At 69.0% G+C, this 46056-nt stretch carries 46 protein-coding genes (1 of these 46 cut by a window edge); 23 read left to right on the forward strand and 23 right to left on the reverse strand.

Annotated features, from left to right (window positions below):
- The 4 genes in view from ACFLIT_RS03390 to rsmA are tightly spaced (at most 35 nt apart) and all read left to right on the forward strand, a layout consistent with a single transcriptional unit that may run on beyond the window.
- On the forward strand, nt 1-242 hold the final stretch of the coding sequence (locus ACFLIT_RS03390; protein WP_479909752.1) for an LPS-assembly protein LptD. The gene continues 2314 nt to the left of window position 1, outside the view; 242 of the gene's 2556 nt are visible here — the last part of the coding sequence; its start codon lies beyond the left edge, outside the window; it ends in the stop codon at nt 240-242.
- A 35-nt stretch (nt 243-277) separates the two neighbouring features.
- The gene (locus ACFLIT_RS03395; protein ID WP_479909753.1) at nt 278-1564 is read left to right on the forward strand and encodes a peptidylprolyl isomerase; all 1287 of its coding nucleotides are present in this window, start codon (nt 278-280) and stop codon (nt 1562-1564) included.
- The gene (gene pdxA / locus ACFLIT_RS03400) at nt 1561-2568 is read left to right on the forward strand and encodes a 4-hydroxythreonine-4-phosphate dehydrogenase PdxA (RefSeq protein WP_479909754.1); all 1008 of its coding nucleotides are present in this window, start codon (nt 1561-1563) and stop codon (nt 2566-2568) included. Before ACFLIT_RS03395 ends, pdxA begins: the two co-directional genes overlap by 4 nt.
- Complete coding sequence (gene rsmA / locus ACFLIT_RS03405; RefSeq protein WP_479909755.1) at nt 2565-3389, forward strand: 16S rRNA (adenine(1518)-N(6)/adenine(1519)-N(6))-dimethyltransferase RsmA; 825 nt, start codon at nt 2565-2567, stop codon at nt 3387-3389. Before pdxA ends, rsmA begins: the two co-directional genes overlap by 4 nt.
- 159 nt (nt 3390-3548) lie before the next feature.
- On the opposite strand, the gene gmk is transcribed toward rsmA, so the two are convergent.
- The 7 genes from gmk to fabD form a co-directional block, all read right to left on the reverse strand.
- Nucleotides 3549-4193: a guanylate kinase gene (gene gmk / locus ACFLIT_RS03410; RefSeq protein WP_479909756.1), complete on the reverse strand. Its 645-nt coding sequence runs from the start codon at nt 4191-4193 to the stop codon at nt 3549-3551.
- Entirely contained in the window at nt 4183-5064 is an 882-nt protein-coding gene (locus ACFLIT_RS03415; protein WP_479909757.1) for a YicC/YloC family endoribonuclease, read from the reverse strand. Before ACFLIT_RS03415 ends, gmk begins: the two co-directional genes overlap by 11 nt.
- Nucleotides 5061-6128, reverse strand: coding sequence for an endolytic transglycosylase MltG (gene mltG / locus ACFLIT_RS03420; protein WP_479909758.1), 1068 nt, complete (start codon nt 6126-6128; stop codon nt 5061-5063). The genes ACFLIT_RS03415 and mltG overlap by 4 nt, the downstream gene beginning before the upstream one ends.
- A complete protein-coding gene (fabF, locus tag ACFLIT_RS03425; RefSeq protein ID WP_479909759.1) occupies nt 6125-7405 on the reverse strand; it encodes a beta-ketoacyl-ACP synthase II in 1281 nt (426 codons plus the stop codon). Before fabF ends, mltG begins: the two co-directional genes overlap by 4 nt.
- Nucleotides 7406-7506: 101 nt before the next feature.
- Complete coding sequence (locus ACFLIT_RS03430) at nt 7507-7746, reverse strand: acyl carrier protein (protein ID WP_479909760.1); 240 nt, start codon at nt 7744-7746, stop codon at nt 7507-7509.
- 106 nt (nt 7747-7852) lie between these two features.
- Nucleotides 7853-8590 (reverse strand): 3-oxoacyl-[acyl-carrier-protein] reductase, encoded by a 738-nt coding sequence (fabG, locus tag ACFLIT_RS03435; protein WP_479909761.1) that lies wholly within the window; start codon nt 8588-8590, stop codon nt 7853-7855.
- A gap of 10 nt (nt 8591-8600) precedes the next feature.
- Nucleotides 8601-9545 carry an ACP S-malonyltransferase gene (fabD, locus tag ACFLIT_RS03440; RefSeq protein ID WP_479909762.1) on the reverse strand — a complete coding sequence of 315 codons (945 nt, stop codon included), beginning with the start codon at nt 9543-9545 and terminating at the stop codon, nt 8601-8603.
- A 193-nt stretch (nt 9546-9738) separates the two neighbouring features.
- Here fabD and ACFLIT_RS03445 point away from each other — a divergent pair, with 193 nt between their 5' ends.
- Complete coding sequence (locus ACFLIT_RS03445) at nt 9739-10314, forward strand: peroxiredoxin (RefSeq protein ID WP_479909763.1); 576 nt, start codon at nt 9739-9741, stop codon at nt 10312-10314.
- A gap of 214 nt (nt 10315-10528) precedes the next feature.
- Here ACFLIT_RS03445 and ACFLIT_RS03450 read toward each other — a convergent pair whose 3' ends face one another.
- The gene (locus tag ACFLIT_RS03450; protein ID WP_479909764.1) at nt 10529-11077 is read right to left on the reverse strand and encodes a DUF2059 domain-containing protein; all 549 of its coding nucleotides are present in this window, start codon (nt 11075-11077) and stop codon (nt 10529-10531) included.
- A 255-nt stretch (nt 11078-11332) separates the two neighbouring features.
- Between ACFLIT_RS03450 and rpsF the strand changes: the two genes are divergently transcribed.
- From rpsF to ACFLIT_RS03475, 5 genes are all read left to right on the forward strand, one after another.
- The gene (gene rpsF, locus ACFLIT_RS03455; RefSeq protein ID WP_479909765.1) at nt 11333-11701 is read left to right on the forward strand and encodes a 30S ribosomal protein S6; all 369 of its coding nucleotides are present in this window, start codon (nt 11333-11335) and stop codon (nt 11699-11701) included.
- An 11-nt stretch (nt 11702-11712) separates the two neighbouring features.
- The gene (rpsR, locus tag ACFLIT_RS03460; RefSeq protein ID WP_479909766.1) at nt 11713-11997 is read left to right on the forward strand and encodes a 30S ribosomal protein S18; all 285 of its coding nucleotides are present in this window, start codon (nt 11713-11715) and stop codon (nt 11995-11997) included.
- Nucleotides 11998-12010: 13 nt separating this feature from the next.
- A complete protein-coding gene (gene rplI, locus ACFLIT_RS03465) occupies nt 12011-12592 on the forward strand; it encodes a 50S ribosomal protein L9 (protein WP_479909767.1) in 582 nt (193 codons plus the stop codon).
- Between the two features lie 257 nt (nt 12593-12849).
- Nucleotides 12850-15297 carry a TonB-dependent receptor plug domain-containing protein gene (locus tag ACFLIT_RS03470; RefSeq protein ID WP_479909768.1) on the forward strand — a complete coding sequence of 816 codons (2448 nt, stop codon included), beginning with the start codon at nt 12850-12852 and terminating at the stop codon, nt 15295-15297.
- Between the two features lie 339 nt (nt 15298-15636).
- Complete coding sequence (locus ACFLIT_RS03475; RefSeq protein WP_479909769.1) at nt 15637-18150, forward strand: TonB-dependent receptor plug domain-containing protein; 2514 nt, start codon at nt 15637-15639, stop codon at nt 18148-18150.
- Nucleotides 18151-18208: 58 nt separating this feature from the next.
- Here ACFLIT_RS03475 and ACFLIT_RS03480 read toward each other — a convergent pair whose 3' ends face one another.
- Nucleotides 18209-18748, reverse strand: a complete 540-nt coding sequence (locus tag ACFLIT_RS03480; protein ID WP_479909770.1) for a GNAT family N-acetyltransferase — start codon at nt 18746-18748, stop codon at nt 18209-18211.
- A 114-nt stretch (nt 18749-18862) separates the two neighbouring features.
- On the opposite strand from ACFLIT_RS03480, the gene ACFLIT_RS03485 reads away from it, so the two are divergent.
- The 4 genes from ACFLIT_RS03485 to ACFLIT_RS03500 all read left to right on the forward strand — a co-directional run bounded on the left by ACFLIT_RS03485 (nt 18863) and on the right by ACFLIT_RS03500 (nt 23682).
- Entirely contained in the window at nt 18863-20365 is a 1503-nt protein-coding gene (locus ACFLIT_RS03485; protein WP_479909771.1) for a replicative DNA helicase, read from the forward strand.
- Nucleotides 20362-21438, forward strand: a complete 1077-nt coding sequence (gene alr / locus ACFLIT_RS03490) for an alanine racemase (RefSeq protein ID WP_479909772.1) — start codon at nt 20362-20364, stop codon at nt 21436-21438. Before ACFLIT_RS03485 ends, alr begins: the two co-directional genes overlap by 4 nt.
- Before the next feature lie 25 nt (nt 21439-21463).
- A complete protein-coding gene (gene radA / locus ACFLIT_RS03495; protein ID WP_479909773.1) occupies nt 21464-22831 on the forward strand; it encodes a DNA repair protein RadA in 1368 nt (455 codons plus the stop codon).
- A gap of 101 nt (nt 22832-22932) precedes the next feature.
- Nucleotides 22933-23682: a hypothetical protein gene (locus ACFLIT_RS03500; protein ID WP_479909774.1), complete on the forward strand. Its 750-nt coding sequence runs from the start codon at nt 22933-22935 to the stop codon at nt 23680-23682.
- An 18-nt stretch (nt 23683-23700) separates the two neighbouring features.
- On the opposite strand, the gene ACFLIT_RS03505 is transcribed toward ACFLIT_RS03500, so the two are convergent.
- Nucleotides 23701-25329, reverse strand: coding sequence for an ABC-F family ATP-binding cassette domain-containing protein (locus tag ACFLIT_RS03505; protein ID WP_479909775.1), 1629 nt, complete (start codon nt 25327-25329; stop codon nt 23701-23703).
- 140 nt (nt 25330-25469) lie between these two features.
- Between ACFLIT_RS03505 and ACFLIT_RS03510 the strand changes: the two genes are divergently transcribed.
- From ACFLIT_RS03510 to ACFLIT_RS03525, 4 genes are all read left to right on the forward strand, one after another.
- Complete coding sequence (locus tag ACFLIT_RS03510) at nt 25470-26069, forward strand: CvpA family protein (RefSeq protein WP_479909776.1); 600 nt, start codon at nt 25470-25472, stop codon at nt 26067-26069.
- A complete protein-coding gene (gene purF, locus ACFLIT_RS03515; RefSeq protein WP_479909777.1) occupies nt 26066-27562 on the forward strand; it encodes an amidophosphoribosyltransferase in 1497 nt (498 codons plus the stop codon). Before ACFLIT_RS03510 ends, purF begins: the two co-directional genes overlap by 4 nt.
- A gap of 70 nt (nt 27563-27632) precedes the next feature.
- Nucleotides 27633-28625, forward strand: coding sequence for a bile acid:sodium symporter family protein (locus ACFLIT_RS03520; protein WP_479909778.1), 993 nt, complete (start codon nt 27633-27635; stop codon nt 28623-28625).
- A 9-nt stretch (nt 28626-28634) separates the two neighbouring features.
- On the forward strand, nt 28635-29405 hold the full coding sequence (locus ACFLIT_RS03525) for an SDR family NAD(P)-dependent oxidoreductase (protein ID WP_479909779.1): 771 nt from the start codon (nt 28635-28637) through the stop codon (nt 29403-29405).
- Here the strand turns inward: ACFLIT_RS03525 and der are convergent.
- The 9 genes from der to ACFLIT_RS03570 form a co-directional block, all read right to left on the reverse strand.
- Nucleotides 29362-30885, reverse strand: a complete 1524-nt coding sequence (der, locus tag ACFLIT_RS03530) for a ribosome biogenesis GTPase Der (RefSeq protein WP_479909780.1) — start codon at nt 30883-30885, stop codon at nt 29362-29364. The genes ACFLIT_RS03525 and der overlap by 44 nt on opposite strands.
- 52 nt (nt 30886-30937) lie before the next feature.
- Entirely contained in the window at nt 30938-32323 is a 1386-nt protein-coding gene (locus tag ACFLIT_RS03535) for a PQQ-binding-like beta-propeller repeat protein (protein ID WP_479909781.1), read from the reverse strand.
- Nucleotides 32320-33057, reverse strand: coding sequence for a tetratricopeptide repeat protein (locus ACFLIT_RS03540; protein WP_479909782.1), 738 nt, complete (start codon nt 33055-33057; stop codon nt 32320-32322). Before ACFLIT_RS03540 ends, ACFLIT_RS03535 begins: the two co-directional genes overlap by 4 nt.
- A gap of 90 nt (nt 33058-33147) precedes the next feature.
- Entirely contained in the window at nt 33148-33525 is a 378-nt protein-coding gene (locus tag ACFLIT_RS03545) for a hypothetical protein (RefSeq protein WP_479909783.1), read from the reverse strand.
- Nucleotides 33518-34093 carry an RNA polymerase sigma factor gene (locus ACFLIT_RS03550; RefSeq protein WP_479909784.1) on the reverse strand — a complete coding sequence of 192 codons (576 nt, stop codon included), beginning with the start codon at nt 34091-34093 and terminating at the stop codon, nt 33518-33520. The genes ACFLIT_RS03545 and ACFLIT_RS03550 overlap by 8 nt, the downstream gene beginning before the upstream one ends.
- A 30-nt stretch (nt 34094-34123) precedes the next feature.
- Nucleotides 34124-34504, reverse strand: coding sequence for a DUF6249 domain-containing protein (locus ACFLIT_RS03555; RefSeq protein WP_479909785.1), 381 nt, complete (start codon nt 34502-34504; stop codon nt 34124-34126).
- Between the two features lie 88 nt (nt 34505-34592).
- Nucleotides 34593-34895, reverse strand: coding sequence for a hypothetical protein (locus tag ACFLIT_RS03560; protein WP_479909786.1), 303 nt, complete (start codon nt 34893-34895; stop codon nt 34593-34595).
- Complete coding sequence (locus ACFLIT_RS03565; RefSeq protein ID WP_479909787.1) at nt 34888-35430, reverse strand: RNA polymerase sigma factor; 543 nt, start codon at nt 35428-35430, stop codon at nt 34888-34890. The genes ACFLIT_RS03560 and ACFLIT_RS03565 overlap by 8 nt, the downstream gene beginning before the upstream one ends.
- Nucleotides 35431-35457: 27 nt before the next feature.
- Complete coding sequence (locus tag ACFLIT_RS03570; RefSeq protein WP_479909788.1) at nt 35458-35868, reverse strand: hypothetical protein; 411 nt, start codon at nt 35866-35868, stop codon at nt 35458-35460.
- A gap of 249 nt (nt 35869-36117) precedes the next feature.
- Between ACFLIT_RS03570 and ACFLIT_RS03575 the strand changes: the two genes are divergently transcribed.
- The gene (locus ACFLIT_RS03575) at nt 36118-37755 is read left to right on the forward strand and encodes a M28 family metallopeptidase (protein WP_479909789.1); all 1638 of its coding nucleotides are present in this window, start codon (nt 36118-36120) and stop codon (nt 37753-37755) included.
- A gap of 1 nt (nt 37756) precedes the next feature.
- Here the strand turns inward: ACFLIT_RS03575 and ACFLIT_RS03580 are convergent, their stop codons facing one another.
- Nucleotides 37757-38071: a hypothetical protein gene (locus ACFLIT_RS03580; protein WP_479909790.1), complete on the reverse strand. Its 315-nt coding sequence runs from the start codon at nt 38069-38071 to the stop codon at nt 37757-37759.
- A gap of 121 nt (nt 38072-38192) precedes the next feature.
- On the opposite strand from ACFLIT_RS03580, the gene ACFLIT_RS03585 reads away from it, so the two are divergent.
- The 3 genes from ACFLIT_RS03585 (at nt 38193) to ACFLIT_RS03595 (ending at nt 40729) form a co-directional block, all read left to right on the forward strand.
- Nucleotides 38193-39305: a DUF2336 domain-containing protein gene (locus tag ACFLIT_RS03585; RefSeq protein WP_479909791.1), complete on the forward strand. Its 1113-nt coding sequence runs from the start codon at nt 38193-38195 to the stop codon at nt 39303-39305.
- Nucleotides 39306-39363: 58 nt separating this feature from the next.
- Nucleotides 39364-40155, forward strand: a complete 792-nt coding sequence (locus ACFLIT_RS03590; protein WP_479909792.1) for an NAD kinase — start codon at nt 39364-39366, stop codon at nt 40153-40155.
- A 127-nt stretch (nt 40156-40282) separates the two neighbouring features.
- Nucleotides 40283-40729, forward strand: coding sequence for an Hpt domain-containing protein (locus ACFLIT_RS03595; protein WP_479909825.1), 447 nt, complete (start codon nt 40283-40285; stop codon nt 40727-40729).
- 6 nt (nt 40730-40735) lie between these two features.
- Here the strand turns inward: ACFLIT_RS03595 and spbR are convergent, their stop codons facing one another.
- A complete protein-coding gene (spbR, locus tag ACFLIT_RS03600) occupies nt 40736-41881 on the reverse strand; it encodes a SpbR family protein (protein ID WP_479909793.1) in 1146 nt (381 codons plus the stop codon).
- A gap of 172 nt (nt 41882-42053) precedes the next feature.
- Here spbR and ACFLIT_RS03605 point away from each other — a divergent pair, with 172 nt between their 5' ends.
- The gene (locus ACFLIT_RS03605; RefSeq protein ID WP_479909826.1) at nt 42054-43835 is read left to right on the forward strand and encodes a hybrid sensor histidine kinase/response regulator; all 1782 of its coding nucleotides are present in this window, start codon (nt 42054-42056) and stop codon (nt 43833-43835) included.
- Between the two features lie 6 nt (nt 43836-43841).
- On the opposite strand, the gene ACFLIT_RS03610 is transcribed toward ACFLIT_RS03605, so the two are convergent.
- Nucleotides 43842-44657 carry a transglycosylase SLT domain-containing protein gene (locus ACFLIT_RS03610; RefSeq protein WP_479909794.1) on the reverse strand — a complete coding sequence of 272 codons (816 nt, stop codon included), beginning with the start codon at nt 44655-44657 and terminating at the stop codon, nt 43842-43844.
- Between the two features lie 24 nt (nt 44658-44681).
- A complete protein-coding gene (locus tag ACFLIT_RS03615; protein WP_479909795.1) occupies nt 44682-45755 on the reverse strand; it encodes an NAD(P)/FAD-dependent oxidoreductase in 1074 nt (357 codons plus the stop codon).
- Between the last annotated feature and the right edge of the window lie 301 nt (nt 45756-46056).

Consider the following 46056-nt stretch of genomic DNA (forward strand, 5'->3'; position numbering starts at 1 on the left):
GGCTGAATGTCACCGACCACTGGAAGGTCGGCTTCCGCGGCGATCGGAGCATTGAGGAAAAGTTCTGGAAAACCCGTGAACTGTCGCTGATCTACACCGACGATTGCATCACGGTGGAATTCCTCTACCAACGCGAAGACCAATTTTTCAACACGCCCGGCGGGCAGACCATCCGGCCCAACCAGCAGTTCATGCTGCGCCTAAACCTCGCCACATTGGGCGATACAGGCTACGGTCAATGATGGGGCGGCCGAAGTTTAGAGGAACCAGTTCAGCGATGCGGTCAGCGAAGGTGAAAGCCTTGGCGATGGCAGGCGCCGTCGCCCTTGCCGCCTCCCTCCCCGGTATGGCGTCCGGTCAGAGCGCCGGACTCTCTGAGTCCGTGGCGGCCGTGGTCAACGACGACGTGATCTCCAGCTATGACGTGGTGCAGCGGATGCGCCTGCTCATGGTGTCGTCCGGCATCCAGCCGACCGAGGAGAACCTGCCCCAGTTGCAGGCCGAGGCCCTGCGTACGCTCGTCGACGAGCACCTCGAGATGCAGGAGCTGCGTCGCGCCGAAAAGCAGCAGAAGATGACGATCGTCTCGACCGACCGAGAGGTCGACGAGGAGATCGAGAACGTCGCCCGCAGCAACGGCACCACCAAGGAAGCCCTGCTGGCCCAACTGGCGTCGCAAGGCGTCAGCGCCGACACCTACCGCGCTCAGGTGCGGGCCACCTCGTCGTGGCAAAACTGGGTGGGCATGCGGTACGGTTCGCGCGCCCGGGTGGGCCAGGACCAGGTGAAAGCCTTCGAACGCCGCTACAACGAAGAGCAGGCCAAGCCGCAATTCGAGGTGAGCGAAGTGTTCATCGACGCCGCCCGCGTGGGAGGCCAGGACGTGGCGCTGAACGGCGCTCGCCAATTGGTCGCCCAACTGCAGCAGGGCGCGCCGTTTGCGGCCGTGGCGCGTCAGTTCTCCGCCTCGCCCACAGCCGCCAACGGCGGTGACGCGGGCTGGGTCAGCGCCGGCACCCTGCCGAAGGAAGTCGACGCGGCGCTCGATCAGCTGCGCGCCGGCCAGCTCTCCGCGCCGATCCCGGTCGAGAACGGCGTCTACATCGTCTACCTGCGCAATAAGCGCGCCGGCGCCGACGCGGCGCTGGTCAACCTGAAGCAGGTGGCCATCAGCCTGCCGAACAACGCCAGCGCGGGACAGGTCGACGCCGCCCGCGCCAAGCTGGAAGCGCTGCGCCCGCAGGTCACCGGCTGCGACAGCGTCGAAACCGTCGCCGGCAAGGTCGACGGGGTGATGGTCAACGACCTCGGCGAGAGCGAGTTGAAGGACCTGACGCCGACGTTCCAGGAAGCGATCAAGCTGCTGAACGTCGGGCAGGCCTCGGCGCCGATCCGCACCGCCGGGGGCTTCCACCTCGTGACTCTCTGCGGCAAGCGCGCGGCCGGCGCGACGCAACCGACGACGGCCCAGATTGAAGGCCGTCTGCGCGACGAGCAACTTGCGCTCATCTCGCGTCGTTATTTGCGGGACCTCCGCAATTCGGCGACCATCGAGACCCGTTGAACCGACGCCCGCTAGCCATCAGCCTCGGTGATCCCGCCGGGATCGGACCTGAGATTGTCGTCAAGGCCTGGACCGCCCTGCGATCCGGCGGTCCTGCCTTCATGGCCGTCGGCGACGCCCAGTCGCTGAGCGGCGCGCCGGGGGGCGGCCAGGTTCGCGTTCGCAAGGTCTCCCGCCCCGACGAGGCGCTGCGCGTCTTCCCCGACGCCCTGCCGGTACTCGACCTGCCGCTGCAGACGCGGGTCGTCGCCGGCCAGCCGTCCAGCGCCCATGCGGCGCAGGTGATCCGCTGCATCGAGACCGGCGCGGGCCTGGCGCTTTCGGGCGCGGTCGGCGGCCTGGTCACGGCCCCCATCGCAAAAGCCCCGCTCTACGCCGCCGGCTTCCGCTTTCCGGGCCACACCGAGTTCCTCGCCGAACTGACCGCCGCCGAGGGCTTCGACGGCGCCCGCGGTCCGGTGATGCTGCTGCAGTCCGGCGACCTGCGCGCCGCCCTGGTGACCATCCACACCCCGCTGGCCGAGGTCAGCCGCCAACTGACGGTCGAGAAGGTGGTGACCACGGGCCTGATCACGGCCCAGGCCCTGCGCCGCGACTACGGCGTCGTCACGCCCCGCGTGGCGGTGACCGGCCTGAACCCCCACGCCGGCGAGAGCGGCACGATCGGGCGCGAGGAAGTGGACGTCATCGCCCCGGCGGTGCAGGCGCTGCGCAATCTCGGCGTCGACGCCCTCGGCCCCTACCCCGCCGACAGCCTGTTCCACGCGGAAGCCCGGCGCGGCTATGACGCCGTGGTCTGCATGTATCACGACCAGGCGCTGATCCCGGTGAAGATGCTCGACTTCTGGGGCGGCGTGAACGTTACGCTCGGCCTACCGATCGTGCGAACCTCGCCCGACCACGGCACCGCCTTCGAGATCGCCGGACGCGGGATCGCCCGCGCCGACAGCATGATCGCCGCCATCCGACTGGCGGCCGAGATCGCGGAACGTCGCAACTCATGACCGCCGCCCTGGCCGATCTTCCGCCCCTGCGCGACGCGCTGGAGGCGCACGGGCTGCTGGCGCGCAAGAGCTTCGGCCAGCACTTCCTGCTCGACCTCAACATCACCCGCAAGATCGTCCGCCTCGGCGCCCTGCCGGAGGGCGCCACGGTCATCGAGGTCGGGCCCGGTCCGGGCGGGCTGACGCGTGCGCTGCTGGAAGCGGGCCTGCGGGTGATCGCCGTCGAGAAGGACGCCCGCTTCCTGCCGCTGCTCGGCGAGCTGGCCGAGGCCAGCGACGGCCGGCTGACGGTGGTCGAGGCCGACGCCACCCGGGTGGACGAGGCGAAACTGGCGGGCGGCGCCCACCACATCGTCTCCAACCTGCCCTACAACGTCGGCACGCCGCTGCTGATCGGTTGGCTGACAGCCGCCGAACCGCCGCTCTCCATGACCCTGATGTTCCAGAAGGAAGTCGCCGAGCGGATCGTGGCGAATGTCGGCGACGAGGCCTACGGCCGGCTGGCGGTGGTCGCCCAGGCCGTCTGCAGCGCTCGCATCGTCATGGACCTGCCGGCCCGCGCCTTCACCCCGCCGCCGAAGGTCGCTTCGGCCGTGGTGCGGCTGGAGCCCCTGCCTCGCCGGCCCGAGCCCGCCCTGCTGAAGGCCCTGGAGCGCATCACGGCCGCCGCCTTCGGCCAGCGCCGCAAGATGCTGCGGTCGAGCCTGAAGGCGCTGGGCGGCGGAGCGCTGTGCGAAGCGGCGGCGATCGATCCGGACGCCCGGGCCGAGACCGTCGAGGTGGCGGGGTTCCTCGATCTGGCGCGGGCGTTGAAGGCGTAGAGGGCGATCGTCGCAGCAACGAAATCCTCATCCTGAGGCGCCCGCGAAGCGGGCCTCGAAGGACAAGGATTTCGAATGCGAGGCCGCAGTAGGCCTCATCCTGAGGTGTGAGCGTAGCGAGCCTCGAAGGACGAGGACGGCTCCACTGAGGTCCAGCCGCTAGATCTCTTCGTCGAGCAGGCCCTGCACGAAGGGCTCGATCCACAGGCTGCGTGAGCGGCGCGAGCGCTCGGCGTGGTAGATGTGCGCCAGCTCGGCGTAGGCCTTGTCGAAGTCGTCGTTGAGGATGACGTAGTCGAACCTCGACCACTGGGCGACCTCGTCCTTGGCGCGGCCGAGACGCTTGAAGATCACCTCTTCGCTGTCCTGCGAGCGGGCATGCAGGCGGCGGCTCATCTCAGCCAGGGACGGCGGCAGGACATAGACCCGCACCACATCCTCGGGCGCGTGATCGCGGATGATCTCCGAGCCCTGGAAGTCGATGTCGAACAGCACGCTCTCGCCGCGTTCGAGACTGTCGAAGATGGGAGTCTTCGGGCTGCCGTAGAAGTTGCCGTAGACCTCGGCCCACTCCAGGAATTCGTTGCGTTCGATCATCGCCTGGAAGCTGGCGCGATCGACGAAGTGATATTCGCGGCCGTCATGCTCGCCCGGACGCGGGTCGCGCGTCGTCGCCGAGATCGACAGGTGCAGGTCCGGGTGATCGGCGATCAGGCGGCGGGTCAGGGAGGTCTTGCCCACGCCCGAGGGGCTGACCACCGCCAGCATCAGGCCGCGGCGCTTCAAGGTGGCCTCACTCGACATTCTGAACCTGTTCGCGGAACTGCTCGATGGTGGCCTTGAGATCGAGGCCGTGGACGGTCAAGGCCGGCAGGGCCGACTTCGAACACAGGGTGTTCGCCTCACGCATGAACTCCTGGGAGAGGAAGTCCAGCCGGCGGCCGGCGGCGGCGTCGCCGGCGAGCAGGCCGCGGGCGCCGTCGACATGGCCGCGCAGGCGGTCCAGTTCCTCGCGGACGTCGGCCTTCACCGCCATGGCGGCGGCCTCCTGCACGACACGGTCGGGCGAGGCGGCCTCGCCGACCAGTTCGATCATGCGGCGCTCGAAGCGCTCCTTCAGGGCGGCGGGCTGCAGCGCCGCCTCGGCCTCGGCGGCGGTCACCAGCGTCTCGATGCGATCGACCAGGCCGGTGAGCACCGGTCCCAGGGCGACGCCTTCCTCGCGGCGGGCGGCGGCCAGGGCGTCGAGCGCGGCGTTCAGGCTGGCGGCCATGGCGGCCTCGACCGCCGCGCGGGTTTCGGCGTCATCCGTCTCCTCGCCCGCCTCGATGACGCCGCGCAGGGTCAGGAGGCCGTCGGCCGTCGGCGTGGTGGCCCGGCCCTCGTCGACAAGGCGGCCGGTCACCGCCAGGTAGCGCTCGAGCTGCTCGAGATTGATCGTCGCCTGGGCGGCAGACTCAGCGCGGCGGGCCTGGATGCCGACCGTCACCTGCCCGCGCTGCATCCGCGCCTGCGCGCCCTCGCGGGCCTGGCGCTCCAGCGCGTCGAAGCCCGGCGGACCGCGGAAGCGGACCTCCAGGTTGCGGCCGTTCACCGAGCGGGCCTCGACGGCCCAGGTCCAGGCGCCGTGCGCGCCCTCCGCGCGGCCGAAGCCGGTCATGCCGCTGAGGCTCAAGTGGGCGGTCCTTGCATGGGGCCGGTCTTCGAAGACCGCTGCCGTTCGATCTGGCGCCAACGGGCGACGTTGGCGTTGTGCTGCTCCAGCGTGGAGGCGAACACGTGCCCGCCCGTGCCGTCGGCGACGAAGTAGAGATCGTTGGTGGCCGGGGGCGCCAGGACGGCGGCGATGGAGGCCTCGCCGGGGTTGGCGATCGGCGTCGGGGGCAGCCCGTCGATCTGGTAGGTGTTGTACGGCGTCGCCGCCGTCACTTCGGAGGCCAGGACGCCGCGGCCCAGGGGCCGGCCGCGGCTGACCCCGTAGATGATGGTCGGGTCGCTCTGCAGGCGCATGCCCTGGCGCAGGCGGTTGACGAACACGGCGGCGACCTTCGGCCGCTCGCTGGCGACGCCGGTTTCCTTCTCGACGATCGAGGCCAGGACGATGGCCTGCTGCGGCGTGTCGAACGGCAGGCCTTCCTGGCGCTGCGGCCAGAGCCGCGTCAGCAGCTCGTCGCGGGCATCCATCATCCGGCGCAGCACCCGCGCCCGATCCTCGCCGCGCTGCACCTCATAGGTCTGCGGCAGGATCGAGCCTTCCGGAGGGATGGGGGCGACGCCCGCCAGTTCGGGCGTCCTGGCGAGAATCTCCACGGCCATCTCGGAGGTCAGCCCCTCGGGGATGGTCACCCAATGACGCACCACCTTGCCGTCGCGGACGTCGTGCAGCACCGAGGCCATGGCCGCGCGGGACTTGAACTCATACTCCCCGGCCTTCAGGCGGCGGGCGGCGCCGCTGACCTGGGCCATGGCCACGAAGATGGCGCGCGAGCGGATGACCCCTCCACGCTCCAGCGCGGCCGCGATCTCCGGCAGGCTGGCGCCGCTGCGAAGGACGACGGTCGTTGTCGGCTTGCCGTCCCGCGCGGCGGGACCAGGGCCCTGATAGGTCCAGATCGTCCAGAGCCCGACAGCCACCAGGACCAGGGCCACGGTCGCGAAGGCGCTGCCCGCCCCCACCGCCAGACGACGCAGCGGAGAGACCGTGCGAAACGCCGACGATGGGCGGGGCTTGCGGGTCACGAGACCTTCTTGAACACCACGGAGGCGTTGGTGCCGCCGAATCCGAAGCTGTTGGACACCGCCACGTCGATCTTCATCGGCTTGGCCTTGTGCGGCACGAGGTCCATGTCGGTTTCGACCGCCGGGTTGTCGAGATTGATGGTCGGCGGCGCGATCTGATCACGGATCGCCAGCACCGAGAAGATGGCCTCGATGGCCCCGGCGGCGCCGAGCAGGTGGCCGGTCATCGACTTGGTCGACGACATGGCGACGTTCTTGGCGTGGTCGCCCAGCAGGCGACCCACGGCGCCGGCTTCGATGCCGTCGGCCATGGTCGAGGTGCCGTGGGCGTTGATGTAGTCCACGTCCGAAGGCTGCAGGCCGGCGTCCTTGAGGGCCGCCTCCATGGCGCGATAGCCGCCGTCGCCGTCCTCGACCGGGGCGGTGATGTGGTAGGCGTCGCCGGACAGGCCGTAGCCGACCACCTCGGCGTAGATCTTGGCCCCCCGCGCCTTGGCGTGTTCGTACTCTTCCAGCACGACGACGCCGGCGCCCTCGCCCATGACGAAGCCGTCGCGGTCCTTGTCGTAAGGACGCGAGGCCTTGGTCGGCGCATCATTGAACCCGGTGGCCATGGCGCGGCAGGCGATGAAGCCCGCGATGCCGACCCGGCAGATGGCCGCCTCGGCGCCGCCGGCGATCATCACGTCCGCATCGCCGTGAGCGATCAGGCGGGCCCCGTCGCCGATGGCGTGGGCGCCGGTGGCGCAGGCGGTGACGACCGAGTGATTCGGCCCCTTGAAGCCGTAGCGGATCGACACCTGGCCGGAGCCGAGGTTGATGAGGGCCGACGGGATGAAGAACGGCCCGACCTTGCGGGGGCCGCGCTCATGCATCTCGATCGAGGTGCGTTCGATGGTGGCGAGGCCGCCGATGCCGGAGCCGATGATGACGCCGGTGCGCTTGCGCTCGTTCTCGTCCTCCGGCGTCCAGCCGGCGTCGGCGACGGCTTCGTCGGCGGCGGCGATGGCGTAGAGGATGAAGTCGTCGACGCGGCGCTGATCCTTGGGGCTCAGGGTCTTGTCGGGATCGAAGCTGCCCTCGACATCCGGGCCGCCTTCGCCGCGGCCGTCGACGCGCGGAACCTCGCCGGCCACCTGGCAGGCGAAGTCGGTCGGATCGAAGGTGCTGATGCGGTTGAGGCCGGATTTGCCGGCGAGAATGCCCTTCCAGGTCACGTCCACGCCCTGCCCGAGCGGGGTGATCAGACCAAGGCCGGTGATGACAACTCTACGCATGGGCCAACTCCACGAGTTTCGGCAGGGCCAAAACGAAAACCGCCGCGCACGTGGGGCAGGAACCCGACGCCGCGGCGGTTGAAATCTAGGATGGAAGCGGCTTAGGCGCCGCTCTTTTCCGCGATGAACTTCACGGCGTCGCCGACCGTTTGGATGTGTTCGGCGGCGTCGTCCGGGATTTCGATATCGAATTCTTCTTCGAACGCCATCACCAGCTCGACGTTGTCGAGGCTGTCGGCGCCCAGGTCGTCGATGAAGCTGGCCTTTTCGGTGACCTTTTCCGGATCAGCGTCCAGGTGTTCGATGACGATCTTACGCACGCGCTCGAGGATGTCGGACATTGATAAGTCCCTCATTAGTGTGACCGTCTGGAACAAGTCCTGCTCCAGAACGCAAATTCGCTGACCGCCTAACATGTTCCCCAAGGGGAGACCAGCAGGGCGGGAGCTAGATCATCGCCATGCCGCCGTTGACGTGCAACGTCTGGCCCGTGACGTAAGCCCCAGCTTCACTGACGAGGTAGACGCACGCCGCGGCGATGTCCACGCCCGTCCCGAGGCGACCCGATGGAATTTTCGTGAGAATCGCCTCGCGCTGAGCCTCGTTCAACGCATCCGTCATCGGACTTTCAATAAAGCCGGGGGCCACGCAGTTCACAGTGACGCCGCGGCTGGCCACTTCCTGGGCCAGGGCCTTGGAGAAGCCGATCATGCCGGCTTTCGAGGCGGCGTAATTGGCCTGCCCCGGGTTGCCGGTGACGCCGACGATCGAGGTGATTCCGACGATTCGGCCCGACCGGCGCTTCATCATGCCCTTCATCGCCGCGCGGCTGAGGCGGAAGTATGATTCGAGGTTCACCCGCAGAACCGAATCCCAGTCGTCGTCCTTCATCCGCAGCAGCAGGCCGTCGCGGGTGATTCCCGCGTTGGCGATCAGGATGTCGAGCGGGGCGGCGGCCGCCTCGGCGCGGGCCACCAGGCCGTCGACCGACTCGGGGTCGGAGAGGTTGGCGGCCACGGCGCTGGCGCGTTCGCCCAGCTCGGCCGCCATGGCCTCGAGCGCTTCCTGACGGGTGCCGGAGAGCACGACATGGGCGCCCTGAGCGTGCAGGGCGCGGGCGATGGCTCCGCCGATGCCGCCGGTGGCGCCGGTGACCAGGGCGGTCTTGCCGGAAAGATCGAACATCAAAGGGCTCCTAAAGGCTCGCCGCGAAGGCTTCGAGGTCGGCCGGCGTGTTCAGCGGCGTGGCCTCGGCGTCGGGGGTGATGCGCTTGACCATGCCCGACAGCACCTTGCCGGCGCCGGCCTCGGCGAAGCGGGCGACGCCGCCCTCCCCGGCCAGCCAGATCATGCTCTCGCGCCAGCGGACGCGGCCGGTGACCTGCTCGACCAGCATGCGGCGGATGGCCTCCGGATCGTTGGTCGGGCGGGCGGTGACGTTCGCCACCAGCGGGGTTCGGGGTTGCAGGATGGTCGCCCCGGCCAGGGCGGCGGCCATTTCGTCGGCGGCCGGCTGCATCAGCGGGCAGTGGAAGGGGGCGGAGACGTTGAGCGGAATCGCCCGGGCGCCGAGGGCCTTGGCTTCCTCGATGGCGCGGTCGACGGCGGCCTTGTCGCCGCTGATCACCACATTGCCGTTGTTGTTGTCGTTGGCCACGACGCAGACGCCGAGTTCCGATCCGGCCTTGGCGGCGGCCTCGGCCAGGGCGACGTCGGTCTTCGGTCCGATCAGCGAGGCCATGGCCCCCTGCCCCACCGGCACGGCGCGCTGCATGGCCTGACCGCGCAGCTTCAGCAGGCGGGCGGCGTCGGAGACGCTCAGCGAGCCGGCGGCGGCCAGGGCCGAATATTCGCCGAGGCTGTGGCCGGCCACGAAGGCGGCGCGTTCGACGCCGACGCCGAACTCCTTCTCCAGGGTGCGCATAACCGCCAGGGAAACGGCCATCAGCGCCGGCTGGGCGTTCTCCGTGAGGGTCAGGTCGGTGTCGGGCCCCTCGCGCATCAGCGCGGAGAGCTTCTGGCCCAGGGCGTCGTCGACTTCCTGGAAGACTTCACGGGCCGAGGCGAAGGCGTCGGCGAGCTCGGCGCCCATGCCGACCGCCTGGCTGCCCTGACCGGGGAAAAGAAAGGCGAGGCTCATGGCGGCCTGGTTCCATATCGCTGTCAAAACCGACGTCGAGGGTTAGGGGAAACCCCCGCGGGCGGCAAGCCGGGCCAATCGCGCCCGGCCCTTGCAGCATTTCTGGCCACAGCCGCTGTTGCGTTCGCCGAAATATGGCCGTTACCTGCCGGTCCTATGGTGCGGACGCGCTTCGCGCCCCGGGAGAGAATCGATGAAACGCCTTCTGATCTGCGCCGCCGCCTTCAGCCTCGCCGCCACGGCCGCCTCCGCCGCCCTGCCGACCGGCGCCAAGGCCCCGGACTTCAAGACCACCGCCGCCCTGGCCGGCAAGGACCACCCGTTCGACCTGGCCGCCACCCGCAAGAAGGGTCCGGTCGTGCTCTACTTCTTCCCGGCCGCCTTCACCGCCGGCTGCACCGCCGAGGCGCACGAGTTCGCCGAAGCGACCCCGGACTTCAACAAGCTGGGCGCCACCGTGATCGGCATGACCGGCGCCGCGCGCGTCAACGGCCAGATGGCCATGGGCGACGCCGCCGCCATCGAGGGCATCAGGCGCTTCTCCTCGGAAGAATGCCGCGACAAGTTCGCCGTCGCCCTGGCCAGCCCCGCGACCATCAAGGGCTATGACGTGGCCAACGCCACCAACCCGGCCATGACCTCGCGAACCTCCTACGTGATCGCGCCGGACGGCAAGATCCTGATGTCCTACACCGACGGCAACTTCGCCCAGCACGTCGCCAAGTCGATGGAAGCCGTGCAGGCCTGGAAGGCCAGCGCGAAGAAATAGGGTTGGCGGGATCGCCGATATGCGGCGGGCCCGGATGGCGACATCCGGGCCCGTGTGCGTTTGGGAAAAACAAAACCGTCACAGCCGGCCTCGTGCCGGCTGCCCATGAACCGCCTTGCGGGCGCGTATGCGCCTCCTCCCACTCATCACGCATGGGTCGCCGGGACTTCGCCCGGCGATGACGATTGGGGTGGAGCGAAACCTTTCGAACGCCTCAGATCTTCAACCCCGGCTCGGCCTGGCAATCGACCTTGGCGCAGGAGCGGACGACGACGTCGGCGCGGATCAAGGGCGCGAAACTCATGACCAGCTCGGTGGCCATCGGCGGCAGCACCGCCGTCTTGGCGGCGATCGCCTTGCCGCTCTCGGTTTCATAGAAGGCGATCAGTTCCCGCAGCTGATCGGGCGTGAAGGTGCGGGCCGTGATGCGGGCCGCCTCGTCGAGCATCAGCGGCATGGCGTCGTCCATCGCCTCGGCGGCGGAGGAGACGATGGCGTCCCGCTCGTCCTCGGTCAGGTTGGACCGGGCGCCCAAGGTCTCCGGCGTCGTCAGGTTGGTGAGGATGGCGCCCAGTTGCCCCTCGAAGCCGATGGCGTCGAAGTAGCGTTTCGCCAGGCCCACGGTTTCCGGTTGCGCCACCGGGGTCGCCTCGGCCGGAACAGCCGCCGGGGTGACGAGGACAGGCGATTCCTCCGCCTTGGCCGAAACGATGCCGATCGCGAAGGCCGCAACCGCGGCCAGGCTGGCGATAGCGAGATTCATCGCGCGCTCCATCATCGACCGGAGCCCTTACCCCGCAAGGGTTTGCGCGAGCCCGGCGCTGTCATGAGAACGCCGGCCGACGCTTGCGGTTGCCGGTGTTTTGCTGTAGACGCGCCCGCTTCGCTTGGAAGGCGGTCTTCGCACGGATTGTCAAAGGCGGTGGGGGCTCACCCCGTCGCGCCGTACGCAAGATCCATCGCTGCCGTCGGACTTCCGCCGACGGACGCGCCGCCCTCCTCAACGGAAGAAGGACATATGGCCCTCTACGAACATACGGTCATCGCGCGGCAGGACATCTCGCCGCAACAGGCCGAAGCGCTCAACGAAGAGCTGAAGACCCTGATCGAAGGCCTTGGCGGCCACATCGCCAAGATCGAGTACTGGGGCCTTCGCAACCTCACCTACCGCATCAAGAAGAACCGCAAGGGGCACTATTCCCTGCTCGCCATCGACGCCCCGGCGCCGGCGGTGAAGGAGATGGAGCGCCAGCTCTCCATCAACGAAGACGTTCTTCGCTACCTGACCATCCGCGTCGAAGAGCTCAACCTCGAGCTCTCGCCGGTTCTCGCCCGCCGCGACCGCGAGCGTGAGCGCGAGCGCCGCTTCGACGACGTGCCGGCCTGAGGATCTCGACCATGAGCGATACCGAAACCACCGCCCCGGCCGCCCCGTCGGCCGGCGCTTCCGCCGGCGGCGCCCGCCGCCCGTTCTATCGTCGCCGCAAGGTTTGCCCGTTCTCGGGCGCCGACGCGCCGAAGATCGACTACAAGGACGTGAAGCTGCTGCAGCGTTACGTCTCCGAGCGCGGCAAGATCGTGCCGTCGCGCATCACCGCCGTCTCGGCCAAGAAGCAGCGTGAACTGGCCAAGGCCATCAAGCGCGCCCGCTTCCTCGCCCTGCTTCCCTACGTCGTGAAGTAAGGGGACCCGACCGATGAAAGTCATTCTGCTCGAACGCGTCGAGCGCCTCGGCGCCCTGGGCGATGTGGTCACCGTGAAGGACGGGTTCGCCCGTAACTTCCTGCTGCCGCGCTCCAAGGCCCTGCGCGCCAACGCCGCGAACCTGAAGGTCTTCGAAGGCCAACGCGCCGAAATCGAAGCCCGCAACGCCCGCACCGCCGCCGAAGCCGCCAAGGCCGGCGAAGGTCTGGACGGGACCAGCTACATCATGATCCGCCAAGCCGGCGAGAGCGGCCAGCTCTACGGCTCGGTCTCGGGTCGTGACGTCTCGGACGCCATCAACGCCGAAGGCGGCAAGGTCGACCGTTCGATGGTCGTCCTCGACAAGCCGATCAAGACGCTGGGCGTCCACACCGTGAAGGTGAAGCTGCACGCTGAAGTCACCGTTTCGGTGAGCATCAACATCGCCCGCAGCCAGGAAGAAGCCGACCGCCAAGCGCGCGGCGAAAACGTGATCGCCTCGCAGTTCGAGGAAGAGCGTCTCGCCGACGAACAGGCTGCCGCCGACCTGCTGGAAGGCGGCGCCGGCCAGCTGGAAGCCGAAGCCGCCTACTAAGGCGCCCTTCCCTTCCCGAAAGATCGAGGGCGATCCGGCGCCGGATCGCCCTTTTTCTTGGCCCGAACCTCGATCCGAACACCGCTCACCGAACAATGACCCGGCTTTGACGTTGTCGCCAAAACGTCACAGTTGGCAAAACTAAAGTCGCCGAGAGCAAAACTCGTCGTTCGATCCCCTTCCTGCCGCGTTTAACGGCACATACGTGACAGGACGCACGGTCGCCTCCCACGACCGAATGAAGGGGATTAAAATCAATGGCCTATCGCACCTATCTGCTGGCCGCCGCCTCCGCAGCGTCGCTGTGGGCCGGCCAGGCCCTGGCGCAGACCGCGCCGGCGACCGACACCGCCGTCGAGGAGATCGTGGTCACCGGCACCCGGGCCGCCAACCGCTCGCGCCTCGAAACCCTGGCCCCCGTCGATGTGATCGACAACGCCGCCCTTACTCGCCAGGGCACCGGTACGGAACTGGCGCAGTCGCTGTCGAACCTGACGCCGGCCATCGACTTCCCGCGTCCGGCCATCACCGACGGCACCGACCACGTGCGCCCGGCCACCCTGCGCGGCCTCGCCCCCGACCAGACCCTGGTGCTGATCAACGGCATCCGCGGCCACATCGGCGCCCTGGTCAACGTCAACGGCTCGATCGGTCGCGGCTCGACCGCCTTCGACCTGAACACCGTGCCGGCGGTCGCCCTGAACAGCGTGGAAATCCTGCGTGACGGCGCCTCGGCCCAGTACGGCGCCGACGCCATCGCCGGCGTGATCAACCTGCGCCTGCGCGACGCCAGCTCCGGCGGCGGCGTCACCTACAACTACGGGATTCACAATACGACGGTCGAGACGGCGCGCGGCTCGCGCGACGCCAAGGACGGCCTGACCCAGTCGGTCAGCGGCTGGAAGGGCTTCACCCTGCCCAACGACGGCTTCCTGACCATCTCCGGCGAATACGCCAACCGCCACGCCACCAACCGCTCCGACTATCTGAACCTCGCCGCCGTACCGAACTACGGGACAGCCAAGGTGATCGGCCGCTTCGGCGATCCGAAGGTCGAGAGCTATTCGCTGTGGGGCAACGCCGGCCTGCCGATCAACGACGTGTGGTCGCTCTACGGTTACGCCGGCTACCAGCACCGCGACAGCGAGTCCGCGGCCACCGCCCGCGCCTACAACAACGGCGGCAACCTGACCTCGGTCTATCCGGGCGGCTACCTGCCGATCATCGCCACCGAGATCAAGGACTACACCACCGCCGCCGGCATCAAGGGCGAGGTGGGCGGCTGGGCCACCGATCTGTCGGTGTCGTGGGGCAAGAACGAACTCGACTACCACACCAACAGTTCGATCAACGTCAGCTACGGCCCGACCAGCCCGCGCAACTTCTACGCCGGCGCCCTCTCCTACGATCAGACCATCGTCGATCTGGACGTGAGCAAGGGCGTCGAGGTCGGCTTGGCCGCGCCGCTGAACGTCGCCTGGGGCCTGCAGTACCGCAACGAAGGCTTCGAGGTTTCCCCCGGCCAGGTGGAATCCTACTCGAAGGGCCCGTTCGCCGGCGCTCCGGTCAGCCAAGGGTTCGGCGGCTTCCGCCCGTCCAACGCAACCGACGTCGAGCGCCACAACTGGTCGGCCTATGTCGACCTCGAAGGCCAGGTGACCGACAAGTTCCTGGTCGGCGCCGCCGCCCGCTACGAGGACTATTCGGACTTCGGTTCGAAGGGCACCGGCAAGCTGTCGGCCCGCTATGACTTCACCCCGGCCTTCGCCCTGCGCGGGGCGATCTCCAGCGGCGTGAAGTCGCCCGCCCTGCAGCAGCAGTACTTCAGCTACACGGCGACCAACCTGGTCAGCACCGTGATCGACGGCCAGCCCGTCTCCACCCTGATCGAAAGCGGCAAGTTCCGTGTCAACGACCCGGTGGCCATCGCGCTCGGGGCCAAGCCGCTGAAGCCCGAGACCTCGATCAACTACAGCCTGGGCGCGGTGATCCGGGCCGCCGGCTTCGACGTGACGGTCGACGCCTACCGCATCGAGATCAAGGATCGCATCGTGCTGTCCGACAACCTCGGCGTGGTCGGTCCGAACCAGAGCCAGGCCCTGGTCGACGCCATCCAGACGATTCTCTCGCCGTTCGGCGTCAGCGCGGCCCAGTTCTTCCTGAACGGCGTGGAGACCACCACCCAGGGCGTGGACATCGTCGGTCGCTATCGCTGGGACGCCGACAGGCTCGGCCGCTTCGACTTCACGGGCGCGGCGAACTTCAACCACACCGACGTGACCCGCACTCCGGACCTGCCGCTGATCACCTCCGCCTCGCAGCCGGCGTTCCTGTTCGATCGCGGCAACGTGCTCTCCTACGAGCGCGGCACGCCGCAGCGGAAGCTGGTCGCCACGGTCGACTGGTCGAAGGACGACTGGGGCGCTTCGTTCAAGGCGACGAACTACGACAGCGTGCTGGTGCCCAACAACAACCCCAGCCTCGACTACGAAACCGGCAACGCCACGCTGATCGACGTCGAGGGCCGCTACACCCTGCCGCAAGGCGTCGGCCTGGCCCTGGGCGTGAACAACCTGTTCGACGAATATCCGAACGCCACTCCCGCGACGATCAACAGCCCGACCGGCTCCGTGGGCTTCCCGAGCTACTCGCCGTTCGGCTTCAATGGTCGCTTCCTCTACGGCCGGATCAGCTACAACTGGTAGGTCAGGCCTTCAAAAGCTTGAGGAATTTGGGGCGCGGACCGCGAGGTCCGCGCCCTTTTTCACACCATCAAAGATTTGTCACGCAGGTATAATTTCCCACAACCCCGGCTCGCCACGAGGGAAAAGTGCGTTTTTGCGGCAGCGGCGCCCACAAACGCGCGCATTGCGACCCTCCCTTGCGCCATTCGCAGAAAATTCCACCGCAACCCCTGTTCGCCCGGCTTGGGAATGATCTCCTTTCCTCAACGCGGGGACGCGTCGGTGTCGGAACCGGCGAAGAGCCTCGCGACCAGGGAGTGACGATCAGGACGGCCCAACTCGCAACAAGGGGGCTCTCCATTGTCCAAGAAAACTCACCGCGCGCTGCTTCTGGCGGGCGTCTCGGCCGGTCTCATGCTCAGCGCGGGCGCCGCGCTGGCCCAGCAAGCCCAGGTCGAGGAAGTGATCGTCACCGGCACGCGCGTGAGCGGCCTGCGGGCCGTCGACAGCCCCGCCCCGATCCAGGTGCTCGGCGCCGACCTGCTGACCAAGACCGGCCAGCCTGACCTCATCCAGTCGCTGGCCCAGAACGTTCCATCCTTCAACGCCCAGGCCTTCGGCGGCGACGCCGCCGCCATGACCCTGTCGGCCAAGCTGCGCGGCGTCTCGCCCAACCACGCCCTGGTGCTGGTCAACGGCAAGCGCCGCCACGGCACCTCGAACCTCGCCGTGCTGGGCGGGCCGTATCAGGGCGGCGCCACGGCCGACCTGAACTTCATTCCCGTCGCCTCGATCGATCACGTCGAAGTCCTGCTCGACGGCGCGGCCGCGCAATACGGCTCGGACGCCATCGCCGGCGTCATCAACATTATCCAGAAGAAGCGCAGCAGCGGCGGCCAGATCACGGCGACCGGCGGCGAGTACATCGACGGCGGCGGCCGCACCGGCGCCCTGACCTTCAACGGCGGCTTCGAGCCCTTCGAAAACGCCTATGTGAACGTCACGGCCGAGACCAAATACCACGGCTTCAGCTTCCGCGGCGTGGCCGACCCGCGGACCTATGACGGTCCGCACAACGCCGGCTCCACCAACAGCCCGGCCCGCAGCTATCCGCAGATCGTCGACGCGCCCGGCTATCCGAACCTGAACCTGATCGCAGGCGACCCGCAGTACCGCGTCACCACCGTGAGCTATAACGCCGGCTACGAACTGCCGAACGGCGTCGAGCTCTACAGCTTCGGCAGTTACGGCGACAAGTTCGCCCAGGCGCACGAGAACTACCGCCTGCCGAACGTCGTCAGCGGCAAGTCTCCGACCGACATCCCCTTCCCCTACGGCTTCGATCCGCGCCTGCGCTCGGACGAGCAGGACTATTCCTTCACCCTCGGCGCCATGGGTGAAGTCGGCGACTGGACCTGGGACCTGGCCAGCACCTACGGCCGCGACGACGTCCGCCTGACCGTGATGCAGACGGCCAACGCCGACCTTTACAAGGACACCTCGACGCTCACGACGCCCGGCTACACGCCGCGCAACATCGTGGCCGGCTCGTTCATGGCCGACCAGTGGACGACCACCCTCGACGTCACCAAGACCATCGACGTCGGGTTCCCGGAGCCGGTGACCCTCGCCGCCGGCCTGGAGTATCGCGAGGACGGCTACGGCATCGCCGCCGGCGATCCGGCCTCGTACTACAAGGGCGGCTCGCAGTCGTACTACGGCTTCGCGCCGGTCAACGCCGGCGACTACAAGCGCGACTCGAAGGCGGTCTACGTCGATGTGGCGGCCACCCCAGTGGAGAGCCTGAAGCTCGACGCCGCCCTGCGTTACGGCGAGTTTTCCGACTTCGGGGAAACCACCGTGGCTAAGCTGACCGGCCGCTACGACTTCAGCGACCTGTTCGCCCTGCGCGGCACCGTCTCCAGCGGCTTCCGCGCCCCGACCCTGGCCGAGGGCTACTACGCCGGCATCAACGTCTCGCCGAGTTCGATCGGCGGGCAGCTGCCGCCGAACTCGCCGGGCGCCAGCCTGCTGGGCATCAACGGCCTGAAGCCCGAGAAATCGACCAACTACAGCGCCGGCTTCGTGGCCCACCCGATCCCGCGCCTGTCGATCACCTTCGACGCCTACCAGATCGAGATCGAGGACCGCATCGTCGGCTCCGGCACGCTCTACGGCGACGCCTCGAACAAGAACCTGCTGCGTTCGCCGGCCGTGCTCGCGGCCCTGGCGGCCAACGGGGTGCAGATCGATCCGTCGATCTACACCAACGCCAACTGGAGCATCGGGGTATCGCTGTTCACCAACGGCCTCGACACCCGCACCAGGGGCGCCGACTTCGTGCTGAGCTACGCGACCGATTTCGACGCCTACGGCAGCGTCGACTGGATTCTCACGGCCAACTACACCGAGACCAAGGTGACGCGCATCGCGCCGCCGCCCTCGCAGCTGGCCGCCGGCGTTGCCCTGTTCGACCGCGCTTCGATCGCCAACCTGGAGACCGCGGCGCCGCGCTTCCGTATCGTGGGGGGCGGCACCTGGAACCTCGACAAGTGGAGCGTGACGCTGAAGGAGTCGGTGTTCGGCCCATCCAAGGGCGTGAGCCTCGACGGCTTTGACGCCACCTGGCGCGAGACCAAGATCGATACCTCGCTGATAACGGACCTGGAGGTCAGCTACGCCTTGCTGGACGGCTTGAAGCTGACGGCGGGCGCCAACAACCTGCTGAACAAGTATCCGAACCGCATCAATGGCCTGCTGCGCCAACACCAGCTGCAGCAGAACTCCAACGGCTATGTGACCCAATACCCATCGGGCTCGCCGTTCGGGATCAACGGCGGCTATTACTACGGCAAGCTGACCTGGACCTTCTGAGGCCTCGGCAGGATGCGGAGCGGGGGCCGGGCGCGCGAGCGTCCGGCCCCTTTCGCTTTCACGCCAGCGCCTTGCCCATTCGCACCAGCGGCACGGCGTAACCGCCGCCGGTCGTGGCGGTGAAAGCCTCTATCGGGCTGTAGCCGCAGGCGCGATAGAGCGGCTCGCCCGCCAGGGTGGCGGCCATCTCGCAGCTTCGGAAACCCTCGGCCCGCGCGGCGGCCTCGCAGGCCTCCAGCACCCGGCGGCCAACGCCGCGCCGCGTGAAGTCGGGGTGGGTGTACATCGCCCGCACCCGCGCAGGCTCCGTGGCCGGGTCCAGCATCCGCGCGTCGCGCCCGGCCGAGTGGTCGCCGCCGAACAGCGTGGCCCGCCGGCTCCAGCCGCCGCAGCCGGCGATCTCGCCCCCGATCTCCACGACGAAGTAGGTCCCGTCCCGCACGAGCTGGCTGTCCAGGCCCATGATCTCGAACGAGGCGGCGACGCCTTCGGGCGGCAGGAACGGCTGCAGGAGATCGGCGATCGCCAGGTCCATCAGGGACTTGAGGACCGGCAGATCGGCCTCGACGGCAAGGCGGAGCGACAGGGATTCGGACATCGCTGCGACCTTATTCGACGCAGGCCCCCGCGATCATCCACAGGCTCGCCGATTCATGTGGAAACCCACTCTGTCACAGTGTCCCGCACCGCACCCTTCGTTAGTGATGAACGAATGGCCATCGTCCCCGCCCTCGATCTTCGCCCCGTTTCGAACGATCCCGCTCCGAACGTCGCCCCGTCGAACCTCGAGGCCGAGCAGGCCCTGCTGGGCGCCCTGCTCTACGACAACGCCGCCTATGAACGGCTGAGCGACCGGCTGCAGGCCCGCCATTTCTACGAGCCGTTCCATGCACGTCTGTTCGGCGCGGTGGAGACCCACATCCGCAAGGGCCAACTCGCCGACCCGATCCTGCTGGCCGAACAGTTCAAGGCCGACCCGGCCTTCGAGGAACTGGGGGGCTTGCGCTACCTGGCCGACCTCGTCGACCGCGCCCCGCCCGCAGCCAACGCCCCGGACTACGCCCGCGCCGTCTATGACCTGGCCCTGCGCCGCGAACTGATCCGGGTCGGCGGCGAGATCACCGCCACCGCCCAGGGCTCCGACGACGGCCGCAGCGCCCGCGACCAGATCGAGGCGGCCGAACAGCAGCTCTATAACCTGGCCGAGACCGGCGGCAGCGACCAGGGCTTCGTGGACTTCGGCCGCGCGCTGAGCGGCGCCCTGGAGATGGCGGCGGAGGCCTTCGGCCGAGACGGCGCCCTGGCCGGCATCTCCACCGGGCTGATCGATCTCGACCAGAAGCTCGGCGGCCTGCACCCCTCCGACTTGCTGATCCTCGCCGGCCGCCCGTCGATGGGCAAGACCGCCCTGGCCACCAACATCGCCTTCCATGTGGCCAAGAACTACGCCTGGGAGCCGCAGCCGGACGGCAGCAAGAAGACCGTCAACGGCGGCGTCGTCGCCTTCTACTCGCTGGAAATGAGCGCCGAGCAGCTGTCGATGCGTATGCTGGCCGACGTCTCGGGCGTGTCGTCCGACAGGCTTCGCAAGGGGGAGATCGACGCCAGCGAGTTTGGCCGGCTGCGCGACGCGGCGCTCGAAATCCAGGATTCGCCCTTCTACATCGACGCCACCGGCGGCCTCTCCATCGCCAAGCTGACCGCGCGGGCGCGCCGCCTGAAGCGGATGGTCGGCCTCGACCTGATCGTGGTCGACTACCTGCAGCTGATCACCACGGGCGATAGCGGCGGCGGGGGCGGCGGCCCGCAGAACCGGGTGCAGGAAGTTTCGATGATCACCATGGGCCTCAAGGCCCTGGCCAAGGAACTCAGCGTGCCGATCATCGCCCTGTCGCAGCTTTCGCGTCAGGTCGAGCAACGCGACGACAAACGGCCGCAGCTGTCGGACCTGCGGGAATCCGGCTCGATCGAGCAGGACGCCGACTGTGTGATGTTCGTCTACCGCGAGGCCTATTATCTCGGCCGGGCCGAGCCTAAAGAGGGCACGCCCGAACACCTGCAGTGGCAAGAGGACCTCGAGAAGGTGAACAACCAGGCCGAAGTCATCATCGGCAAGCAGCGTCACGGCCCGATCGGCACCGTGCGCCTGGCCTTCCACGCCGACACCGTGAAGTTCGGCAACCTCGCCCGCGAAGGTCGGTTCGAGCCCCGGTGACCCCTGAACCGACTTCCGGGGCGACGCTCACCGTCGATCTGGACGCCCTCGCCGCCAACTACCGCCTGCTGCGCGCCGAGGCCGGCGTCGAGGTCGCGCCGGCGGTCAAGGCGGACGGCTATGGCCTGGGCGCCGCGGCCGTCGCCGAGCGCCTGTGGGCCGAGGGCGCCCGCAGCTTCTTCGTGGCCCGCCTGGCCGAGGGCGAAGCCTTGCGCACGGCGCTGGGGGATCGCGCCGCGAGCATCCAGGTGCTGGACGGCATGACGCCCGGCGCCGGGCCGCGCCTGGAGGCCGCCCACCTGACGCCGGTGCTCAGCAGCCTCGACCAGGCCGAGGCCTGGATCGCCTTCGCCGGCGACCGGCTGCCGGCCGTGCTGCACGTCGACACCGGCATGAATCGCCTGGGCGTCAGCTTCGAGGAGGCCGAGCGCCTGGCCGCCGCAAAGCGCCTGCGGCTGGATCTGGTGATGAGCCACCTCGCCTGCGCCGACCAGCCCGGCCATCCGCTGAACGCCCGACAGCTTGCGCGCTTCGGAGCGGCCCGCGCCCTGTTTCCCGAGGTCCGCGCCAGCTTCGCCAACTCGGCCGGCGTCTTCCTCGGCCGCGACTACGCCTTCGATGTCGTGCGGCCGGGCATCAGCCTCTATGGCGGCGGTCCGCTGGCCGTACCCGACGCGCGCCTTCGCGCCGTCGCCGTCGTGGAAGCGCCGATTCTGCAGGTGCGTCGTGTGCAGCCCGGGGACAGCGTCGGCTATGGCGCGGCCTTCGCGGCCGAGACGCCGCTGGACGTCGCCATCCTGGCGGCCGGTTATGCCGACGGCTATCCGCGCAACGCCAGCCCCGCCGCCTTCGCTGCGTTCGGAGGCGCGCCTCGCCGCCTGCTCGGCCGCGTTTCGATGGACCTCATCGCCGTCGATGCGACCGGAACTGACGCCAGGCCCGGCGACAAGGTGGAGCTGTTGGGGCCGAACGCGCGGGTCGACGATGTCGCCGCCGCCGCCGGAACCACAGCCTACGAAATCCTGACCCGGCTGCCGCTGCGCGCGCAGCGCACTTATCGCGGCGCCGCCTAGGTTCCGCCTCCACTTAAGGAACGCCATGGCCCGCGACGGCGCCGTCTACGCCTGCCAGTCCTGCGGGACGGTCCACGCGAAATGGGCCGGCCAGTGCGTCGGCTGCAACGCCTGGAACACCCTGGTCGAGGAGGTCCAGAGCCGCGCGCCCGGCAGTCTTTCAGTCAGCAAGCCCAGCAAGGCGCGGGGCCTCGCCTTCGAAGGCCTGGAGAGCGATGCGCCCGCCCCGCCGCGCTTCTTCACCGGCGTGGAGGAGTTCGACCGCGTGCTCGGCGGCGGCGTGGTGCCGGGTTCGGCCATCCTGGTCGGCGGCGATCCCGGGGTGGGCAAGTCCACCCTGCTGCTGCAGGCGGCGGCCGGCGCGGCGGCGCGCGGCTCGAAGGTGGCCTATATCTCGGGCGAGGAGGCGGTGGAGCAGATCCGCAGCCGCGCCGCCCGCATGGGCTTAGCCCAGGCGCCGGTGAAGCTGGCGGCCGAGACCTCGCTGCGCGAAATCCTCGACGGGCTGAAGCGCGACGCCTTCGATCTGGTCATCATCGACTCCATCCAGACCCTATGGAGCGACGCCCACGAGGCGGGACCCGGCTCGGTGACCCAGGTGCGGGCCTGCGCCCAGGAGTTGGTGCGGCTGGCCAAGAAGAAAAGCGTCGCCGTCATCCTCGTCGGCCACGTGACCAAGGACGGCCAGATCGCCGGGCCTCGGGTGGTCGAGCACCTGGTCGACGCCGTGCTCTCGTTCGAAGGCGAGCGCGGCTATCCGTTCCGCATCCTGCGCGGGGCCAAGAACCGCTTCGGCGCTACCGACGAGATCGGCGTCTTCGAGATGAGCGACGCGGGTCTGCGCGAGGTGCGCAATCCGTCCACCCTGTTCCTCGGCGAGGGCGGCGCCCGGGCGGCGGGCTCGGTGGTGTTCGCCGGAATCGAGGGCTCGCGCCCGGTGCTGGTCGAGTTCCAGGCGCTGGTGGCGCCCTCGGCCTACGGCACGCCGCGCCGGGCGGTGGTCGGCTGGGACTCGGGGCGCCTGGCCATGGTGCTAGCGGTGCTTGAGTCGCGTTGCGGTCTCGGCCTCGGCAATCGTGACGTCTACCTCAACGTGGCCGGCGGCCTGCGCATCACCGAACCGGCGGCCGACCTGGCGGCGGCGGCGGCCCTCGCCTCCTCCGCCCTCGACGAGGCCCTGCCGCAGGACTGCGTGGTGTTCGGCGAGATCAGCCTCTCCGGCGAGGTGCGGCCGGTCAGCCGGACCGAGTCGCGGCTGAAGGAGGCCGCGAAGCTGGGCTTCACCCGCGCGCTCGGCCCCGCGGGCGCGGGCGAGGCGGCGGGCGTGAAGGTGGCCGGCGCCGGGCGACTGGCGGATGCGGTGCGGCGCATCAGCGAGCAGAGCTGGGGGTAGGTTCTCGGTCCGCCCTCGCAAGCAAATCCGCCCCGGGCTTTACGTTTCGAAGCAGACCGCTCTAGAGCTTGTTTTTCGCTGCAGGGTTTTCGGGGGCGACCATGACGGGCATCACCAGCAGCACGGGCTTCGCCCCGTGGCGCAAAGCTGACCGCAACGCCTTCCTGACGATGGTCTGCGTGGTCTGGATCGGCGCGCTGACCGGCTTCGGCCGGAACAGCTTCATACATATTCGCGATCGCGGGCTCGATTACCCGATGATCGTGCACCTCCACGCGCTGGTGTTCGTGGGATGGTTGGTGCTGTTCGCGGTCCAGCTGGGGCTGATCCGCAGCCACCGTGTCGAGCTTCACAAGCGCCTGGGCCTGGCCGGCGCGGGTCTTGCGGCGGCGATGGTCGTGCTCGGCCCCGCCACGGCGCTGGTGAGCAGCGCCGCCCGCTACGCCGTCACCCACGCGACGCCGGTCTTCCTGCCCATCCAGATCACCAACACCATCGGCTTCGCGGGCCTGATCGTCGCGGGGCTTCTGCTACGCGGCAACCCCTCCGCGCACAAACGCCTGATGTTGCTGAGCCTTTTCTACATCAGCGCGCCGGGGTTCAACCGCTTCCTCAACCATTTCCTCTCCGCTCCGTTCGGCCGATCCACGCTGGGTCAGTTTATCGACATGTTCGGATTCAGCGTTCTTCTGATCGTCGCCCTCGGCGTCTACGACCTCGCGACACGGCGAAGACTGCACCCGGTCTTCGTGCTGGGAGCGGTCTGGTCCCTGGCCTGGCAGACGCTCGGCATCGCGGGCAAGGTGAGCGCCACGGGGCACGCGTTCTCGCTGTATCTCATCGGCCACTGATCGCGGGGCGGAAGCCCCCTACCCGCCCGGGTGCAGCCCCGGCGCTTCCTGGCCTGTGCGGGCGACGTACTCGGTGTAGCCGCCGCCGTACTGGTGGACGCCGTCGGGAGTCAGCTCCAGCACGCGGTTCGACAGAGCGCCGAGGAAGTGGCGGTCGTGGGAGACGAACAGCATCGTCCCTTCGAAGTCCGCCAGGGCGGCGACCAGCATTTCCTTGGTGACCATGTCGAGGTGGTTGGTCGGCTCGTCGAGAACCAGGAGGTTCGGCGGGTCGAACAGCATCTTGGCCATCACCAAGCGGGCCTTCTCGCCGCCGGAGAGGACGCGGCAAGGCTTTTCGACGTCGTCGCCCGAGAAGCCGAAGCAGCCCGCCAGGGTGCGCAGGGCGCCCTGCCCCGCCTGGGGGAATGAACCGTCGAGTGACTCGAAGATCGTCTCCTCGCCGTCCAGCAGGTCCATGGAGTGCTGGGCGAAGTAGCCCATCCTGACGCTGGCCCCGATGTTGACAGACCCCTTGTCCGGTTTGATGGCCCCGGCCGCCAGCTTCAGCAGCGTCGACTTGCCGGCCCCGTTGGCCCCGAGCACGCACCAGCGTTCCTTGCGGCGCACCAGGAAATCGAGGCCCTGGTAGATCGGCTGGGCGCCGTAGCCCTTATGGACATCGCGCAGGCTGATGACGTCGTCGCCCGAGCGCGGCGGGCTCCTGAACTCGAACTGGACCGACTGGCGGCGGCGCGGCGCCTCGACCTTCTCGATCTTGTCCAACTTCTTCACCCGGCTCTGAACCTGGGCGGCGTGCGAGGCGCGCGCCTTGAACTTCTCGATGAACTTGATTTCCTTGGCCAGCATCGCCTGCTGGCGCTCGTACTGCGCCTGCCGCTGCTGCTCGCTGAGCGCGCGCTGCTGGTCGTAGAAGTCGAGATCGCCCGAGTAGGTGATGAGCGAGCCGGCGTCGATCTCCACCACCTTGCCGATGATGCGGTTCATGAACTCGCGGTCGTGCGAGGTCATCAGCAGCGCGCCGTCGTAGTTCTTCAGAAAGGCTTCGAGCCAGATCAGGCTTTCCAGGTCGAGGTGGTTGCTGGGTTCGTCCAGCAGCATGCCGTCGGGCCGCTTGAGCAGGATGCGGGCCAGGGCCACGCGCATCTTCCAGCCGCCGGACAGCAGACCCACGTCGCTATCCATGCGCTCCTGGCTGAAGCTCAGGCCGGCGAGCACCTCGCGCGCCCGCGCTTCCAGCGCATAGCCGTCGAGCTCCTGAAAACGCTCCTGCGCCTCGCCGTAGCGTTCGATGATGGCGTCCATCCGGTCGGCCTGGTCTGGATCGACCATCGCCGCCTCGAGCTCGGCCATCTCGGCGGCCAGGGCGCTGACGGGCCCGACGCCGTCCATCACGGCGGCGACCGCGCTCTGGCCGGACATCTCGCCGACCTCCTGGCTGAAGTAGCCGATGGTCATGCCCGGATCGATGGTGACGATGCCGTCGTCGGGCTGCTCCTGATCGGTGATCATGCGGAACAGTGTCGACTTGCCGGCGCCGTTGGGGCCGACGAGCCCGACCTTCTCGCCCTTCTGGACGCCCATCGAGGCTTCGATGAACAGGATCTGGTGGCCGTTCTGCTTGGAAATGTTGTCGAGGCGGATCATGGGGCGGTCTGCTAGCTCGCGGGCGAGGAGAACGCCAGCCTTGGCCCAGGCGCGACTCGTCGCGGGCCGGCCACACTGAGCGCGACAATTGCGCCCGCCGATTGCGTTCCGGCCGCCGGACGGCCAAATACCCGTCCATCGTGCCCATTTTCGACGTCATCGCCGGGCTGATCCTGATCGTCTCCGGCGCGACCGGTTTCGTGCGCGGCGCCGTGCGCGAGATGGTCACCGTGGTGGCCTTCCTGGTGGCCGCCGCCTTGGCCCTGATCGGCCTGCGCTACAGCGGCCCGCTGTTTCGCCGGATGATGGATCCGGACTGGCTGGCCACCACCGTCGCCGTGATCGTGGTCTTCGTGCTGGTCTATCTGGTGCTGCGGCTGATCGGGGCCGCGATGACCAAGAGCCTGCACGGCAGCCAGGCGCTCGGCCTCGCAGACCGCGTCATCGGCCTGGGCTTCGGTCTGATCCGCGCCCTGGTCATCCTCGGCGTCTTCCACATGCTGTTCACCGCCGCCCTGATGGGCGGGACGGCGCCGGCCTGGACGGAGAAGTCGAAAATCTACCCGATTTCAGCCGCTTCGGCGCGAGTCCTCAGGGTGTTCGCGCCCAAGGGCTCGCAACTGGCCGGGGCCATCAGCCGGGCGGCCGAGAAGGCCGTCATCGCCGGAACCAACGATACCGCCCGCGACGATGAATCCCAAGGCGGAACCGTCTCCAATCTGTTACAGAGCACCCGATGAGTCCGCGCCTCCCCACCACGAACTCCGACTATTATCGCGATCCGGATGACGACCAGCTCCGCCTGGAGTGTGGCGTGTTCGGCGTCTTCGGCATTCCCGACGCCGCCGGCGTCGTCGCCCTGGGGCTGCACGCCCTGCAGCATCGCGGCCAGGAAGCCTGCGGCATCGCCACCTTCGACGGTCAGCGCTTCTCCACCGAGCGCCACATGGGCCAGGTGGGCGAGGCCTTCAGCGGGCCGGACACCGTGCGCCGCCTGCCCGGCTCCTACGCCATCGGTCACACGCGCTACGCCACGGCCGGCGGCAGCTTCATCCGCAATGTGCAGCCGATGTTCGCCGACCTCGAGGCCGGCGGCGTGGCCATCGCCCACAACGGCAACCTGACCAACTTCCTCTATCTGCGCGAAAAGCTGGTCGCCGACGGCTCGATCTTCCAGTCGACCTCCGACAGCGAGGTGATCCTTCACCTGATCGCCCGCTCGCGCAAAGCCCTGATGATCGACCGCTTCATCGACGCGGTGTCGCAGATCGAAGGCGGCTACGCCCTGGTGGCCCTGACCAACAGGAAGCTGATCGGCATGCGCGATCCGCTGGGCATCCGCCCGCTGGTGCTCGGCGAATTCGACGGCCGCTATGTGCTGGCCTCCGAGACCTGCGCGCTCGAGATGATCGGCGCGCGCTTCGTGCGCGACATCGAGCACGGCGAGATGGTGGTCATCTCCGACACGGGCATCGAGTCCATGCGGCCGTTCCCGGCCGAGAGGGCGCGGCCCTGCGTCTTCGAATACGTCTACTTCGCCCGCCCCGACAGTGTCGTGAACGGCCGCTCGGTCTACGGCGTGCGCAAGCGCATGGGCCACCGTCTGGCCGCCGAGACCGGCGTCGAGGCCGACGTGGTCGTGCCGGTGCCGGACAGCGGCGTGCCGGCGGCCATCGGCTACGCCGAGGCCAGCGGCCTACCCTTTGACCTCGGCATCATCCGCAGCCACTACGCGGGACGCACCTTCATCCAGCCGACCCAGGGCATCCGGGAACTGGGCGTGCGCATGAAGCACAGCCCGAACCGCGCCGTGCTCGACGGCAAGCGCGTAGTGCTGATCGACGACTCCATCGTGCGCGGCACCACCTCGCGCAAGATCGTCCGCCTGGTCCGCGAGGCGGGCGCCAAGGAAGTGCACCTGCGCTCGGCCTCGCCGCCGATCCGCTGGCCCGATTTCTACGGCATCGACATGCCCGACCGGGACAAGCTGTTGGCGGCCAAACAATCGGTCGAGGAAATGACCCGGTTCCTCGAGGTCGACTCCCTCGGCTTCCTCTCGGTGGAAGGCCTGTACGAGGCCCTCGAAGCCGGTCCGCGCGATCCGGCCTGCCCGCAGTTCACCGACCACTACTTCACCGGCGACTACCCGACCCGCCTGCTGGATCGCGAGATCGCCGAAGGCCGCAACGAACTGGCCGAGCAGCGCCAGCTATCCTTGCTGGCCAGCGGGTGACCTTGCCCGTCTGGCTCATCGGCAGATGAGCCAAAATCCGTTGTTTGAGAAAGCATCTTCGATTTCGAAGATGCTGGGGGCGAGGGGCCTGCGCCCCGATCCCTTCGTCGTCACCCTGCTCTGCGTCGTCGTCGTCGCCTCGCTGTTCCCGGCGACGGGCGTGGCGGCGACGGTCGTCGCCTGGGCGACCAAGATCGTCATCGGCCTCGTCTTCTTCATGCACGGGGCCAAGCTGTCGACCAAGGCGCTGGTCGACGGGATGCTGCACTGGCGCATGCACCTGACGGTGCTGTCGATCACCTTCCTGCTGTTCCCGCTGATGGGCCTGGGCGTCAGCGCCGCCGCCTCGACCTGGGGCCTGCTGCCGGCGACCCTGGCCGTGGGCTTCGTCTTTCTCTGCTGCCTGCCGTCGACGATCCAGTCCTCGATCGCCTTCACCGCCATCGCCCGCGGCGACGTGGCCGCCGCCGTGACCAGCGCCTCGGCCTCGAACCTGCTCGGCATGGCCCTGACGCCCCTGCTCGTCGGGCTGTTCACCCACGCCCAGGGCGCGGCGCCGATGGGCGCCCTGGTGCAGGGCGTGCTGTTCCAGCTGCTCGGCCCGTTCCTGCTCGGGCAGCTGGCGCGGCCGCTGGTCGGCGGCTTCGTGCAGCGCCACAAGGCCGTGCTCGCCAAGCTCGACCGCAGCTCGGTGCTGCTGGTGGTCTATTCCGCCTTCGGCGCGGCGGTGACCGGCGGGGTGTGGAGCCGAGTCAGCGCCGGCGACCTCGTGGTCTGCGCCGTCGTCAGTTGCCTGCTGCTCGCCCTGGCCCTGATCGTCGCCGTGATCGCCGCGCGGCGGATCGGCCTGTCGAAGGAAAGCGAGATCGCCGTGGTGTTCTGCGGCTCGAAGAAGAGCTTGGTCACCGGCGCGCCGATGGCCGGCATCCTGTTTCCGCCCGCCGTCGCCGGGGTGGTGATCCTGCCGGTGATGATCTTCCACCAGATTCAGCTGATCGCCTGCGCGGTGATCGCCCAGCGCTACGCCCAAAGAAGCGGTGGTCTGGAGCCCGCGAGGCTGTAAAAGCCCCGCATGGATTCCGAAGCTTCCCTCCCCGCCGACCGCCCCCTTGCGGGCCGCGTCGCTCTCGTCACCGGCGCCACGCGCGGCATCGGCGAGGCCTGCGCCCGCGGCCTGGCCATGGCCGGCGCCCACGTCGTCGCCGTCGGCCGCACCCAGGGCGCGCTCGAAGCGCTCGACGACGCGATCTTCGCCGCCACCGGCGAGCATGCCACCCTCGTGCCCCTCGACCTGCGCGAGCCGGACGGGCTCGACGCCTTGGGCCTGGCCCTGCACCAGCGCTGGGGCCGGCTGGACGTCCTGGTCTCCGCCGCCGCCGTGCTGGGGCCGCTGACCCCCGTGGGCCACCTGGAGCCCAAGGGCTGGGACATGATCGTGGCCACCAACCTGACCGCCAACTGGCGGCTGATCCGCGCCATGGACCCTTTGCTGAGGGCCTCGGACGCCGCCCGCGCCATCTTCCTGACCAGCAGCGCCGCCGCCCAGCCCCGCGCCTTCTGGGGCGCCTACGCGGCCACCAAGGCCGGCATGGAAGCCCTGGTCGCGACCTACGCCGACGAGATGGAGCACACCCCGGTGCGGGCCCTCAGCCTGGATCCCGGCCGGATGCGCACGCGCATGCGCGCCCAGGCCTTCCCGGGCGAGGATCCGATGGAGCTGCCGGTTCCCGACGAGATCATTCCGCTGATCGTCGAACTGGCCATGCATGACCGCGAACCCCCGAAGGGCCGCGTCAGCTTCAAGGCTTGGCGGGCCGCCGCCGAGGCGCGCTTCTCGGCCTGACGATCGGCTTGGGGGCGTCAGCCGCCTCCACCGCCGCCTTGCCGCCGAATGGGCGCTTGCCCGGCGACTTCTTGTTACGCTCCACCTTGCGCTCGGCGCTGCGGAAGCCGCCCTTGGCGCCGCTCTTCGGCCCGCCGTGCGAACGTTCCTCGCCCTCGGCGTAGGGATTCTTGCCCGACTTGATGGTGATGCGCAGCGGCACGCCCGGCAGGTCGAAACTCTCGCGCAGGCTGTTGATCAGGTAGCGGCGATACTGCTCGGGCATCTGCTCGGCGCGCGAGGAGAACAGTACGAAGGTCGGCGGCCGGGCCTTGGTCTGGGCCATGTATTTCGGCTTGATGCGCTTGCCGCCCACCGAGGGCGGCGGGTGGCGTTGCATCGCCAGTTGCAGCCAGTCGTTGAGGTCGCGGGTCTTCACCTTGGTCGACCAGTCGCCGTAGGTCTTCAGCACCGCCGGCATCAGCTTGTCGACGCCGCGGCCGGTCTCGCCCGACAGCGCCACCACCGGCGCGCCGCGCACCTGGGGCAGCATGCGCTCGGCGTGCTCGCGGAACTCCTTCAGCAGCTGTCCGGGATCGTCGACGAGATCCCACTTGGCCAGGACGAAGACCAGGGCCCGCCCCTCGCGCTCGACCAGATCGGCGAGCTGCAGATCCTGCACCTCGAACGGATGCGTGGCGTCCATGACCAGCAGCACCACCTCGGCGAAGGTGATCGCGCGGATGGTGTCGTGGGTGGAGAGCTTCTCCAACTTCTCCTGCACCCGCGCCTTCTTGCGCAGCCCCGCCGTGTCGACCAGGCGGATGGCGCGGCCATCCCACTCCCAATCGACGGAGATCGAGTCGCGGGTGATGCCGGCTTCCGGGCCGGTCAGCAGGCGGTCTTCGCCGAGCAGGCGGTTGACCAGGGTGGACTTGCCGGCGTTCGGACGGCCGATGATGGCGATGCGGACCGGCTTGTCGGCCTCGTCCTCCTCCTCGACCGCCAGGTGCTCGTGGGCGCGCAGCATCTCATAGAGCTCGGCCATCCCCTCGCCGTGCTCGCCGCTGATCGCCAGCGGCTCGCCAAGGCCGAGCTGATAGCCCTCCATCACGCCGCCGTCGCCCTTCTTCCCCTCGGCCTTGTTGGCCGCGAGGATCACCGGCTTGCCGGATTTGCGCAGCAGTTCACCGAAGATCTCGTCGCCGGGGGTCACGCCCTCGCGCGCGTCGATGACGAACAGGGCGACATCGCATTCGGCGACCGCCAGTTCGGTCTGGCTGCGCATGCGCGCCTCCAGGCTCTCGTCGCTGACATCCTCGAAGCCGGCGGTGTCGATCAGAATCAAGTCGAGGTCGCCGAGGTTACCCGCGGCGAAGCGACGGTCGCGGGTCACGCCCGGCTGGTCGTCGACGATGGCGAGCTTCTTGCCCGCCAGCCGGTTGAACAGCGTGGACTTGCCGACATTGGGTCGGCCGACGATGGCGAGTTTCAGCGGCATAGGATCAGGGTCGCTCCGGGGGCCGGAGCGCCCAGTCTAGCAGAGGAAAGTCTTAGCGGATCGCGATCAGGTTGGCGTCGTCGGTCGCGAAATAGACCATGCCGTCGACGGCGATGGGGCCGATCAGCACGGCGTCCTTCACGTCGAGGCTTTTTTCCGTCGCGCCGGTCTTCGGGTTCAGCGCCAGGATCTGGCCCTTGCTCGAGCCGAGGATCAGTTGGTTCGAGGCCAGGATCGGGCTCGACCACACGGTGGGACGCTTGCGCTCCTTCTTCAGCTGACGCTTCGAAAGGCCCTCGAGGCTGTTCAGCTCGCGAATCCAGTAGACCTGCCCCGTCTCACGCGAGGCGCAGATCACCTGGCCGGACTTGCTGACGACATAGGCCACGTCGCCCACCGGCAGCGGGCTGGTCACACCGATCACCGGCAATTGCCAGCGGGTCTGGCCGGTGCGCAGGTCGGTGGCGCTGAACACGCCCGAGTGGCTGACCGCGAAGACGTCGCCGCGATAGATCACCGGACGGCCGGCGATGTCGCGGATTTCAGAGAGCGCGTTGGTGCGGCTGGCGCGCGACAGGGCTTCGGACCACAGGTCGTTGCCGTTGGAGGCGCGCAGGGCGATCACCTCGCCCGAGCCGAAGCCGGCGACGATGGTGTCGCCCGAGATGGCCGGCGACGAGGCGCGCAGAATCCGCGCGGATTCGACCAGCGCCTGATACGTCCAGCCCGGCGCGCCGGTGTTCGTATCGAAGGTCATCAGTTCGTTGTCGGTCGAGATCACGTACACCCGGCCGGCCGACACCGTCGGCGCCGAGTGGATCGGAACGCCGACGCGCTGGGTCCACAGCTGGCGTCCGGAAGCCGCGTCGAGCGCGGTGACGAAGCGATAGCCCGAGGCCACGAACAGCTTACCGTCGGCGAAGGCGAGGCCGCCGCCGAAGCTGACCTTGTCGCGCCGCGAGTCGGGGCGCAGGTCCTGCCTCCAGATCGTCGCGCCGGTCTTGGCGTCGATGGCCGAAACGCCGGCCTCGGCGTCCATCACGAAGACGCGGCCGTCGGCCGAAACCGGCGGGGCCATGACCTGAATGTCGCCCTTCGAGCCCTTGCCGAAGCTCTTGCGCCAGGCGACCGCGAACTGCTGCGCGGCGACCACGTGTTCGACCGATTGCTCGGGGCCGCCGCCCGGCAACGGCCAGGCCGCCTGCGGCTGCGGATCGGGAATGAAGAAGTCCTGGCCCTTCAGGCCTTCGCTGGCTTCCACCGTCTGGTCGAAGGCGATGATCGAGACGCGTTCGCCCTCGGTCGCCACGACCTTGTTCGCCGAGCCCTTGCCGAGGAACGGCAGGCGGTCGGTGACCGACGAAATCGTCGAGCAGCCGCCCAGCGAAAGAGCGACCAGGGCGGTGGCGGCCGCGACCGCGGCGGAACGACGGATCATTGAGCGGGTCCTTGGGGGCCTTGCGGCAGCCCCTGGGGCATGGGCGGCAGTTTCGCCGCGGCCTTGACGGCGGCCGGCAGCGACTTGGCGGCGCCCGAGTCGATAAGGGCCATGGCGGCCTGGGCGCGCTGGCGCGCATCCTCGGTGGCGTCCTGGCTCAGGGACAGGACCACGAAGTCGCCGCGGGCGCCGGCGTCGTCGCCGTTCATCAGCTTGGCGAAGGCCAGGGCCTCCCGGGCCGGGGTCCGATAGGGGCGCTTCTCGGCGGTCAGGGGCTTCAGCCTCGATTCGAGCTCGGAATACGGGGCCGTATCCATGAGCGCGAAGGCGGATTTGAGGCGCGCCAGATCGGCGAGGATCGGGTCCTTGGCGACCGTCGCGGCCTGATCGAACAGCTTCACGGCGTCGGCGGTCTTGCCGTTGCCCTCGGCCTCGCCGCCGAGCTGCATCAGCGCAAGGGCGCGATAGGCCGGCGGCCCCTTCTGCGAAACTTCGGTCAGGGCCGTCTTGGCGCCGGCCACGTCGCCACGCTGGGCCGCCTCCATGGCGGCGGCGTAGCGTTCGGACGCCTGGGCGCCGGCCTGAGTGCGGAAATGGTCATAGCCCCAGTAGGCCAGGGCCGCGACAAGGGCGAGCACCAGAAGACCACCGATCCAGGGCAGCAGTTTGAGGCCGGCCGCCTTCAGCTGCTGCGACCGCAGCTGGTCCTCAACCTCTTCGAAAACATCAGCCACGAATGGGCGCTCCGCATCTCACGCCACGCGGCGTCACAGGGCGCGGAACCTATAGCGTGTCCGGGCGCGCCGCAACGCGTTGAGCGCCCTCTAGAAAGACTCCACGGCGCGCGTGACGCCAAAGGCCAAGGCCGCGACGGCCAGGGCGGCGGCGAGCCACAGGGTCTCGCCGCCCGCGGGCAGCGAACTCAGGCGATCGACGCTGACCATCAGCCGCCCGATGCTGGAGTCGATCATGCTCTGAGCGTCCGACGAAACGGTCGCCACCTCGACGTTGAACCGGCCGGCGAGGAACTGCCAGGCCACGACCATGCCGGCGGCCAGGCCGCCGACGCCGATCATGATCCGGCGCATCGTCCAGTCGCGATCCAGCCGCGCGGTGACCCGCGCGGCGAAGGCCTCGTTGTCCGGGAACGCCGGCGCCTGGCTGAACAGGCGGCCGAGCTGGGCGTCGAAATCGTCAGACATGACCGAGCCTCGTTGCTCCCAAACCCGCGTCCGGGGCCAACCTCGCCCGGAGCTTATCCAAACCACGTTTGACATGCGACTTCACCGTGCCGAGAGGCAAATTCAAGGCTTCCGCCGCCTCGCTGTGCGAAAGATCCCCGCCGTAGCAGAGCGACACACACAGTCTCTCAACGCCCGAGAGCGCCTTGAGCGCCGTGTCGAGGTCCATCCGGCTGGCCGTGCGAGGCTCGTCCAGGGCCGAATGATCTTCTTCGTCCGGCGTCTGGTCGGTGAGGAACAGACGCGCGTCGCGCTTCATCCGCCGCAGATAGAGCCGCGCGGCGATGCGCTTGATCCAGCCGGCGAAGGCGCCCTCGCCCCGAAACTCCGCCACCTGCTCGAAGCCGATGATGAAGGCGTCCTGCGCCACATCGTCGGCCGCCGCGGCGTCGGCGCCCATGCGGCGCACGAGTCCCCGCACGGCCGGCCCGTGCCGCCGGACCAGCTCGCCGTAGGCCGCGCGGTCGCCCGTCGCCGCCAGGGCGGCGAGTTCGACATCGTGCAACGCTGCGGTCTTTACCGCGCCCATCTTGCGCCCCTCGCGCTCGAGCCGAACCGACTAGCGATCCTTGCTGTTGCGGCCGAAGAACCAGAGGGTGAGGAAGCCCAGGCCGATGAAGCCGGGGATCGCGGCGCTCGACATCACGCCGTACATCGCGTCCTCGTCGAAGTGGGCCAGGGCGAGGCTCATGGCCACCAGCCCGAGGGCGAGGCCGATCAGAATCACCGCCCAGCGAAGGTCGCGATCGGGGCGTTTAGCGGGCTTCACATCGGTCTGCAGGGCCATGATGACCTCTGGCGGGATCGGCTGTCCTCGCTCGAACGCGGCGCGCAGCGTCTCGTGCATCCGCGCCCGATCCCGATACTTCAGGACGTTGGGCACGACGATGATCGCCGTGAGAAACGAGAACATGAACAGTGGAACGAAGATGTCTTCCAACGAAGCCTCCTAGACAGATGGGGGCCTCCGACGGCCCGACTTACCCTGAAGAGGCGCCGGGCATAGCCAACGGATGCGGCGGCCAAGATTAAGTTTCGGTCATGCGCCTGAAGGTCAGGAGGCCGGTCGGGGCCAGCAGCGAAGCGACGATCACCAGCGCCACCGTGAGCGAGCCGATCAGGCCGAAATCGAAACGCCGCAGGTAGACCTCCAGCTGCGGGGCCAGCAGCCAGAGCAGCGCCGCCGCCCCGGCGACGAAGGGCGCGAGGTCCAGCATCTCGCCGATGAAACGGCGGCGGGCCACGCGCTGCATCACCGCCAGGGTGAACACCGGGTCGCGCTCGGGCAGGCCGTCGTCGGCCAGCAGTGCCTTCAGCGTCGCGTCATCCATCCGCCGCTCCCAACAGTTCCGCCAGCCGCGCCTTGCCGCGCGTCACGTGCGATTTCACCGTGCCGAGGGGCGATCCTAGCACCACCGCGGCCTCCGCGTGCGAGAAGTCCGCGGCGAGGCAGAGCGCCACGGCCGCCCGTTGCTCCGACGGCAGGGCGGCCAGCGCCCGTTCGACCGAAAGCCGGGCGTCGGACGAGGCGCCCTCCCCTCGCTCCATATCCTGCGTCTGCATCCAGTCGGCGTCGCGCTTTCGGCTGCGCCCCGCGCCGCGCCGGGCGTCCGCGCACTTGCGCCATCCGATGGCGCAGAGCCACGAGCGAAAGCTGGCCTCGCCCCGCCAGGCCCGCAGCCGGCCCCAGGCCGCGATGAAGGTTTCCTGCGCCAGATCGTCGGCCAGGGCGTGATCGCCGGCGCAGGCCCGGCGCAGAAACGCCCGCAGCGCCCTCTGGTGGCGATCCACCAGGCGCGCGAAAGCGGCCTCCGAGCCGCGCATGGCCGCCTCGGCCAGCGACCGATCGTCCAGATCCCCCGACATCGCCCCGTTCCGGCTCTGTCCGACGTCTCAGCGATCCTTCCAGAGCGAACCCAGCAGGGCGAAGGCGGCGAAGGCCACGGCCAGGGCCGTCATGACGATGGCGACGATCTCGAACGGCGCGCCGGTTTCCTCGCCGAACCGCCAGTCGGCGAACCAGAACGAGCCCGCCAGAACGCCGAAGATCACCACGCGGCGCCAGTCGGCCATGGGGCCGCGCGGTCCGCAGCGACGGCCGCGATAACCCCAGTCGCGTTCCTCCACCGCCGAGGTCGCGTTCAGCACCTCCGGCGGCGGCTCCCGGCCCTGGGCGGCATAGGCCTTCAGCAGCTCGATGGTGTCGCGGTGACGGCGGTAGGCGAAGTAGCGCTCCCAGGCCGCGAAGCCGAAGCCCACCAACGGAAACAGCAACCACCAATAGTCCCGGAAGAGATCTTCCATCGTCCTCGTCTCCCCTGGCCGGGCGCCATCGCCGCGGCCTGTTCGATGCTTTGTCGCCGCCGAGCCGGTGATTGGATGCGGAAGCGTCGAACTTTTTTCGCGAGCGTCGGGCGGCCGTCGGAAACCGTCAAGCTCGCAGCAGGTTTTCGCCCCGGCGCGACGGATTGCGGGATGGATTCGCGTCGAATGGCTTGCGAAAGTGGTGGGATGTCGCCAGGGTCGCGCCGCAACCCGTAAGGATCGACCTTTTTGCGCAATACCCTCTTCGCCGCCGTCGCGGCCGCCTGCCTCCTCGCCGGACCGACCGGCGCCTTCTCCCAGACTTCGGAACCCGACATCAGCGCCGACCGCTTCCGCGCCCACGTCGCCTTCCTGGCCGACGACCTGCTGGAAGGCCGCGAAGCCGGCGCGCGCGGCCATGAGATCGCCGCCCGCTACATCGCCACCCAGTTCGACCTGATGGGCCTGAAGCCCGGCGGCGAGAACGGCGGCTGGCTGCAGAGCGTGGGCCTGGCCGAGATCGCCCTGACCGGCGCCGCGCCGACCCTGACCGTCACCGCCCCGAGCGGCGCCAGGACCTTCGAAAACGGCGGCCTGGCCATCGTTCGGGGTCCGATCGCCGGCGGCGACGCCGACATCACCGCTGAGACCGTGTTCGTCGGCTTCGGCATGACCGACAAGACCCTGGGCGTCGACGACTACAAGGGCCTCGACGTTCGCGGGAAGGTGGTCGTGATCATGCGCGGCGCGCCCCTGTCGATGGAGAGCGAGTCGGGCGCCCACCTCGTCTCCGAACAGGCCCGCAACGCCGCCGCCCACGGCGCGGTGGGCGTGGTCTATGTCCGCACCCTATCGGCCCAGAAGGCCTCGTCCTGGAAGTCCCAGCAGGCGAACGCCCGTTCCGCCCGCACCACCTGGGTGCAGAAGGACGGCGTTCCGTTCGACAGCGGCTACGGCATTCGCGCGACGGCCACGGTCGACACCGAGCCGGCCGCCCTGCTGTTCGAGGGCGCGCGCCAGTCGCTGGCGCAGGTGTTGGCCCAGGACACGGCCCAGACCCGCCCGAAGGGCTTCCCCCTGAAGACGCGGGTGACGCTCAAGGCCTCGACCGCCGTGCGCAAGTACACGAGCCCCGAGGTCATCGGGATGATCGAGGGGTCCGATCCCAAGCTGAAGGACGAATACGTCGTCCTCATGGGCCACGCCGATCACCTGGGCGTGCGGCCCAACATGCCGGGCGACAACATCTACAACGGCGCGCTCGACAACGGCGCAGGCATCGCCACCCTGCTGGAGGTCGCCCACGCGTTCACCAAGGGCGAGCGCCCCCGCCGCAGCCTGCTGATCGTGGCCAACACCGCCGAGGAGAAGGGCCTGCTGGGCGCCGAGTACTTCGCCCACTATCCGACCGTGCCCGTCGACAAGATCGTCGCCGGCATCGACCTCGACATGCCGATGCTGACCTACGACTTCACCGACGTGGTGGCCTACGGCGGCGATCACTCGACCCTGGGCGACGCCTTCCGCAAGGCCGGCGCGACCATGGGCGTCACCGTCTCGCCGGACCCGATGCCCGAGCAGACCATCTTCGTTCGCTCCGACCACTACGCCCTGGTCAAGGCCGGCATTCCGGCCGTGATGCTGGCCACCGGCATGCAGAACGGCGGCCAGGCCGCCTGGGATGCCTATTTCGAGAAGAACTACCACCAGCCCTCGGACGACATGAAACTGCCGATCCGTTGGGCGCAGGGGGCGCGCTTCGCCAAGATCAACTACCTGGTCGCCCGCGACCTGGCCGACGCCGACCAGCCGGTGCGCTGGTACGCCAAAGACTACTTCGGGGACCTGTTCGCCGAGAAAGCCGCCAAGGCCGAGCGGCCGAAGTAGGTCATCCGAGACGATCGGCCAAAGCCCCGGCGCCCTCGACGAGCGCCGGGGCCAGGGCGGCGCCGGCCGTCAGCCAGAGCAGCATGGGACGCAGGCGCCGCGCCTGCAGCGCCCGCCACGCCATCATCAGGGCGACGAGCGCCAGGACGACGCTGAGAAACGTCGCCGTCAGCAGCAGCCAAACCCCGGCCGAGACATCCGTCAGCCCCGGGATCATCCGGAAGGCCTGCAACAAGTCGTCCGCCCCGCGCCAGGCGTTCAGCAACGCGAGCGCGCCGCCAAGACCAAAGACGGCGTTCCAGGCGACCGCGTTCATGCCGTCCGTCCGCATTTCACCGCACCGGTCATTGGGGCGACTTTTCCTTTGCGTCCGCCCTTAAGCCTCTTTTCACGCGGCGCGGCCACTCTTCCCTTAACTACGCTGATCGAGGAATCCCGTGGAGGGTCTCGAATACATGATGGCCCTGCCCCACAGCCGCGACCCGGCGGACCGCATCCGCCTGCTCGAAGCCATCGTGACCCTGTCCGAACAGAACGACGAGGCCGGCCGCAACCTGCCGCCGATCGTCCGCGACATGATGGACAGCCTGTTCCTCGGCCTGGTGGGCGACGCCGAACGCGATCTGCGCCTGCGCCTGTCCGAACGGCTCGCCGAGGCCGACTGGGCCCCCAAGGCGATGCTGCAGGCGCTGGCGCTCGACGAGATCGAGATCGCCGCGCCGATCATCGCCGCCAGCCCGGTGCTGCAGGACCAGGACCTGATCGAAATCCTGATCAAGGCCACCGTGGAACACCAGATCGCCGTCGCCCGCCGCCCGGGCCTCGGCGCGCCCGTGGTCGAGGCCATCGTCGATCAGGGCGATCCGGCGGTGATGACCGCCCTGGCCGGCAACGACACCGCCCATATCGAACACGACGCCATGCTGCGCCTCGTCAGCGCGGCGGAGGACGTGGCGGCGCTGCGCTCGCCGCTGGCCCGCCACCCGCGCCTCACCAGCGAAATCGCCGAGCGGCTCTACGCCTGGGTCGGCGAATCCCTGCGCGCGGCGCTGGTCGCCCGCTTCCGGATCGACGCGACCGCGCTCGACGCCGCCATCCGCGCGGCGACCAGGGACGCCAGCCGTGACGAGGCCACTCACTGGACCCTGCACGCCCGCCGCGCCCGCCAGTCGATCACCGAGGCCGAACGCACCCTGATTCACAAGCTGCATGAAGCCGAGCAGCTTCGGCCCAGCTATCTGCTCCGCGCTCTGCGCGAGGGGCGGCTGAACATGTTCATCGAGGCCCTGGCCGTGCTGGGCGAGTTCGAGCCGGAAAAGGTGCGTCGCGCCATCGACAGCGACAAACCGGAACTGCTGGCCCTGGCCCTGGTGGCCGTCGGCGTCGACCGCAGCGCCTTCCGCGCCATGCTGACCCTGGTTCGCCAGCTCAACGCCGACCGCCCCGGCGGCGGCGAGGACGGCGAGCGCCGCGCCATCGGCGCCTTTGGTCCGTTCACCGATGCGCTCGCCGGCACGGCCTTCAATCAGGCTTTGGCCGCGGGAGCCTGACCCCTCGCTCCGCGCCGTCGTTTGACAGCGGTCGGCCTTTCAGCGCTGTGTGCCCGCCATGCCCGTTTCGCGCATCGCCCCCGCCCCGCCCGTCGAGCGCCTCACCTTCATGGCCAGCGACCGGCCCGAGGCGCAGGAAGCACGCGAGCGGCTGATCGATCGTTACGGCGACGCGGGCGAGGACGCCGACGCCGTGGTCGCGCTCGGCGGCGACGGGCTGATGCTGGAGACCCTGCACGCCAACCTCGCCAGCCGCACGCCGATCTACGGCATGAACCGGGGCTCCGTCGGCTTTCTGATGAACGACTACGCCGAGGAGGATCTGCTCGAGCGCATCAACCAGGCCGAACGGGCGATCATCCATCCGCTGGCCATGACCGCGCTCGACGCCCACGGCGTGACCCATACCGCCCTGGCCATCAACGAAGTGAGCCTGCTGCGGCAAACGCGGCAGACCGCCAAGCTTCGCATTCTGATCGACGACAAGGTGCGCATGGCGGAGTTGATCTGCGACGGCGCCCTCGTGGCCACGCCGGCCGGCTCGACCGCCTACAACCTCTCCGCCCACGGGCCGATCATGCCGATCGACGCCCACGTTCTGGCCCTGACCCCGATCAGCGCCTTCCGGCCCCGTCGCTGGCGCGGCGCGCTGCTCTCCCATACCGCGCGGGTGCGCCTTGAGGTGCTGGAGGCCGAGAAGCGGCCGGTCAGCGCCGTCGCTGACAATTTCGAAGTCCGCGACGTCCTGACCGTCCACGTGGTCGAGGATCGCGCCATCAGCCTCTGCATGCTGTTCGACGCCGGCCGCAGCCTGGAGGAGCGGATGCTGGCCGAACAGTTTTCTTCGTAAACCGGCCTTTTCCCTATTTATTAAGACGCCATTCCTAGTGTGCGGGAACTTCTCGCCTTGGTAGGGAAATCCCTTGAGCAAGCCGCCCGTCGATCAATCAGACGTTGAGATCATCCCGGCGCCGAACATGCTTCGCCTCAAGGTGGGCGGCGGCGGCGGGATCGACCTGGCCGCGCTGGCCAAGGCCGAAGCCGCGCTGAAGTCCCTGTCCGCCAACTTCGGCGAATGGTTGAACGACGAAATCAGCAAACTGGAAGCCGCCCGTGCCGACATCCAGGCCGGCGGCCTGACGCAGGAAAGCGCCAAGGCCCTCTACCTGCGCGCCCACGACCTGAAGGGCCTCGGCTCCACCTACGAATTCCCGCTGGTCAGCCGCATCGCCGGCTCGCTGTGCAAGCTGCTCGACGACCACGGCGCCATTCCGACCGGCGCCATGAAGCTGGTGGACGCGCACATCAACACGATCAAGGCGGTGGTGCGCGACGGGGTGAAGTCGGAAAATCACCCGGTGGGCGCGGCCCTGGCGACTGAGCTTGAAGACCAGGTCGCCCGCGCCCGTCCCGACGCCGTCTAGGGTCGCCTAGCTGGCGACCCGCCGGTCCACGGCCACGGCGCCGCCGCCAATCCGGTCCAGTTTTTCCAGCAGGTAGTCGACGTCTTCTCGCGCCGCGGCGTGCGGTTGCGTGAGGAAGCGCTGCAGCATCCGCTCCTGGAAGCGTTCGCGATCGCCTGGGCGACCGTCGAAATCCATGCCGTGATAGGTATCCACGCCTGCGCGGAAGGCGGGGAACAGCCGAGTGGGAAGCCCCGCCCGATCATAGATCGCCCGCAGGCCGAGAGGCCCGGCGTCGTGGATCATCAGCCAGGTGCGGTGGTGCGGCACCCCCGCCAGTTCGGCGACGCCGTGCTCGAAGAAGGCCATGTGACCTTGCGCCAGGGCCCGCAACAGCAGGGAGGCGCTCAGCCTTCCCGCGCCGCGCAGATGGACCGCGAAGGCCTTCAGATCGGCGGCGCGGCCTGCCTGGTCGACCAGATCGATGGTCGCCCGCTCCGTCGCGCCGAGAGCGATTTCCAGCGCCAGCTCCGGCGAAATGCGATGATGGTCGAGGATGTGGTTGCGCACGGCGTCGCCGACTATGTCGATCAGACGCTCGGTGACCGACAGCGGCAGAACGCTGCGATAGGCGACGGCGGCGAGCACCTGCTCGGATCTGGCGAAACGATCCATCGCCGTCTGCAGGGACCGCTCGGACAGGGCCGCGTTGTCATTGCTGCACACGGCCTGGACGGCCAACTCGCCGCCCTGGTCGACGATGGCGTCCGCCACGCGCTCGGACAGCTGGGGCCGCTTGGCGATCGCCACTTGGCGCACAGGGCCGCCGACGCGAACGATCTCGGCGAGGTCGTCGTCGGTGAAGGCGGGCGAGAAGTTCAACACCGGCAAGGCGACGCTCTCGACGTCCTTCGCCAAGGTCAGGGCCACATCGCGGGGCAGCGCCGGACTGGATTTCAGGGTGACGGCGACGGCGCGGCGCACCAGCTCGGCGGCGTCGGCCGCCATCACGCGAAGGATCTCGTGAGCCCGCCGGCGCTCCTCCTCCGTGAGGACACGCTCTTCGATGGTGCGGCAGATACGATGGGCGGCGACAGCCCGCTCGTCGGCGGTCCCCCCTCTCACCAAGGTGCGTATGTCGCCGTCGGTGAGCGCGATGCGCGTGGTGGCCATGCCCTCTCGCCCCGGGAGAATCTTCCCTGCGATTGATCACACAACAGGCTTAACAGGCCTTTACCTTGGTCGTTAACGACCTTGCGTAACGCGCCGAAAACCCGCGATCGCCTATGCAAGGGTTTGTCGTCGCGGAATCCTTGTCGTGCCCAAGTCCACAGCTTTCGACCCGATGAGCAGCGCGCGCCGCGCCGTCTCCCTGCCTTCGCTGGACGCCCAGGCCAGCCTGCTGCCTTATGCGCTCGGGATCTTCGCCGTCGGCCTGCCGGTCTATGTCTGGGCCGGCTCGTTCGCGCCGAACGCCCTGTGGATGGCGGCCAGCTTCGCGATCTTCGCGATCAATTGGGGCGCCTTCTACGCGGCGGTCAACTGGCTGCGCACGCCGCAGGCCGCCGACCTCGCACGGCGCACGCGGGTTCAGCTCCTCTGCGGCCTGCTGTGGGCGGCGGCGATCGCCCAGATCGCGGCCGTCGGCGACGGCGCGGGCACGGCTCGCGAAGCGGTGTTGATGATCGCCGTGGCGGGCGCCGCAGCCTGCTGCTTCTTCTCGGCCCCCACCCTGGCCGGCCTCTTGATTGTCGGCCCCGCCGCCGCCGCCGGGCCGCTGATCGCCCTCTACGCGCGGCCGGAAAGCCGCGCCGACGGCGCCATCGCCTGGGGAGGCCTGGCCCTCACCCTGGCCCTGTGCCTGGTGATGAATCGCCTTCTGCGCCGCCAGTTCGTGCTGGCCGAAGAGCGCGAGGGGTTGATCGCATCGCGCGCCGCCTCGCTGGACACCGCCGAACGGCTCGCCCAGTCGAAATCCGACATCGTCGCCACCCTCAGCCATGAAATCCGCAACGGGCTGACCGGCGTCGTCCACGTGCTGGCCGCCGCCGCGGGCCGCGGCGGCCGTGGAGCGCCATCGCGTGAACAGCTCGGCGCCGCTCTCGACGCCGCCCAGAACCTGATCCTGGTGCTCAACGCCACGCTGGATTCGGAAACCGCCGAGTCCGGCCAACTGGCCGTGCAGCCGGAGGCTTTCGATCCCGTTCAGTTGGCCAACGACCTGGCGCTTCTGGAGCGGCCTCACGCGCTCATCAAGGGTCTGGAACTGACCGTGCACGCCGAGCCGGGGCTCGACGGCCAGACCGGCGCGGCCCTGGCCGATCCGGCCCGCGCACGGCAGATCCTCGCCAACCTGATCGGCAACGCTGTGAAGTACACCATGCGCGGCCGCATCGAAGTGCGGCTGGAGCGCCGCGGCGACATGGTGGCCATCGAGGTGGCCGACACGGGCCCTGGCCTCTCGCCCGAAGAGCTGGAACGGGCGTTCGAGCCGTTCCGCCGCGTCGAGCGCACCGGGGCCGGCGTGCCGGGGGCCGGCCTGGGCCTTTCGCTGTCACACCGCCTCGCCGAGCTGATGGGCGGCCGCCTGATAGCTCGCAGCGCCCTCGGCGTCGGCAGCTGCTTCACGCTCGAGTTGCCCTATGAGGCCGACACCCTTCGCGAACGCCTGCCGGACACCAGCCCGAGCGAGTCGTCGGCCGTTAGTCTGTCATCGCCCCTGCGGGTGCTCGTGGCCGAAGACGACGCCCTGAACGCCGCCATGCTGCGCGCCACCCTCGAGCAACTCGGCCACCAGGTCGTCCACGCCCAGAACGGCGTCCGCGCGGTCGAACTGGCCCGAATCTGCCCCTTCGACCTGATGATGATCGACGGCCGCATGCCGGAACTGGACGGCGCCGGCGCGGCGACCGCGATCCGCGCCCTGCCGGGCCAGAACAGCGTCGTTCCGATCATCGCCGTGATCGGCGGCGACGCCGACGAAGCGGCCGAGTGCCTGGCCGGCGGGGCCGACACCGTGCTGCGCAAACCCGTCACCGTGGGAACCGTCGCCCGGGCCGTGGCCGAGGCCATCGTCGATGGGCGTCAGACGACGACCGCGCCCGCGCTCAAGCTCGCTTCGGCCTGAGATCGTTTAGCGGTCGTCCCGGGCTTCCGAGAGCACGCGCAGCATCTCCGACGAGAACAGCGAGCCCGAAAGCCGCTGGCCGGCGCCGCCGCCGTCCGGGCTCTGACTGCCTCGCAGGATCAGGTCGACCATCGCCTGCTGCTGCTGCATCCGCTCCATCTGTCGCGCCGAGGCGTACTTGACGAAGCCCTGGTCGGCCGGCGCGCGGCCGACGGCGTCACCGGCCCCACCCGTACGCGTCAGATTGGCGTAAACCTCGCCCACCGTGGCGGGGCGGCCGTCACGGTAGAAGATCGAGCGATTGGCGCGGGCCGCGTCCGGAAACAGGGTGGCGGCGTTCGCCCCCGGATTGGCCCCCATGGTCTCGATCAGCTTGGCCGAGCCTTGAGGCCCCAGAAAATGGGCGGCGTAAAGCTCGCCGGCGGACGGCTGACGCCCGATCCGGCCGCGCAGATAGGCGGCATGGTCGCTGGTCAGTTCGCCGGCCATCAGGGAGGCGGCGTGCGGGTCGAGCTTCAACGACATCACCGCCTTGCGGGCTTCGTCGCCGCTGACGTTGTAACGCCCATCGGCGCCTTGGGTGATCAGATCGGCGTAGCGCGCGTAGCCATACTTGGCCCCATGCTGCTTCAGCGTGGACAGCCAGGTCTGGTCTATGAACTGGAAAAGACCGGAAGCCGACGAGGTGGCGGCCTTGGCCGTGGGATTGCCCCCGCTCTCGCGCCTCGCCGCGCCCATCAGGAATCCGAAATCGACGCCCGTGGCGTTCGAGGCGCGCTGAATCGCAGCCTCGACGACTCCCCTGATGCTGCCCACGGCCATGCCCGAGCCATCGCCGGTTTATGGTTAACGCAGCCTTAAGCGCCCTGGATCGAAGGCTGCGGCGAACGGCCCGGGCGCCTGTTCCAACACCAGGGCGGCGATCAGCTCCCCGACCGCGGGAGCCAGAAGCCAGCCGTTGCGACGCGCGCCGACCGCCAGGAACACCCCCGGCGCCTGACTGGGGCCGACCAGGGGCAGGCCGTCCGCCGTGGTGGCCCGCACCCCCACGCTCACCTGGCGAGGCGCCCCTTCCAGGACGGGAAACAGAGCGGCCGCGCGGGCCGCGAGGCCGTCGGCCACCCCATCGTCGACGAGGAGATCGCCTCGCCCTACCTCCATGGTGGCGCCGGCCACCACGCCGGCGGGATGGGGCCTCAGATAGATCCCCTCGGCCCGAACGACCGGTCCGGTGCGGGGACCCGCCCCATAGCGCAGGATATGCCCTTTCACCGGGGTCAGCGCCGCGAGCTCCGGCGCGAGGCCCGGGCGGGCCGCGCCCACCGCCACAACCAGGCTGTCGGCCTCGATCCGCCGACCGTCCGCCAGCTGCGCCTCCCCCGGCTGAAAGGCCGTCACCGCTTGGCTGACGACCTTGGCGCCCGCGGTGATCGCCGCGGTGCGCATGGCCAGCAGCCCCATGGCCGGATCGATCCGCCAATCCTCCGGCGTGAACACCGCCTCGTCCCCGGCGGCCCGCAGGCCCGGCAGCGCGGCGGCGGCCTCGACGAGGGGCAGTCGCTTACCTTGAGCGCCGATGGCCGCGAGCCTGGCCTCGATCCCGACGGGATCCGCTCCGGCCCAGACGGCGCCCGCGCGCTCCAACGGCAGGGCGATGGAGGCCGCGAAGGCCGGCCAGGCGCTCCGGGCGGCGAAGAACAGGTCGAAATGCCCGGCCGACGGCGGGTCCAGCAAGGCTTCGAAGGCCGGCGCCAACATGCCGGCGGCGACCCCCGAAGCGTTGTCGCCCACGCGGCCAGGGTCGCACACGGTGACCTCCGCGCCCCGTCGCGCGAGGACGATCGCGCAGGCAAGGCCAAAGGCGCCGGCGCCGGCCACCACGATGCGCGGCGCTCTGGAAAGACGAGTCGGGCTCAACACAGCCGGTGCTTACACGCCCGAGGCGCCGATTTGAACGGTGGCGATTCCACACGCGGAGGTTGGGAACCGACGATCAAACGCGGCGTTATTTTGACGAGACTGCGATTTTTCGACCCGCGTTCGCCTCCCCTCCCCCTCTGCGGACGCCGCCTCCGCCCCCGACCAGGTCGGGGGCGGCTTTGTTTTGGGGCGATGGAAGCGGTGATGTGCGGGCGGGCGGATGGCCAAATGCAAGGAGCCCGACCTTTCGGCCGGGCTCCCGCAAGTCTCAGGAGGCTGGGCCTCCGCTGACGATCGACGT

Source organism: Caulobacter sp. HJHS_5 (assembly GCF_056683955.1).

What these genes read in the sequence shown, in the direction of transcription:
- ACFLIT_RS03395 (WP_479909753.1), top strand. Translation starts at nt 278, where the DNA reads ATGCGGTCAGCGAAGGTGAAAGCCTTGGCGATGGCAGGCGCCGTCGCC.
- rsmA (WP_479909755.1), top strand. Translation starts at nt 2,565, where the DNA reads ATGACCGCCGCCCTGGCCGATCTTCCGCCCCTGCGCGACGCGCTGGAG.
- gmk (WP_479909756.1), bottom strand. Translation starts at nt 4,193, where the DNA reads ATGTCGAGTGAGGCCACCTTGAAGCGCCGCGGCCTGATGCTGGCGGTG.
- fabF (WP_479909759.1), bottom strand. Translation starts at nt 7,405, where the DNA reads ATGCGTAGAGTTGTCATCACCGGCCTTGGTCTGATCACCCCGCTCGGG.
- ACFLIT_RS03430 (WP_479909760.1), bottom strand. Translation starts at nt 7,746, where the DNA reads ATGTCCGACATCCTCGAGCGCGTGCGTAAGATCGTCATCGAACACCTG.
- fabG (WP_479909761.1), bottom strand. Translation starts at nt 8,590, where the DNA reads ATGTTCGATCTTTCCGGCAAGACCGCCCTGGTCACCGGCGCCACCGGC.
- fabD (WP_479909762.1), bottom strand. Translation starts at nt 9,545, where the DNA reads ATGAGCCTCGCCTTTCTTTTCCCCGGTCAGGGCAGCCAGGCGGTCGGC.
- ACFLIT_RS03445 (WP_479909763.1), top strand. Translation starts at nt 9,739, where the DNA reads ATGAAACGCCTTCTGATCTGCGCCGCCGCCTTCAGCCTCGCCGCCACG.
- ACFLIT_RS03450 (WP_479909764.1), bottom strand. Translation starts at nt 11,077, where the DNA reads ATGAATCTCGCTATCGCCAGCCTGGCCGCGGTTGCGGCCTTCGCGATC.
- rpsF (WP_479909765.1), top strand. Translation starts at nt 11,333, where the DNA reads ATGGCCCTCTACGAACATACGGTCATCGCGCGGCAGGACATCTCGCCG.
- rpsR (WP_479909766.1), top strand. Translation starts at nt 11,713, where the DNA reads ATGAGCGATACCGAAACCACCGCCCCGGCCGCCCCGTCGGCCGGCGCT.
- rplI (WP_479909767.1), top strand. Translation starts at nt 12,011, where the DNA reads ATGAAAGTCATTCTGCTCGAACGCGTCGAGCGCCTCGGCGCCCTGGGC.
- ACFLIT_RS03470 (WP_479909768.1), top strand. Translation starts at nt 12,850, where the DNA reads ATGGCCTATCGCACCTATCTGCTGGCCGCCGCCTCCGCAGCGTCGCTG.
- ACFLIT_RS03480 (WP_479909770.1), bottom strand. Translation starts at nt 18,748, where the DNA reads ATGTCCGAATCCCTGTCGCTCCGCCTTGCCGTCGAGGCCGATCTGCCG.
- ACFLIT_RS03485 (WP_479909771.1), top strand. Translation starts at nt 18,863, where the DNA reads ATGGCCATCGTCCCCGCCCTCGATCTTCGCCCCGTTTCGAACGATCCC.
- radA (WP_479909773.1), top strand. Translation starts at nt 21,464, where the DNA reads ATGGCCCGCGACGGCGCCGTCTACGCCTGCCAGTCCTGCGGGACGGTC.
- ACFLIT_RS03500 (WP_479909774.1), top strand. Translation starts at nt 22,933, where the DNA reads ATGACGGGCATCACCAGCAGCACGGGCTTCGCCCCGTGGCGCAAAGCT.
- ACFLIT_RS03505 (WP_479909775.1), bottom strand. Translation starts at nt 25,329, where the DNA reads ATGATCCGCCTCGACAACATTTCCAAGCAGAACGGCCACCAGATCCTG.
- purF (WP_479909777.1), top strand. Translation starts at nt 26,066, where the DNA reads ATGAGTCCGCGCCTCCCCACCACGAACTCCGACTATTATCGCGATCCG.
- ACFLIT_RS03520 (WP_479909778.1), top strand. Translation starts at nt 27,633, where the DNA reads ATGCTGGGGGCGAGGGGCCTGCGCCCCGATCCCTTCGTCGTCACCCTG.
- ACFLIT_RS03525 (WP_479909779.1), top strand. Translation starts at nt 28,635, where the DNA reads ATGGATTCCGAAGCTTCCCTCCCCGCCGACCGCCCCCTTGCGGGCCGC.
- der (WP_479909780.1), bottom strand. Translation starts at nt 30,885, where the DNA reads ATGCCGCTGAAACTCGCCATCGTCGGCCGACCCAATGTCGGCAAGTCC.
- ACFLIT_RS03535 (WP_479909781.1), bottom strand. Translation starts at nt 32,323, where the DNA reads ATGATCCGTCGTTCCGCCGCGGTCGCGGCCGCCACCGCCCTGGTCGCT.
- ACFLIT_RS03545 (WP_479909783.1), bottom strand. Translation starts at nt 33,525, where the DNA reads ATGTCTGACGATTTCGACGCCCAGCTCGGCCGCCTGTTCAGCCAGGCG.
- ACFLIT_RS03550 (WP_479909784.1), bottom strand. Translation starts at nt 34,093, where the DNA reads ATGGGCGCGGTAAAGACCGCAGCGTTGCACGATGTCGAACTCGCCGCC.
- ACFLIT_RS03560 (WP_479909786.1), bottom strand. Translation starts at nt 34,895, where the DNA reads ATGGATGACGCGACGCTGAAGGCACTGCTGGCCGACGACGGCCTGCCC.
- ACFLIT_RS03565 (WP_479909787.1), bottom strand. Translation starts at nt 35,430, where the DNA reads ATGTCGGGGGATCTGGACGATCGGTCGCTGGCCGAGGCGGCCATGCGC.
- ACFLIT_RS03570 (WP_479909788.1), bottom strand. Translation starts at nt 35,868, where the DNA reads ATGGAAGATCTCTTCCGGGACTATTGGTGGTTGCTGTTTCCGTTGGTG.
- ACFLIT_RS03580 (WP_479909790.1), bottom strand. Translation starts at nt 38,071, where the DNA reads ATGAACGCGGTCGCCTGGAACGCCGTCTTTGGTCTTGGCGGCGCGCTC.
- ACFLIT_RS03590 (WP_479909792.1), top strand. Translation starts at nt 39,364, where the DNA reads ATGCCCGTTTCGCGCATCGCCCCCGCCCCGCCCGTCGAGCGCCTCACC.
- ACFLIT_RS03595 (WP_479909825.1), top strand. Translation starts at nt 40,283, where the DNA reads ATGCTTCGCCTCAAGGTGGGCGGCGGCGGCGGGATCGACCTGGCCGCG.
- spbR (WP_479909793.1), bottom strand. Translation starts at nt 41,881, where the DNA reads ATGGCCACCACGCGCATCGCGCTCACCGACGGCGACATACGCACCTTG.
- ACFLIT_RS03605 (WP_479909826.1), top strand. Translation starts at nt 42,054, where the DNA reads ATGAGCAGCGCGCGCCGCGCCGTCTCCCTGCCTTCGCTGGACGCCCAG.
- ACFLIT_RS03610 (WP_479909794.1), bottom strand. Translation starts at nt 44,657, where the DNA reads ATGGCCGTGGGCAGCATCAGGGGAGTCGTCGAGGCTGCGATTCAGCGC.